Source organism: Ottowia thiooxydans DSM 14619 (assembly GCF_000422885.1).
GTDB classification, from domain to species: domain Bacteria; phylum Pseudomonadota; class Gammaproteobacteria; order Burkholderiales; family Burkholderiaceae_C; genus Ottowia; species Ottowia thiooxydans.
Map to the genome: position 1 here is coordinate 30604 of NZ_KE383944.1, position 57671 is coordinate 88274.

The 57671-nt window shown below is 59.2% G+C and carries 51 protein-coding genes (1 of these 51 running past the window's edge); 12 read left to right on the forward strand and 39 right to left on the reverse strand.

Annotated features, from left to right (window positions below; translation table 11 throughout):
- Window positions 1-344: 344 nt before the first annotated feature.
- The 3 genes from G518_RS0131800 to G518_RS0131810 form a co-directional block, all read right to left on the reverse strand.
- Window positions 345-1532, reverse strand: a complete 1188-nt coding sequence (locus G518_RS0131800; RefSeq protein WP_028605912.1) for a ribonucleotide-diphosphate reductase subunit beta — start codon at window positions 1530-1532, stop codon at window positions 345-347.
- Window positions 1533-1751: 219 nt separating this feature from the next.
- Entirely contained in the window at window positions 1752-4670 is a 2919-nt protein-coding gene (locus G518_RS0131805; RefSeq protein WP_028605913.1) for a ribonucleoside-diphosphate reductase subunit alpha, read from the reverse strand.
- Between the two features lie 434 nt (window positions 4671-5104).
- On the reverse strand, window positions 5105-6103 hold the full coding sequence (locus tag G518_RS0131810; RefSeq protein ID WP_028605914.1) for a LysR family transcriptional regulator: 999 nt from the start codon (window positions 6101-6103) through the stop codon (window positions 5105-5107).
- Window positions 6104-6267: 164 nt separating this feature from the next.
- Here G518_RS0131810 and G518_RS37945 point away from each other — a divergent pair, with 164 nt between their 5' ends.
- The 3 genes from G518_RS37945 to G518_RS0131825 all read left to right on the forward strand — a co-directional run bounded on the left by G518_RS37945 (window position 6268) and on the right by G518_RS0131825 (window position 9893).
- Window positions 6268-7218, forward strand: coding sequence for a Bug family tripartite tricarboxylate transporter substrate binding protein (locus G518_RS37945; protein WP_051237637.1), 951 nt, complete (start codon window positions 6268-6270; stop codon window positions 7216-7218).
- A 208-nt stretch (window positions 7219-7426) separates the two neighbouring features.
- Window positions 7427-8668 (forward strand): CaiB/BaiF CoA transferase family protein, encoded by a 1242-nt coding sequence (locus tag G518_RS37950; protein ID WP_036596836.1) that lies wholly within the window; start codon window positions 7427-7429, stop codon window positions 8666-8668.
- A 64-nt stretch (window positions 8669-8732) separates the two neighbouring features.
- Complete coding sequence (locus G518_RS0131825) at window positions 8733-9893, forward strand: acyl-CoA dehydrogenase family protein (RefSeq protein ID WP_028605915.1); 1161 nt, start codon at window positions 8733-8735, stop codon at window positions 9891-9893.
- A gap of 537 nt (window positions 9894-10430) precedes the next feature.
- Here G518_RS0131825 and ampD read toward each other — a convergent pair.
- From ampD to G518_RS0131850, 5 genes are read right to left on the reverse strand one after another with little or no spacing between them, the layout of a single operon-like run.
- A complete protein-coding gene (gene ampD / locus G518_RS0131830) occupies window positions 10431-11033 on the reverse strand; it encodes a 1,6-anhydro-N-acetylmuramyl-L-alanine amidase AmpD (RefSeq protein ID WP_028605916.1) in 603 nt (200 codons plus the stop codon).
- Window positions 11020-12516, reverse strand: coding sequence for a sigma-54-dependent transcriptional regulator (locus G518_RS0131835; protein WP_156909625.1), 1497 nt, complete (start codon window positions 12514-12516; stop codon window positions 11020-11022). The genes ampD and G518_RS0131835 overlap by 14 nt, the downstream gene beginning before the upstream one ends.
- Window positions 12513-14270 carry a sensor histidine kinase gene (locus tag G518_RS37955; RefSeq protein ID WP_036596838.1) on the reverse strand — a complete coding sequence of 586 codons (1758 nt, stop codon included), beginning with the start codon at window positions 14268-14270 and terminating at the stop codon, window positions 12513-12515. Before G518_RS37955 ends, G518_RS0131835 begins: the two co-directional genes overlap by 4 nt.
- A 22-nt stretch (window positions 14271-14292) precedes the next feature.
- A complete protein-coding gene (locus G518_RS40290) occupies window positions 14293-14514 on the reverse strand; it encodes a PP0621 family protein (protein ID WP_156909626.1) in 222 nt (73 codons plus the stop codon).
- Window positions 14511-15320, reverse strand: a complete 810-nt coding sequence (locus tag G518_RS0131850) for a cytochrome C assembly family protein (protein ID WP_028605919.1) — start codon at window positions 15318-15320, stop codon at window positions 14511-14513. The genes G518_RS40290 and G518_RS0131850 overlap by 4 nt, the downstream gene beginning before the upstream one ends.
- Window positions 15321-15416: 96 nt before the next feature.
- On the opposite strand from G518_RS0131850, the gene ffh reads away from it, so the two are divergent.
- Together ffh and G518_RS0131860 are read left to right on the forward strand one after the other, a co-directional pair.
- On the forward strand, window positions 15417-16826 hold the full coding sequence (ffh, locus tag G518_RS0131855; protein ID WP_028605920.1) for a signal recognition particle protein: 1410 nt from the start codon (window positions 15417-15419) through the stop codon (window positions 16824-16826).
- 20 nt (window positions 16827-16846) lie between these two features.
- Entirely contained in the window at window positions 16847-17377 is a 531-nt protein-coding gene (locus tag G518_RS0131860; RefSeq protein ID WP_425414324.1) for a low molecular weight protein-tyrosine-phosphatase, read from the forward strand.
- 21 nt (window positions 17378-17398) lie between these two features.
- On the opposite strand, the gene G518_RS0131865 is transcribed toward G518_RS0131860, so the two are convergent.
- Window positions 17399-18343 carry a LysR substrate-binding domain-containing protein gene (locus G518_RS0131865; protein WP_028605922.1) on the reverse strand — a complete coding sequence of 315 codons (945 nt, stop codon included), beginning with the start codon at window positions 18341-18343 and terminating at the stop codon, window positions 17399-17401.
- 162 nt (window positions 18344-18505) lie between these two features.
- Here G518_RS0131865 and G518_RS0131870 point away from each other — a divergent pair, with 162 nt between their 5' ends.
- Complete coding sequence (locus tag G518_RS0131870; RefSeq protein WP_028605923.1) at window positions 18506-19369, forward strand: pirin family protein; 864 nt, start codon at window positions 18506-18508, stop codon at window positions 19367-19369.
- Between the two features lie 93 nt (window positions 19370-19462).
- On the opposite strand, the gene G518_RS0131875 is transcribed toward G518_RS0131870, so the two are convergent.
- The gene (locus tag G518_RS0131875; RefSeq protein ID WP_028605924.1) at window positions 19463-20446 is read right to left on the reverse strand and encodes an aldo/keto reductase; all 984 of its coding nucleotides are present in this window, start codon (window positions 20444-20446) and stop codon (window positions 19463-19465) included.
- A gap of 78 nt (window positions 20447-20524) precedes the next feature.
- Window positions 20525-21262 (reverse strand): SDR family NAD(P)-dependent oxidoreductase, encoded by a 738-nt coding sequence (locus G518_RS0131880; RefSeq protein ID WP_028605925.1) that lies wholly within the window; start codon window positions 21260-21262, stop codon window positions 20525-20527.
- A 714-nt stretch (window positions 21263-21976) separates the two neighbouring features.
- Between G518_RS0131880 and G518_RS37960 the strand changes: the two genes are divergently transcribed.
- Window positions 21977-22942 (forward strand): Bug family tripartite tricarboxylate transporter substrate binding protein, encoded by a 966-nt coding sequence (locus tag G518_RS37960; protein ID WP_051237640.1) that lies wholly within the window; start codon window positions 21977-21979, stop codon window positions 22940-22942.
- Window positions 22943-23113: 171 nt separating this feature from the next.
- Here the strand turns inward: G518_RS37960 and G518_RS0131900 are convergent, their stop codons facing one another.
- The 7 genes from G518_RS0131900 to G518_RS37970 form a co-directional block, all read right to left on the reverse strand.
- Window positions 23114-23641 carry an OsmC family protein gene (locus tag G518_RS0131900; RefSeq protein ID WP_028605926.1) on the reverse strand — a complete coding sequence of 176 codons (528 nt, stop codon included), beginning with the start codon at window positions 23639-23641 and terminating at the stop codon, window positions 23114-23116.
- A 13-nt stretch (window positions 23642-23654) separates the two neighbouring features.
- Window positions 23655-24554 carry a VOC family protein gene (locus G518_RS0131905; RefSeq protein ID WP_028605927.1) on the reverse strand — a complete coding sequence of 300 codons (900 nt, stop codon included), beginning with the start codon at window positions 24552-24554 and terminating at the stop codon, window positions 23655-23657.
- A gap of 40 nt (window positions 24555-24594) precedes the next feature.
- Window positions 24595-26181: an ABC transporter substrate-binding protein gene (locus G518_RS37965; RefSeq protein WP_051237641.1), complete on the reverse strand. Its 1587-nt coding sequence runs from the start codon at window positions 26179-26181 to the stop codon at window positions 24595-24597.
- 34 nt (window positions 26182-26215) lie between these two features.
- Window positions 26216-27070, reverse strand: coding sequence for an ABC transporter permease (locus tag G518_RS0131915; protein ID WP_028605928.1), 855 nt, complete (start codon window positions 27068-27070; stop codon window positions 26216-26218).
- Entirely contained in the window at window positions 27067-28041 is a 975-nt protein-coding gene (locus tag G518_RS0131920; RefSeq protein WP_036596841.1) for an ABC transporter permease, read from the reverse strand. Before G518_RS0131920 ends, G518_RS0131915 begins: the two co-directional genes overlap by 4 nt.
- A gap of 10 nt (window positions 28042-28051) precedes the next feature.
- The gene (locus tag G518_RS0131925; RefSeq protein ID WP_051237642.1) at window positions 28052-29710 is read right to left on the reverse strand and encodes a dipeptide ABC transporter ATP-binding protein; all 1659 of its coding nucleotides are present in this window, start codon (window positions 29708-29710) and stop codon (window positions 28052-28054) included.
- A gap of 258 nt (window positions 29711-29968) precedes the next feature.
- The gene (locus G518_RS37970) at window positions 29969-30538 is read right to left on the reverse strand and encodes a hypothetical protein (protein ID WP_051237643.1); all 570 of its coding nucleotides are present in this window, start codon (window positions 30536-30538) and stop codon (window positions 29969-29971) included.
- A 367-nt stretch (window positions 30539-30905) separates the two neighbouring features.
- On the opposite strand from G518_RS37970, the gene G518_RS37975 reads away from it, so the two are divergent.
- On the forward strand, window positions 30906-31511 hold the full coding sequence (locus G518_RS37975; RefSeq protein WP_211231784.1) for a Crp/Fnr family transcriptional regulator: 606 nt from the start codon (window positions 30906-30908) through the stop codon (window positions 31509-31511).
- Between the two features lie 51 nt (window positions 31512-31562).
- Here the strand turns inward: G518_RS37975 and egtB are convergent, their stop codons facing one another.
- The 12 genes from egtB to gspG form a co-directional block, all read right to left on the reverse strand.
- Window positions 31563-32774, reverse strand: coding sequence for an ergothioneine biosynthesis protein EgtB (gene egtB / locus G518_RS0131940; protein WP_028605931.1), 1212 nt, complete (start codon window positions 32772-32774; stop codon window positions 31563-31565).
- Entirely contained in the window at window positions 32771-33679 is a 909-nt protein-coding gene (gene egtD / locus G518_RS0131945; RefSeq protein WP_028605932.1) for an L-histidine N(alpha)-methyltransferase, read from the reverse strand. Before egtD ends, egtB begins: the two co-directional genes overlap by 4 nt.
- Window positions 33680-33856: 177 nt before the next feature.
- Window positions 33857-35257 carry a GspE/PulE family protein gene (locus tag G518_RS0131950; protein ID WP_028605933.1) on the reverse strand — a complete coding sequence of 467 codons (1401 nt, stop codon included), beginning with the start codon at window positions 35255-35257 and terminating at the stop codon, window positions 33857-33859.
- A gap of 18 nt (window positions 35258-35275) precedes the next feature.
- On the reverse strand, window positions 35276-37714 hold the full coding sequence (gene gspD, locus G518_RS37980) for a type II secretion system secretin GspD (RefSeq protein ID WP_245598228.1): 2439 nt from the start codon (window positions 37712-37714) through the stop codon (window positions 35276-35278).
- Window positions 37715-37731: 17 nt separating this feature from the next.
- A complete protein-coding gene (gspN, locus tag G518_RS0131960) occupies window positions 37732-38556 on the reverse strand; it encodes a type II secretion system protein N (RefSeq protein WP_028605934.1) in 825 nt (274 codons plus the stop codon).
- Complete coding sequence (gene gspM / locus G518_RS0131965; RefSeq protein WP_245598229.1) at window positions 38553-39062, reverse strand: type II secretion system protein GspM; 510 nt, start codon at window positions 39060-39062, stop codon at window positions 38553-38555. Before gspM ends, gspN begins: the two co-directional genes overlap by 4 nt.
- 8 nt (window positions 39063-39070) lie before the next feature.
- A complete protein-coding gene (gene gspL, locus G518_RS0131970) occupies window positions 39071-40306 on the reverse strand; it encodes a type II secretion system protein GspL (protein ID WP_028605936.1) in 1236 nt (411 codons plus the stop codon).
- Between the two features lie 126 nt (window positions 40307-40432).
- Entirely contained in the window at window positions 40433-41422 is a 990-nt protein-coding gene (gene gspK, locus G518_RS0131975; RefSeq protein ID WP_028605937.1) for a type II secretion system minor pseudopilin GspK, read from the reverse strand.
- On the reverse strand, window positions 41419-42129 hold the full coding sequence (locus tag G518_RS0131980) for a PulJ/GspJ family protein (protein ID WP_028605938.1): 711 nt from the start codon (window positions 42127-42129) through the stop codon (window positions 41419-41421). The genes gspK and G518_RS0131980 overlap by 4 nt, the downstream gene beginning before the upstream one ends.
- Entirely contained in the window at window positions 42129-42488 is a 360-nt protein-coding gene (gspI, locus tag G518_RS0131985) for a type II secretion system minor pseudopilin GspI (RefSeq protein ID WP_051237644.1), read from the reverse strand. Before gspI ends, G518_RS0131980 begins: the two co-directional genes overlap by 1 nt.
- Window positions 42485-42946 (reverse strand): pilus assembly FimT family protein, encoded by a 462-nt coding sequence (locus G518_RS0131990; protein WP_051237645.1) that lies wholly within the window; start codon window positions 42944-42946, stop codon window positions 42485-42487. Before G518_RS0131990 ends, gspI begins: the two co-directional genes overlap by 4 nt.
- 34 nt (window positions 42947-42980) lie before the next feature.
- Complete coding sequence (gene gspG, locus G518_RS0131995) at window positions 42981-43418, reverse strand: type II secretion system major pseudopilin GspG (protein WP_028605941.1); 438 nt, start codon at window positions 43416-43418, stop codon at window positions 42981-42983.
- A gap of 86 nt (window positions 43419-43504) precedes the next feature.
- Here gspG and G518_RS37985 point away from each other — a divergent pair, with 86 nt between their 5' ends.
- Window positions 43505-44017, forward strand: coding sequence for a type II secretion system protein N (locus G518_RS37985; RefSeq protein ID WP_051237646.1), 513 nt, complete (start codon window positions 43505-43507; stop codon window positions 44015-44017).
- Between the two features lie 624 nt (window positions 44018-44641).
- On the opposite strand, the gene ilvA is transcribed toward G518_RS37985, so the two are convergent.
- Complete coding sequence (ilvA, locus tag G518_RS0132005; RefSeq protein ID WP_051237647.1) at window positions 44642-46219, reverse strand: threonine ammonia-lyase, biosynthetic; 1578 nt, start codon at window positions 46217-46219, stop codon at window positions 44642-44644.
- Window positions 46220-46704: 485 nt separating this feature from the next.
- On the opposite strand from ilvA, the gene G518_RS0132015 reads away from it, so the two are divergent.
- Window positions 46705-47157, forward strand: a complete 453-nt coding sequence (locus G518_RS0132015) for an OsmC family protein (RefSeq protein ID WP_028605943.1) — start codon at window positions 46705-46707, stop codon at window positions 47155-47157.
- A 31-nt stretch (window positions 47158-47188) separates the two neighbouring features.
- On the opposite strand, the gene coq7 is transcribed toward G518_RS0132015, so the two are convergent.
- A complete protein-coding gene (coq7, locus tag G518_RS0132020; protein WP_028605944.1) occupies window positions 47189-47824 on the reverse strand; it encodes a 2-polyprenyl-3-methyl-6-methoxy-1,4-benzoquinone monooxygenase in 636 nt (211 codons plus the stop codon).
- 219 nt (window positions 47825-48043) lie between these two features.
- Here coq7 and G518_RS0132025 point away from each other — a divergent pair, with 219 nt between their 5' ends.
- Both G518_RS0132025 and G518_RS37990 read left to right on the forward strand, forming a co-directional pair.
- Window positions 48044-48982 carry a porin gene (locus G518_RS0132025; protein WP_028605945.1) on the forward strand — a complete coding sequence of 313 codons (939 nt, stop codon included), beginning with the start codon at window positions 48044-48046 and terminating at the stop codon, window positions 48980-48982.
- A 332-nt stretch (window positions 48983-49314) separates the two neighbouring features.
- Window positions 49315-50250, forward strand: a complete 936-nt coding sequence (locus G518_RS37990) for a porin (RefSeq protein ID WP_051237648.1) — start codon at window positions 49315-49317, stop codon at window positions 50248-50250.
- Between the two features lie 476 nt (window positions 50251-50726).
- On the opposite strand, the gene G518_RS0132035 is transcribed toward G518_RS37990, so the two are convergent.
- The 7 genes from G518_RS0132035 to G518_RS38005 all read right to left on the reverse strand — a co-directional run.
- A complete protein-coding gene (locus G518_RS0132035; protein ID WP_028605946.1) occupies window positions 50727-51896 on the reverse strand; it encodes a DUF3108 domain-containing protein in 1170 nt (389 codons plus the stop codon).
- Window positions 51881-53689: a M61 family metallopeptidase gene (locus G518_RS0132040; RefSeq protein WP_028605947.1), complete on the reverse strand. Its 1809-nt coding sequence runs from the start codon at window positions 53687-53689 to the stop codon at window positions 51881-51883. Before G518_RS0132040 ends, G518_RS0132035 begins: the two co-directional genes overlap by 16 nt.
- Before the next feature lie 43 nt (window positions 53690-53732).
- The gene (locus tag G518_RS0132045) at window positions 53733-54440 is read right to left on the reverse strand and encodes a DsbC family protein (protein WP_036596882.1); all 708 of its coding nucleotides are present in this window, start codon (window positions 54438-54440) and stop codon (window positions 53733-53735) included.
- 14 nt (window positions 54441-54454) lie between these two features.
- The gene (locus G518_RS37995; RefSeq protein ID WP_051237653.1) at window positions 54455-55621 is read right to left on the reverse strand and encodes an FAD-dependent monooxygenase; all 1167 of its coding nucleotides are present in this window, start codon (window positions 55619-55621) and stop codon (window positions 54455-54457) included.
- 94 nt (window positions 55622-55715) lie between these two features.
- Entirely contained in the window at window positions 55716-56489 is a 774-nt protein-coding gene (locus tag G518_RS0132055; RefSeq protein WP_028605949.1) for a class II aldolase/adducin family protein, read from the reverse strand.
- Window positions 56486-57316 carry a fumarylacetoacetate hydrolase family protein gene (locus G518_RS38000; RefSeq protein ID WP_051237649.1) on the reverse strand — a complete coding sequence of 277 codons (831 nt, stop codon included), beginning with the start codon at window positions 57314-57316 and terminating at the stop codon, window positions 56486-56488. The genes G518_RS0132055 and G518_RS38000 overlap by 4 nt, the downstream gene beginning before the upstream one ends.
- 12 nt (window positions 57317-57328) lie before the next feature.
- Window positions 57329-57671, reverse strand: partial view of an alpha-hydroxy acid oxidase gene (locus G518_RS38005; RefSeq protein WP_245598230.1) — the final stretch only. It continues 893 nt past the right edge of the window; the window shows 343 of its 1236 coding nt (coding positions 894-1236); its start codon lies off the right edge, out of view; its stop codon occupies window positions 57329-57331.

The following is a 57671-nucleotide window of genomic DNA, read 5'->3' on the forward strand; positions in this document are numbered from 1 at the left end:
GCAGCTTTCTTGGCTGGAGCAGCAGCTTTCTTAGCTGGAGCAGCAGCTTTCTTGGCTGGAGCAGCAGCTTTCTTCGCTGGTGCAGCGGCTTTCTTAGCTGGTGCAGCAGCTTTCTTCACTGGGGCCTTCTTCGCGGCCGCTTTTTTCGCAGTTGCCATTTTCTTCTCCTTGATCAAGTTGAACTTTCAACAGGGAACGCTTCGTGCCTGTTGAGCGCACGAAGCGATTCATGGCGCTGGAGCTTGAGGCTCCAGCGCCATGAATACGGGTGCATCACCCCTCGCGCTACAGCGAGCGACGGTGGAGTGGTGCAAAAAAATAAACGCACGTTAATGTCGTTTCTTTCAGTCCCAGGAAAGAGCGCCGCCGGATTGATACTCGATCACCCGGGTTTCAAAGAAATTACGCTCTTTCTTCAAATCGATCATCTCGCTCATCCACGGAAATGGATTTTCCTCATTGGGGTAGAGCGGGTCCAAGCCGATCTGCGTGGCACGCCGATTGGCGATATAGCGCAGATAGCCTTTGAACATGGAGGCATTGAGCCCAAGCACGCCGCGCGGCATGGTGTCCTCGGCATAACGGTATTCGAGTTCGACGGCTTGTTCGAACAGGCCTTTGATCTCTGCTTTGAAAGCGGAGGTCCACAGGCCGGGGTTTTCCAGCTTGATCTGGTTGATCAGATCGATGCCAAAGTTGCAGTGCATCGATTCATCGCGGAGGATGTATTGATATTGCTCTGCAGCACCGGTCATCTTGTTTTGTCGGCCCATGGCGAGAATCTGCGTGAAGCCTACGTAGAAGAACAAGCCTTCCATGAGGCAGGCGAACACGATCATGCTTTTCAGCAAGGTTTGATCGGCTTCCGGAGTTCCCGTTACGAACAGTGGGTCCGAGATCGCATCGATGTATGGGATCAGGAATTCGTCTTTGGCGCGGATCGAGCCTACCTCGTGATACGCGTTGAAGATTTCTGATTCATCAAGGCCCAGTGACTCGACGATGTATTGATAAGCGTGGGTGTGAATCGCTTCTTCAAACGCCTGGCGCAGCAAAAACTGGCGGCACTCTGGAGCTGTGATATGGCGGTAGGTGCCCAGCACAATGTTGTTCGCGGCCAGCGAATCTGCGGTGACGAAGAAGCCCAGGTTGCGCTTGATGATCCGGCGCTCATCTTCTGTCAATCCGTTGGGATCTTTCCAGAGCGCGATGTCGCGGCTCATGTTGACCTCTTGCGGCATCCAGTGGTTGGCGCATGTGGCGAGATACTTTTCCCAAGCCCACTTGTACTTGAACGGCACCAGTTGATTGACATCAGTCTGGCCGTTGATGATGCGCTTGTCTGCAGCGTTGACGCGGCGAGCAGTGGCAGGTGCTGATGTGGATGCTGGTGCTTGCGCGCCAAAGGTCATGGCGGGTTTCGAAGCGAAGACGGCGTGCTCTCCAGCGCTTGATTCGTCGCTAGGATTTTGCATGAGAGGCTGCGGTGCAGGTTGCAAAGCGGGCCTTGATTCTTCGTCCCAGGTCAACATAGAAATTTCCAATGCTTCAATTATGGGAGCAACAGCGCGAATTGAAAAGTGTTCGCACTGTTCGCTACCAGTTTTTTGTTGTTATGTGGCATCGCCACGAGAACTTTTACCGATCTCATTCATCACTGACCCTTTCATTGAAGGGCCGCCCCAAGATGAAAGACGACCCCCTCGGGGGGCAGCGGACCTCGCGAAGCGGGGAAGCGTGGGGGCCTCATGTCATTGGCAGGCCTCGCAACCTGGGTCATCGATCGCGCAGAACTTGATGTCGGTTGCGGGGACATCGTTGAACGTTTCTTGAGGTGCAAGCGTGGCTGTTGAAGCTGGCTTTGTTGAGACACCAGAAGGCGCGCTTGAACCCGATGAAACTGAGTTGAGTCGGTCCGATTGCACGGTTGATTTCTCTGCGTGCGTCGCGCTGGAAGTGCGGAGGTAATAGGTGGTCTTGAGGCCACGCAACCATGCCAGCTTGTAGGTCTCATCAAGCTTTTTACCGGAGGCACCTGCCATGTAGATGTTCAGGCTCTGCGCCTGGTCAATCCACTTCTGGCGCCGTGACGCGGCTTCTACCAACCAGGAGGGTTCGACTTCGAATGCGGTCGCGTAGAGATCCTTGACCTCTTGCGGCACGCGATCGATGGGGGCGAGTGAGCCGTCGAAGTGTTTGAGATCCATCACCATCACGTCGTCCCACAAACCGAGGCGCTTCAGATCCTTCACGAGGTAGTGATTGATGATGGTGAACTCACCGGAGAGATTGCTCTTGACCGAGAGGTTGCCAAAGCACGGTTCGATGGATGCATCGACACCGACGATGTTCGAGATGGTGGCAGTGGGTGCAATAGCGACGCAATTGGAATTGCGCATGCCGTCTTGTGCGATCTTGCGGCGAAGCGCGTCCCAATCCAGTGTGGTTGAGCGGTCTACTTCCACGTAGTTGCCACCGCGTGACTGCTGCAGGAGGTCAAGCGTGTCCAGCGGCAAAATGCCTTGGTCCCAGAGCGAACCGCGGTAGCTGGAATAGCGTCCGCGTTCGGCAGCCAGCTCGGTCGAAGCCCAGTAGGCTTGATAGCAAACGGCTTCCATGGAACGATCTGCGAACGAGATGGCTTCGGGTGAACCATAGGCAATGCGCAACTCGTAGAGCGCATCCTGGAAACCCATGATGCCCAGGCCGACCGGACGATGGCGCAGATTGGAGTCGCGCGCTTTCTTGACCGCGTAGTAGTTGATGTCGATCACGTTGTCGAGCATGCGCATGGCGGTGGATACCGTGCGCTGCAGTTTGGCGTGGTCGATGCCGCCGTCTTTCAAGTGCTGCAGCAGGTTGATCGAGCCGAGGTTGCAGACGGCCGTTTCCGTGTCGCTGGTGTTGAGGGTGATCTCCGTGCAGAGATTGCTTGAGTGCACGACGCCAGCATGTTGCTGAGGGCTGCGTACATTGCAGGCATCCTTGAACGTGATCCAAGGGTGGCCTGTCTCGAACAACATGGAGAGCATCTTGCGCCAGAGGTCGTTGGCGGGCAAGGTCTTGCTGGGTTGGAGATCGCCACGCTGGGCGCGTTCTTCATAGGCGACATAGGCCTGCTCGAACGCAGTGCCGAACTTATCGTGCAGATCAGGAACGTCCGAAGGGGAGAACAGAGTCCAGTTGCCTTTTTCCATGACGCGGCGCATGAACAGATCCGGAATCCAGTTGGCGGTGTTCATGTCGTGAGTGCGCCGGCGGTCATCGCCGGTGTTCTTGCGCAGCTCCAGAAACTCCTCGATGTCCAGGTGCCATGTTTCCAGGTAGGCGCAGACAGCACCTTTGCGTTTGCCGCCCTGATTCACGGCGACTGCCGTGTCGTTGACCACTTTCAGGAAGGGCACCACGCCTTGGGATTCGCCGTTGGTTCCTTTGATGTGGCTGCCAAGGGCACGCACACGTGTCCAGTCGTTGCCCAAACCACCTGCGAACTTCGAGAGGAGGGCGTTTTCCTTGATGGATTCGTAGATGCCGTCGAGATCATCAGGCACCGTGGTCAGGTAGCAAGATGAAAGCTGCGAGCGCAAAGTGCCGCTATTGAACAGCGTGGGGGTGCTGCTCATGAAGTCGAACGATGAGATCAACTCGTAAAACTCGATGGCACGGGCTTCGCGATCGATCTCGTTCAGAGAAAGGCCCATGGCCACGCGCATAAAGAATGCCTGTGGCAACTCGATGCGGGATTTGCGCAGGTGCAGGAAGTAGCGGTCGTAGAGGGTTTGCAGGCCGAGGTAGTCAAACTGCAAATCCCGCTCGGGTTTGAGTGCTGCGCCCAGGCGGGCCAGGTCAAACTGCTGAAGGCGTTCGTCCAGCAGGCCGCCTTGTACGCCTTTCTTGATGAACTGCGGAAAGTACTCCACATAGCGAGCGGCCAATTCCGGCAGGCTCACGGTTTCTCCCAAGACTTCCTTGGCGATCGTGTGCAGCAGCAGGCGCGCGGTGGCGTAGGTGTAGTCTGGCTCTTTCTCGATCAGGGTGCGTGCGGCCAGGATGGCGGCTTTATAAACTTCTTCGACGGGAACGCCGTCGTAGAGGTTGCGCTGCGTTTCAATCAGGATGGGCTCGCCGCGCACGTCTGCGCCCAGGTCGGCGCATGCGTGGCTGATCAATGTCTTGAGGGCTGGCAGATCAAGTGCGACACGTTGGCCTTTGTCCAGGACGTGCAGGGTGGGCGCCTCTGGGACCGTTTCAAGCTTCTGATGAGCGCGTTCCTGGGCACGGCGCTCGCGGTAGAGCACGTAAGCGCGCGCGACTTCGTGGTGGCCGCTGCGCATCAAGCCGAGCTCCACCTGGTCTTGCACGTCTTCTATATGGAAGGTGCCGCCACCCGGGCGCGAGCGAAGCAAGGCGCGCACCACGGTTTGAGTCAAGCCATCGACCACTTCGCGCACGCTTGCGGACGCTGCGCCCTGGGTACCATGGACGGCCAGGAATGCCTTCATCAGTGCCACCGCGATCTTGGTCGGCTCGAAGGCCACCACGGCGCCATTGCGCCGCATGATTTGGTAGCTGTTCAGTGTGTTGCCGGGGACCAATGTTGTGGGCGCATTGTCAGATGAAGTTTTGACGCGAGCAGCATGGGCGGGCGCGGTGGCAGGGGCTAGTTGCATGAGTTCCTCTCGGTAAGTTGTTGTTGTCTCGGTGAATTGGGGGCGCGCGGCTGGCCAATTTAGGCGGCGGCGCTTTTCTTGCGTAGGACGAGACGATACACTATATGCAGTGCTTTTTCCATGAGATAAACACTACTGGTTGTGTATATTTGAGCTTTTACACATTCGTTGTGAATAGCTGTCAGCTATCGCTGCTCAGCCGCGCGAGCACGAAGCGCGTAGGCCCAGGGCGTGCGCGGCTTCTGATACAGAGAAGGAGGATTGGCGCTCCCGGACTGCGATCAATGGGCTTCAGGGGGCGGGTTCAGCTCTTCGTATGAGCGCATACGGCTTCGAAGCCGCTCTGCTGGCCACGCAACTTGACTCCGCATCGATTGATGCGTGTGCTCGTTCACTTCTTGTCAGGACCTGGAGCTGCGGTTAAGAACGTGTTCCTACGCTTTTACGGTGAGGCGGCGTGGCCCCGTTCTTCCAGAGAAACGTTCTGCATCGAATCGCGAGGCTTTGATATCGCCCTGCAACTCATGGTTCGCAGCGTGGCTTACCAAACCATTCAAAAGAGCTTCCGCTGCGATGGACATCCGAGTGTCTCTGGGCTTGCTTATATATATGGGCCTTACGATTTCTCGAGCGCTGATGCGCCGTGTTGCGATCTCGCGGCGGGCGAAGTGAGCACGCGCGCAGGCGGGGACCATGCATGACCCGAAGCCCGCCGCGACAAGCCCGGCTTGGGTCGACAACTGCTCCACCTCAAGGCCGGAGTCAATAGCGCCCGCTTCCTCCAGCACTTTCCGAGCGGGTGAGTATCCATCGCGAGTGCGTACCAGCATCTTGTGCGTGCCGTGCAAATGGATGAACGACATGCCCCGCAGATCAGAAAGCTGGAGTTCCTTCTTGCCAGGAGTTGCCTTGCTCAATGGGCTGGCGATATACATGGATTCTTCGAAGAGCGGTTGGAAGTCGACCTCCTGAGGTGATCCGGGTTGTGAGCTGATGGAAAAATCCACCAAGCCTTGCCGCGTCATTTCTCCGCATCGCTCTGAGGACACGTCGAACAAGCTGACCCGCACCAGTTCGTGCTTTTGTCTGAAGGGCCGTAGGGCACCAGGTAGCCAGTATTCCGCGAGGGAGGGCACGGTGGCAATGGCCACATGGCCGGCTTCCAGGGTGGAGACGGCACGAAGATCGGTTTGCACCAGATCCAACTCCTTGACGATACGCCTGGCACTGCCCAGTAGCCGTTCACCTTCAGAAGTCAGGCTGACGCCACGCCGCCCGCGAGCGAACAATCTGACCCCTAGCTGTTCCTCCATGCGGGCGATCAACTGACTCAACGCGGATTGGGTCATGTGGCATCTCTCTGCCGCGATGGTGAATTGCAGCACGTCAGCCAGCGTGGTGAACGCTCGAAGATCCTTTTCGGAGAGGTTCATTAAGACCACTAATCTAAAGATAATTAATATTAATTTTACATATACCTGACAAACACGAAGAATCTGCTTGGCGCGACGTAGCGGTACGCGACATAAGTGGGTTGGTCCGGGTTATCTCAGGATGCTTGCAGTGATCGCCCCATCTTGATAAACAAGGGGACAATATGAATTTGCTTGCACGTGTGTTTTTGACGCTGGGCGTCGCTATGACCGGTTTCACAGCGGTCGCCGATGAATCGCCCATTCGAGTGATCCTTCCCTTCGCCGCAGGAAGTGGCACGGACAATATTGCTCGGCCTCTTCTCGATGAGGTGACGAAGGCCACCAAACAAGTGTTTGTCATTGACAACCGCCCAGGTGCCAGTGGAGCCATCGCGGCTCAAGCAGTTGCACAGGCCGCACCTGACGGACGGACGTTCATGGTGACTACCAATACGACGCACACCATTAACCCGGTCTTGTTCAAAAAGCTGCCCTATGACCCGGTCAAGGATTTTTCACCGGTCGCGATGGTGAGCACATCGCCCTATCTCCTGATGGTGCGTAAAGATATGCCAGTGTCTAATGTCAAGGAATTGATGGACTGGATCAAGCTCAACCCTGGCAAGGCGTCTTATGGCTGGGGGGCGGCAGTCAGCCAGATGGCAGGCGCTGGATTTCTGAAGCGTTTTGACTTGAACGCGATTGGTGTCCCGTACAAGAGCAGCCCGCAAGCTGTGACGGACCTGATAGGGGGCCAGATCTCGTTTATGTTCCTGGATCTCCCGGCGGCCGTGCCTCATTTGAAAGGGGACCGACTCAAACCGCTGCTGGTAACTGCGCCCAAGCGCCTCGCGCAATTACCTTCTGTGCCGACGGCATCTGAAGCTGGGATCAAAGACTTCGATGTCTCGGCCTGGATTGGGGTATTTGCTCCCGCCGGCACGCCGGCTCCCGCGATTAAGAAAATGACCGAGGCCCTCACCCAGGCCATGCGCAGCCCTGCGCTTTTGGAAAGGTTTGAGTCCTGCTGCGTTCCTGAGGTGCTGGTCGGAGACGCATTCACCACCTACCTGCAAAAGGATTCGGCCCGGTGGGTTGAGCGGGCCGCCGCAGCCGGTATTCAACCCGAGTAAATCTGCTTTGAACACTCGCTTAGGGCGTGACGCTCTAAGACACCGTTCAGGTCTCAGCCACTGCCAGTTTCACGCCGCCATGTAGCGAGCGTGAAAGATCAGCGCTAAATGGCTGAGCAAACTACAAACGACCTTGGAAGGACTGGCCGCGCTTTCAGCGCTTCAGTCCGGGGCGTTTCCACGTTTTTTTTTGCCTAGAGAGGCACTCATGACCAGTTCACAATCGCCCAGTTCCGCTCCGCTCCACGGCATTCGCGTCATTGACATCACTGAGGTGGTGATGGGGCCTTCTGCGACGCAGATGCTGGCTGAGCTTGGTGCTGAAGTCATCAAGGTGGAGCCACCAGGGGGCGATATGTTGCGTGCCACCGGGCCAGGTGGTCGCAAGCAGGCGGGGCCGCTTTTTCTGAATCTGAATCGCAACAAGCGAAGCGTGGTGCTTGATCTCAAGACCCCGTTGGGCCGGGAGGCTGTCTTGCGTCTCGCCGCGGGCGCAGACGCGCTGGTCTACAACGTTCGTCCGGACGCCATGAAACGCCTTGGCCTGGCGTACGAAACGTTGCGCGAGATCAATCCCAAGTTGGTCTATGTGGGAACCTTTGGATTCAGCCAACGTGGGCGGTACGCAAAGAACCGCGCATTTGACGATCTCATCCAGGCTGGTGTGGCCATCCCTGCAGCGTCTTCCATGGCAGGCAGTGAGGTTCCCAGATATGCGCCTCTGAATCTTGCAGATCGCGCGACAGGTTTGTACGCCTTCGGTGTGATTTGCGCCGCGCTGTTAACGCGTGAGCGTACCGGGGTGGGGCAGGCGGTGGATGTGCCCATGTTCGAAACCATGGCCAGCATGATGTTGGGAGACCACCTCTATGGTCACACGTTCATCCCTGCGCGCGGCACGTTTGGATATCCGCGTTTGCTCAATCCTCAGCGCCGGCCTTTTCAAACGCAGGATGGCCTGGTTTGTTGCCTGGTCTACACAGACGATCAGTGGGCCAATTTTCTTCGTGCAGTGGGCGAGGGCGACCTGTTTCAGCGCGATCCACGTTTCGTGGACGGGGAGTCCAGAACCATGCATTCCGAAGCGCTCTACAAGCTCTTGGCGGACAAGCTCTCCACAGGAACCTCGCGGCAGTGGAAAGAGTTGCTGGAACCGTTAGGCATCACGGTGTTTAGCGCGCACAGCTTTGAGACGCTGCTTGAAGACCCGCATCTGAAGGACATCGGTTTCTTCCAGGAATATGAGCACCCTACCGAGGGAACGCTTCGAACCATGTCGGTTCCGAGTGAATGGTCCGCATCCACTCTTCCTGCCCTGCAGCCGCCCCCACTGGTGGGGCAGCACAGCACGGATGTATTGCAAGAGGCCGGATTCTCACAGGCTGAGATCGAAGAGATGGTTCGCCTGAAGGTCACGGAAGTGCCCGGCCTGAAGCCGCCCTTGATCTAGGAATCAGCTTGCGATCAACGCAGCGGCCCCTCATTTTTTTCACATTCCTTGAATCCTCATCATGATGAACTTCGATTTTTCTGAAGACCAATTGGCCATTCGCGACGCAGTCCAGTCGATTTGCGATGATTTCGGGCCGGACTATTGGTTGGAGCGCGACCGCGACGGACTCTGGCCCACCGAGTTCTGCGATGCGATTGCCAAAGGCGGTTGGTTCGGTGTGACCATGCCCAAGGAACAGGGAGGCAGCGGCCTGGGCATCAGCGCTGCGGCCATGGTGATGCGAACCATTGGCAAGCTCGGCTCCGCGGCTGTTTCGTCTATCCATCTCAACATGTTTGGCCCGCAGCCCGTGGTGGTGTTCGGAACGGAAGAGCAGAAGGCAAGAATGCTGCGTCCCTTGATCGAAGGCAAGGACCGCGCCTGTTTTGGTGTCACTGAGCCCAATGTGGGTTCCGACACCACAAGAGTACGCACGTTCGCACGCCGCGCCGGGGATCACTACGTCGTGACCGGGCAAAAGGTATGGACCTCAACCGCTCAACAAGCGAACAAGATCTTGCTGGTAGCCCGGACGACCCCTATTGAAGAGTGCGCACGCCCCATGGATGGCGTGACCTTGTTCTATACGGACCTTGATAGATCCAAGGTCCGTATCAGAGAGATCGAGAAGATGGCTCGCAAAGCCGTTGATTCCAACGAGCTGTTCATCGACGGGCTGGAAGTGCCGTTGGAAGATCGAATTGGCGAGGAAGGAAAGGGCTTCAAGTATTTGCTTCACGGCTTGAACCCGGAGCGCATATTGGTTGCTGCGTCTATGCTGGGATCTGCCCAAGCCGCGCTGGAGAGCGCTGCGGCATACGCCAAGGAACGCGTTGTTTTTGGCCGGCCTATCGGTAAAAACCAGGCCATTCAGCACCCCCTTGCGGAATGTTGGATGCGATTGCAATCGGCTGAGTTGCTCATGTGGAAAGCCGCTGCTCTTTACGACGCTGGAAAGCCCTGTGGGCTGGAGGCGACTTCGGCGAAGTACCTGGCGGCTGAATGCCACTTCGAAACTTGCTTGCGTGCCGTGCGTACGCATGGAGGGTTTGGATTTGCCAAGGAATACCATGTTGAGCGCGGATTCCGGGAGAGTGTTTTGAGTCTTCTGGCGCCTGTGACGCAGGAGCTGGCGCTCTGCTATGTAGCTGAGCAGGCGTTGGGGATGCCGAAGTCGTATTAGGAATCTAAAAGTCCCGGGCGCGCTCCGTCTCTCTCTAAGAAAAGGCCGAGCGCAGCGATGGCCCGAATCAGGCTCCCCACCCCTTGAGGCCGTGCCGAGGAGCGCAGGGCGAGGGGCGGGCAAGAGCACTGCAAGATGCTCTTGCTTCAAGAACTAGCTTGCGGCAGCTGTTTGAACGTAGTGAGCGAAGCGAAAGAAGAGAGTTCTGCCGCACCGCCCCTTGACTGAGCACCGGAGGGTGCCCGAAGCGCAGCGTAGGGACACGGACTTGGGGTCGCATTTCTTTGGTTAGTTGCTTTCGGCCGGCGCTCCGGGTGCGAGCAAAGAAAGGGACTGCGCTGCCGGGCGCAATCCCGGCCTCCGACCTTGATGCAAGCTCAGAAGACAGCAAGTAGGCGCTACGAATAAATCAACCGCTGCTTGCCCTCACGCCGCAGCCGGCCGCCCCAGCCCTCTCCCAGGGGGAGAGGGAGTTAATACCCCCCGCCGCGCGGAATAGGTTGAAGGTGGTGAAGATCTAGTTCTAAGGGCGATCTTTCAAGACGCCGGGAATTGCGTTGCCGACCACCCCAACATATCCCGCAACAACACCCAATCAAACCCCACCCCAGGATCCTGCTTACGCCCCGGAGCGATGTGCTCATGGCCAGTAATGCCCTCGATGGGATAGTGGCCCGCAATCGCGGCGCAAAGGCTGGCCAGGGTTTCGTACTGCGCCGCCTCAAATACACCCCCCTCAAGTCCTTCGAGCTCGATCCCCACCGAAAAATCGTTGCAGTTCTCCCGGCCTTCATAGCTCGATGCGCCCGCATGCCAGGCACGATCAGCGCAACTCACGAACTGCCACAGGGCGCCATCACGCCGCACGTAGAAATGTGCAGAGACCTCCAGCCCGCGGATACCTTCGAAATAAGGATGCGCCTGCCAGTCCAGTCGATTGGTGAACAGGGCCTGCACGTGATCGCCTTCGAAGCGGCCTGGCGGCAGGCTGATGGAGTGCACGACGATCAAGTTGACGTCGGTACCGGCGGGCCGTGGCCCAAAATTAGGCGAGGCCAGCCAGCGTGCGTGCCGGTACCAGCCCTTGTCCCACAGAACCTCCGGTGCGCCCGGAGCCGGGTGCAGCTCAGACGGATTCATCGCCGCTGTCTTCACCCCCCGGGCCGGTGATGCCCAGGCGCGCCATGCGGTAGCGGATCTGACGCAGATTCAGGCCTAAACGGGCCGCTGCGGCTGTACGGTTGAAGCCGGTTTCCCCCAGTGCGCGGACCAGCATCTCTTTTTCCTGAGCATCCAGCCAGACTTGCAGATCGCTTGGAATCGGGGGCAGGCCTGTCAAGATCGACGGCGCGACCATGGGCTCCTCTGACCTATTTGGAGCGGCGATGACCTGATCGCCAAAGCTGAAGTCGAACCCGTCATCGTCGCCATCACCGTCACCCAAGGCGAGAGAGCGGTGAAGCAGGTTCTCTAGTTCACGGACATTGCCGCGAAGAGGCGCTTCGTTCACTTCGCTCAATAGACGAGGGGAGACTGGCAGCGGCTGTGCACCCGAATCTGCTGCAATACGCGCGAGCAGTGCTTCGCACAGCGCAGGCAGATCTTCCCGGCGTTCGCGCAGGGGCGGCACGACGATTTCGATCACGTTGAGGCGATAAAAAAGATCCTGCCGGAATCTGCCGGCCTGCACTTCCGCTGCGAGATCTTTGTGCGTGGCGCTCACGATGCGCACATCCACGGGCTCTTCCTGCGTTTCACCCAAAGCCCGAACGCGGCGCTCCTGGATGGCTCGCAGCAGCTTGGCCTGCATGGCCAATGGCAGGTCGCCAATTTCATCGAGAAACAGGGTGCCGCCACGAGCGGCTTGGAAAAAGCCCGGGCGGTCCTGAACCGCGCCGGTGTAGGAGCCCTTGCGCGCTCCGAAGAATTCGGCTTCGAGGAGGTTTTCGGGAATGGCGCCGCAATTGACTGGCACGAAAGGACCTGTGCTTCGCTGGCTGCACGCGTGGATGGCGCCAGCCACCAACTCCTTACCCGTACCCGATTCCCCTTGAACCAGCACCGGCGCCATACTGGTGGCGACCTTGACAATGCGTTGTTTGACGCCCCGCATGCTCGCCGAATTCCCCACCAACCGGGCCAGCGCCACGGAGGCCGCATCGCCTGCAGCCCTATCCGCCAGCGAGGCCGTGGCCAGGGGCAAAGCCTGAGTGACCGGCAGCGATGGCATGACCGCCGACGATTGAAGTGCGGAGGCCACCACGCTGCGGAACTGCTTCAGATCCACAGGCTTGGTCAGGTAATCAAAGGCGCCAGCCTTCAAGGCTTCTACTGCGTTTTCGGCAGAACCATAGGCGGTGATCATGATGCAGCGTTCGGGCCGGCGCGCTGCGGCGACTTCGTGCAGTAGTTCAAGGCCAACGCCGTCCGGCAGTCGCATGTCGGTAATGAGGATGTCGAAGTGCTGGCTTTCCAGATGTTCACGCGCCTGTGCGAGGCTGGCCGCCGCATGGACACGGTGTCCTTCGCGCAGCAGGGTGAGCTCGTAGAGCGTACGCAGATCCGGTTCATCGTCGACGACCAGCACATGCGCGGGTCCGGATAAGGAAGTCAGGGGATTCATGGCATATCCTGCACAGGCGTGCGAGCAAGGGACCCGGGGGCGCGCCTTAAGCTGAGGAAGAACTCATTTCCTTCGGCAGTGCTCCCTTCGCGTTCGCGCGGGGCACGTTCGTAACCGATCAAACTCGCGTGTCTCTCGCACAGTTCGCGGCAGATGAACAGGCCAAGGCCCGTGGATCGGCTTTCTGACGAGAAAAATGGTTCAAAGAGATGGCGCCGAACGGTCGGTTCCATGGCGGCACCATCGCTCCATACGGCCAGCAAGACGGGGCCGTCGCGCACAACATGGGTTTTGACTTCGATGGCACCAACAGCGCGGCTGGCATAGCGAAGGGCGTTGTCCAGCAAATTGATCAGTACGCGCCGCAGATGCTCGCGAGAAAATTGCACCTGAACTTCGGGCGTGTGCATCTGTATGACCAGAATTTCGAGGGCGCCATTTTGCTGTGCCCAATCCCGGCAGATGGCCTCGGTGCTGGAATTCAACTCCACAGTAGGGGTGGGGCCGTCTTCGTCCTGGTGTTGTACCCGTGCGATGGCTAGCACGTCATCGACGATATTGCCCAGGCGCTGGGCGTTTTGTCGCACCATCGCCGATAGGCGGCGCTGCGCCGGATGTTCGAGATCTTCTTCCAGTAGCGCGTTGGCCTGGCTGATGGCCGCTAGAGGATTGCGAATTTCGTGCGCCACCGCGGCCGACATGCGGCCCATGGCCGCCAATTTTTCAGTGCGCAACTGCGCTTCCATTTCGCGCATATCCTGCAAAAACATCACGCACAGGCCTTTGCGGCCGTCGTTCATGGAAGGGGTGAGAAGGGTGCGCACCTGGATATGCGAACTCTGCAGATCGGCGTGGCGCAGGACAATCTGAGCCGAATCCACCGCCCGGTCGATAAAGCTCATATGGGCTATTTCGGCGAGCTGAGCCCATGCCGGGTTGTCACCCAGATTGAAGATGGGCGGGGTGACCTCTTGATCTGAGTCCAGGATTAATCTGGCGGCCGGGTTGGCCGCACGCACCATGCCATTGGACTCGACCACGAGAACGCCATCCGAAAGCGTTTCGATCACCATGTTATTGACCAGCAGCTGCTCGCGTGCTTCTGCACGGTTACGGCGAGCCAGGCGTTCTTCACGGGCTAGCCGCCCCGAAAGATGGCTGATCAGCCATCCCAGCACCAGTAAGCCAGCTCCGGCGAGGCCTGTCTGGGCCCATTCAGTGGTGCCATTCCACTCGGGAGAGGCGGTTGATTTGACGGTAAAGCCTAGCAATAACAGGGTTGCCAGCGCTGCCGTACCCAAGGTGAGTGCGCGCGATCCCAAAATGGCGGCCATCAAAACCGGCAGCGCCAGCAGTGGTGAAAAATTGAGGTTGCCGATTTGCTGCCAATACAACAGGCCGAAAAAGCCGAGATCCGCACCGGCTGTGTAAAGCCATTGCGCATCGAAGTGGCGGCCTTGCCGCCTTGGATGAGCCAACAGCCGGACAGCCAAGGTCAGAATCAGGTACCCAGTAGACAGTACGACCAGCCAGGAGGGGGCGGCGTGGTTTGTGAAGTACAGAACAAGGTACACGCCCAGCAACGCCAAAGCGATCATGACCCGCGCGGTCATGAAGGCTCTCCACAGGCGCGCGAAATCAGATTCTTCAGGGTTACCCAGATCGGGCTCGGCGGCGTACCGCGAGGTGGGGCCAGTGGGGAATCGTGCGGAGTTGAACCACGACGATTGGTCCGCCGGCCTAGGGGGTGTCATCAATTCAAACCCTGTGGCGGTGCTAATCCTGATCGCGATGGGCGACAGAGCAGTAACTGCCTTGCCGGCCGGCCACCGCGTCGGATTTTGGGAAATGGACACCACAGACTGGGCAGCTCAACATGGGTTGCACCGCTCCAGGGCGGCCAGACCTCGGGGGATCTTGTGGCTTGGACAGGCGGCGCCCTCGTTTCCACAGCCAGACGCCGGCAAGTACCGCCAGCAATAGGATCAATATCTTCATGCGGTGCGTTCCAGCAATACCTCAAGCACAAATCGGGAGCCTACATAGCCCAGCAACAGCAAACCGGCGCCGACATAGAGCACCCGCACCGCCCGCCTGCCGCGCCAACCCCAGAGCCAGCGCCCAAGCAGCAACACTGCGAACACCACCCATGAGAGCGTGGTGAACGTACGTTTGTGATCCCAACGCCACTGTGTGTGCGAAGCGCCATAAAGCGTTTCACCGAAGAAAGCACCGGCCAGCAGCGTCAAGGTGAGCAGCACGAAACCAGCTCCGACGAAGCGGAACATGAGCCGCTCCAGTGTCAAAAGCGGTACGCCCCCATCGCTTCCTGGCGCCGCGTGCCGCATCTGTGCTTCCGCGCGCGTCATCAGCCAGCCGTGCGCCACTGCCGCAGCGAACATCCCATACGCGGCGATGCCCAAAGCCCAATGCAAGGGTAGCCAAGGGGATGAAGTGGCTGGCAGGGGCGTACCTGGGAACAGCAGAGCCAGCACGATGGCGATGGCACCAAACCCCGCAAGCGCCCACCTGGCGCGAAGCTTTGGATAAAGCTGGCTTTCCACCACATAGGCGGTCAACACAAGCCATACGGTGATCGAAAGCGCCGGCGCGAAGCCAAAGCGAGGAGCCTCGCTCAGCATGCTGGAGCCCAGCAATAACCCATGAAGGCCCCAGGCCAATAACAACACCCGCCGCGCGCTCACGGTGCCAAGAGTTTGCGCTGCCAAGGCCGGAATGGCGTAGGCTAAAGCCGCCGCCGTGCCAAGCAGCAGGCCGATCGGAGAAGCGCTGGCTAGAATCATGGTCACAGTTTAGCGGTTCGGGCTTCGAATCCAGGCTGCCGCGTTCATTCTCCGGCCCTCATTTCATGCGATCCTTGCCGCGCGTGCCCTAAATATATGGCTACAGCCCTTACAGACAAACTCTCCAGCCTGGTCAAGAAGATTTCTGGCCAGGCACGCATTACAGAAAGCAACGTTGCGGACATGCTGCGGGAGGTGCGCATGGCCTTGCTTGAGGCGGATGTGGCGCTGCCTGTGGTGCGCGATTTTATTGCCCGGGTGAAAGACAAAGCCTTGGGTCAGGAAGTGCTGGGTAGCCTGAAGCCCGGTCAGGCGCTGGTGGGTATCGTCAACCGCGAGCTGGCCGCCACCATGGGCGAAGGCGTCGCCGATCTGGATCTGGCAGCCCAGCCGCCTGCGGTGATTCTCATGGCAGGTCTGCAAGGGGCCGGTAAGACGACCACCACCGCCAAGTTGGCGCGCCATTTGATCCAAAAGCGCAAAAAGAAGGTGCTCACGGTCTCTGGAGACGTGTATCGCCCAGCCGCTATTGAACAGCTGAAGACGGTCACTCAACAGGCCGGTGCCGATTGGTTTCCTTCCACGGCGGATCAAAAACCGCTGGATATCGCCCATGCCGCGCTCGATTACGCCCGGCGACACTACTACGACGTGCTGCTGGTGGATACAGCCGGGCGTCTGGCGATCGACGAAGCGTTGATGCAGGAAATCAAGGCATTGCACGGTGCGTTGAACCCGGTGGAAACCCTGTTCGTGGTCGATGCCATGCAGGGCCAGGATGCCGCCAATACCGCCAAAGCCTTCAAGGACGCGTTGCCTCTTACCGGCATTGTGCTCACCAAGATGGATGGCGACTCACGTGGCGGTGCAGCGCTGTCGGTTCGTCAGATCACCGGCGCGCCTATCAAATTCGCTGGTGTTTCGGAAAAGATTGATGGCTTGGAAGTGTTCGATGCCGAACGCCATGCGGGCCGTATTCTCGGCATGGGCGACATCCTGGCGCTGGTGGAGCAAGTGGCTACCGGCGTGGACATGGAGGCAGCCAAGAAGCTGGCTGACAAAGTCAAGAGCGGTAGCGGGTTCGATTTGCAGGATTTCCTGGGTCAGCTTCAGCAGATGAAGCAGATGGGCGGCCTGGGTAGTCTCATGGACAAGCTGCCCACACAGATGATGGCCAAGGCCACCGACGCCGATCTGAACCGCGCCGAGAAAGATATTCGCCGCAAGGAAGGCATCATCAACAGTATGACCTCGCAAGAGCGCCGCAAGCCTGACTTGCTCAAGGCCAGCCGCAAGCGCCGTATTGCAGCTGGTGCTGGTGTGCAAGTTCAGGAGGTCAACCGCCTGCTCAAGGAGTTCGAGCAGATGCAGGGCATGATGAAGCAGATGAAGGGCGGCGGCTTGATGAAGATGATGCGCCGCATGGGAGGCATGAAGGGCATGATGGGTGGGGGCGGACTGCCTCCGGGGATGGGCGGGCCAGGTGGTGGCAAGCTTCCGTTCTAGTCTCGAACACTACGCTCACCATGAGAAAGGCGCCTGATCTTTCCTATCTGAATTCTGCACCCCGGGTGCGCGTGCTCATGGTCTGTATGGGCAATATCTGCCGCAGCCCCACAGCGCACGGCGTGCTTGAAATGCTGGTGCAGAGCGATGGACTGCAAGAGCGTATTTGTGTTGATTCAGCCGGAACCCATGGCTATCACATTGGCGCGCCTCCGGATTCGCGCGCGCAGTTGCATGCCGCTCGCCGTGGTGCAGATCTGAGTTCGCAGCGCGCCAGGCAGCTCACGGCGCGAGACTTCGATGATTTCGATCTTGTGCTGGTCATGGATGCAGCGAACGAGCGTGCGGCACGTGTTCTATGCCCTGCCCAGCACAGGCACAAGCTTCATCGATTGACGGACTTTTCAGCGCAGGAAGGAATTCACGAGGTTCCCGACCCGTATTACGGAGACGCTGGTGGGTTTGAGCACGTCCTGGATCTGGTGGAAGACTCATGTGCCGGGTTGATGAATGTGTTGAAGAGTCTCGAATCCACCAGCGCTGAAGATTAGGGCGCGCTGGACGTTTCAGGCTCATGCGGCCTGCAAGCACCGCCCTTCGCGCGCCAATCGGGCAAATTCCTGAGATAGAAAATCGAGCAACTGCCGCACGGCTGGCCGCATACCTCGGCGAGAAGCGAACGCGGCTTGAATATGGCCCGCTGGCGGTGACCAATGTGGCAAGAGCTCCAGCAGGTGGCGCTTGGCCAGGGCCTCATGAACCAGGAGACGAGGGAGCACCGCGCAGCCAACTCCCGTCAGCGCCGCGCAGAGGAGAGCTCCCATATCGTCGGCTACCAGACGCGGCTGGTGCTGAACGATGGTTTGTTGCCCGGAGGCATCTATCAGAATCCAACGCGCTTCATCGGGGGAGTTGCCCAAGCCGAGCGTGGGGAGGTTGGTGAGTTCGGCAGGGGAGGCCGGGGGTGCGGCGTAGGTGAGCAGTTCGGGCGCGGCCACCAGGACATGTGGGCTCAGAGCCAGGGATCTGACGATCTCGTCCGCGTGGTTATAGGGCACGGATCCATCTGACGCAGGAAAACGCACCCGCAGTGCGAGATCGACCCCATCGTGCCAAAGGTCGACATTGCGATTGGTTGATTCGACGTGCACCGACACCTGCGGCCACGCACGCAGGAACTCCGACAACATGCCGGCCACCGCGTGCTGCAACATCGCCGGAGGGCATGAAAGCCGTACCGTACCGCGCGGAGCGGCGCTCTCTTCCGCCGAGAGGGCCTGCGCGGCTTCAGCCTCCGCCAACATGGCGTGGGCGTGCTGCAAGGTGCGCTGCCCAATCTCGGTGACGGCGAAGCGACGCGTGCTGCGTTGAATCAGCCGCACGCCCAGGTTGGCCTCCAGCTCAGCGACGCGCCGGCTGAGCTTGGATTTTGGAATTCCCGTGGCCCGCTCTGCAGCGGCAAAGCCTCCGTGATCCGCCACTTTGGCGAAGTAGGCGAGGTCGTTAAGGTCTTGCATGGAAATCTCGGGCTTGGATGGAAACACACACACAAGATGTTAGGTGTTCTGTTTTTGGAACGATGTGTGGCATTTTGACGCCTTTTAATCTGATTGCTTGGCTCATATCATTAATACATGCGCTGGCAGACCGGCTTGGCGCTCCACTCGCAGGGGTTTGACATGAAAAAAGTTTTGAACACACGCAGCGCTCCCGGCCGCCATTGGGTCGGCAACGGGTTTCCGGTGCACGGCATGTTCGGCTACAACGGAGACGGTGTGGCTGAGCGCAGCCCTTTCTTGCTGCTCGACTACGCAGCGCCAACGCGCTTTGACGCGACCACTGAGCGGCGCGGTGTGGGGCAACACCCACACCGAGGCTTCGAGACAGTGACCATCGTGTACGACGGCGAAGTCGAGCACCGGGATTCCACCGGAGGTGGAGGCGTGATCGGCAAGGGTGACGTGCAGTGGATGACTGCTGGAGGTGGCATCATCCATGAGGAATATCACTCTTCGGAATTTGCTCGTAAGGGTGGCCCGTTTGAAATGGTGCAGCTGTGGGTGAACTTGCCCGCCAAGGACAAGATGACGCAAGCTGGCTACCAGGCCATTACAAATGCGCAGATTCCGGCCGTGGCCTTGCCTGACGGTGCAGGTCAAGTGCGTGTGATTGCGGGTGGCTACGGCGAGGCCAGGGGGCCCGCACGTACCTTCTCGCCTATCAACGTGCTGGACGTGCGCCTGGCGGCAGGCCGCACCGTGCAACTGCCACAGCCAGAAGGGTGGTCAACGCTGCTGGTGGTGCTTGAAGGGACGGTGGCGGTCAATGGTGATACGGTGCTGCGCGCTGCTGAGATGGCCACGCTGTCCACGCTGGGGTCGGGCTTGGAGATTGAGGCCAATAACGATGCGAAGCTGCTGCTGCTTTCGGGCGAGCCGCTCGATGAGCCTGTGGTGGGGTATGGTCCGTTCGTCATGAATAGTGAGGCCCAGATTCATGAGGCGATCGATGACTTCAATGGGGGGCGCTTCGCTCAACATTGAGGTAGGCGATGGAGATGGCTGCTGAGCAGTTGGCAGCAGCCATCAGCCGAAGGGAAGTATGGGAGCGTAGAAACCCGCGTCCGAGAAGGCGAGCTATTCCTGCAGCACTGAATCGGTGTGGAAGACGTACGGCGCTTCGAGTTTGGCCACTTCATCGACCGTCAGCTTGAGCGACAGGGCAGCGACCGCGTCATCTAGGTGTGCGGTTTTTGAGGCGCCAACTATAGGTGCTGTCACTGGTGATTTGTGCATCACCCACGATAACGCCACCTGAGCTCGCGGAACGCCCCGCGCTGCGGCCACCTCTGCTACAGCTTGCGCCACGTTGTGATCTGATTCGCCCTGCATCCTCTGCTGGCGCTTACCGAGCTTGTCGTTCTGTGATCGAAAGGTTTGCTCGGATATGTCGCGCGTGAGGCGCCCGCGAGCCAGTGGGCTCCAAGGCATCACGCCCACGCCTTCTTCGGCGCATAAGCGCATCATTTCGCGTTCTTCATCGCGGTGGAGCAGGTTGTAGTGGTTCTGCATGGAGATGTAGCGCGTCCAGCCGTGCAGGTCGGCCATGTATAGGCTTTTGGCGAATTGGTACGCATACATGGAAGATGCACCGATGTAGCGAGCCTTGCCAGCTTTGACGACGTCGTGCAGCGCCTCAAGCGTTTCCTCGATCGGCGAGCTGTAGTCCCAGCGATGGACTTGATAGAGATCCACATAGTCTGTACCGAGACGGCGCAGGCTGTGGTCGATCTCTGTCATGATGGCCTTTCGGGACAAGCCTCCCGCGTTTGGATCTTGCCGCATCGGGCCGTTCACCTTGGTGGCGATGACAACTTCGTCGCGACGCGCGAAATCACGGATGGCGCGCCCCAGGATTTCTTCGCTGCTACCGTTCGAATACACGTTGGCGGTGTCGAAGAAATTGATGCCAGCCTCCAGCGCTTGCCGCAGCAGCGGGCGGCTCTGGTCCTCGGGTAAGGTCCAGGCGTGATTCCCCTGGTTGGGCTCGCCGTAAGTCATGCAGCCCATGCAGAGCCGGGAGACCTTCAGGCCACTTTTCCCGAGACGGGTAAATTCCATGTAACGTGGTCTTTCAGTGATTGCGTAGCTGCGCGCGCGGCGGTAGAGCCAGGTGTGCCGGGTCTCTGCTCCTTGCTCCTAATGGAACGAGCGGCCACCGTCCACGGCCAGGGCGGCACCCGTGACGTATGAGGACTCAGTGCTGGTCAGAAACAGCATGGCCTGAGCGATTTCCTCAGGCTGAGCTACGCGCTTGAGCGCATAGTTGCCACCGTAGTTCGATGCGTTTGGGACCATGGGCGTATCTACCAAACCGGGACAAATCGTGTTGGCTCTGATGTCTGGTGCCAGTTCGGCGGCCAGCGCGCGCGTGAAGTTGAGTACCGCGCCCTTGGAGGCGGCATATGAGGTGCGCTGAGGAATGTTGGGCAACAGCGACTGCCCCGAACCCGTGTTCACGATCGTGGAGTGACGGTGCTGCCGTAACCACGGCAGGCAGCACCTTACGACGATGTACATGCCAGTGACATTGATCTCCATGACTCTGCGCCAGGTCGCGACGCTGGTATCTTCTATCGTGCCGTTCATCTGGACACCTACGCAGTTGACGATGCCGTCGATGCCACCCATTGCGGTGGCCGCATCATGGATGACATGCGCCACGGCTTCTTCATCTGTAACGTCGACGCCAAAGACGTGGCCACCTGTGATAGCGCCAACGGTAGCCAGGCCTTGGGCGTCAAGGTCTAGCAGGGCCAGGCTGGCGCCCTGCTGGGCGAAGAGCTCCGCAGTCGCACGCCCTATGCCCGACGCCGCTCCAGTTACAAGGATTTTTCGTCCTGTAAGCCGTTTGCCAAAAGTCCCAATCGAATCCATCGTGTTTTCCTTGCTCAGTTTGATAGTGCTTTCGTGCTTTGCGCTTGCTCTGCTGAGACGGCTTTCCTGGTTGGCCAGACTAGTCTGACCCTTTCCCTGAATGCCTTGATCAAGAGGGCATCTTCGTCATCGCTATCCCGTCGCCGTCATGCGTGGCCGTGGGCATCATGAGAACGGCTTCCTCGATTCCAAGGCCTGCGCCGCCGTATGTCTCAGGCATGACAACCCGAGTCAGCCGTCATTGGCCATGGCTTGAACCGACTTCGGGAGACGGCGTTTCCTTTTTTTTACTCCGCCCGGTAGCCGTCATCGAAACGTTGGCAGACAGCAGTCACGCCATCGATGCTGTCGGTCTGCTTCCCGATAATTTTGAAAACTATTTTCATTATTTGATTTGGTAATGTGCACTGTAGGTGGATAACCAATATCAAGTCAATAGTTTGTTAGTGCGGATTTTCGAATGACGGCATTCGCTTCCCATGGTGTAAAGAGCGACGTTCTATTTTTCCAATGACCGTCAATTGAAAATCCGCAGAGTAAATGGTTGACATTTAAAAACTCGGCTCCTAAGCTCCGGCATCAAGAGTCGCGAGGATTGGATTGAACGAGGAATTTCTGCTGTTGGTTAATTTTTGAAATTTCGCAGTACGTGGTTGGTTTTAGTATTTTTCCAATTAATCGCTGATGTTCTAATAAACTTAAAAGGAGACAATGATGGTTGTAAGGCGAGAGTTTATAAAGACCTTGGGTCTTGGTGCTGCGTTTCCAGTGGTATCGTTTAGCCAGGAAAAAATTTCTCATCGGCCGATTCGGGTCGTTGTGCCTCTACCAGCGGGTTCATCAACAGATGCGATCACTCGTGCCATCATGGATGTGGTTGGCTCAATGCTTGGTCAACCGATCGTGGTGGACAACAAGCCTGGAGGTAACGGAATCGTTGCGGCGATGGATGTCGTTAGAGCTGCGCCGGACGGGTTGACGCTCTTCTCTGGGTCGCTCTCCGCGCTGGCGACCAATGTGGCGTTTGTAAAAAACCTGCCTTACGACCCGCGACGCAGCTTCAGCCCAATTGCAAATGCAACAGCTGCCAATCACGTTTTGATGGTGAAGGCTGACTCGCCATTACGGAACTTTCAAGACTTTATTGCACATGCAAAGAAAAACTCCGGCAAGGTCAACATCGGTTCGTCGACTACTTTCGTGAACTTGGTGATAGCGACACTCAATAAGGTCGCAGGAATCCAGACGGCATCTATTCCATATAAAGGAGTTCCTGCCACGGTTGCTGACGTCATTGGTGGCGTGTTGGATTCCACCATGGCGGATCCTGTCAATGCGATTGCCCAAGTTCAAGCAGGTCGTCTTCGTGCGCTGGCTGTCACTTCCGCCAAACGGATGCCAACCATGCCTGATTGTCCGGCCATCGCTGAGACGTACCCTGGCTATGACTTTACGACTTGGAATGGTTTTGTCGGCCCCGCCGGCATGCCCTTGGATCAGGTCAATCGGATCGCGACAGCCATTGCTCAAGCATTGAAGCAACCGGAGTTGATTAAACGGCTCGATACAATTGGTATGCCTGTGGCTTATATGGATCCGATTGTTTTTAAAACTTACATTGAATCGGAGGTGGGTAAATATATACGCTTGGCCAAGGAGGTTAATATTCAGCCGGAGTAATATTGCGCTACGGCCACGCTGTCGACTCTGGGGCGGGCTGCTGAGCCGTTGGCAACAGCAGTCATCGCTGTCTGACGTGAGCTTCAAGTCATGACCGGGTGCCTAACTCGGGTTGTCTTTGGTCAACCAGGCCTGCTCTCTCGCGCAGGTCTGATTGAACGAGCCGACGGCTTAGCGTTTCGTATGGTTCAGCTCCACGCTGACCTTTTGAGGGTTCTGCAGAAGGCTGAGGATAGGACACACGCTTTCTACTTTCTCCAAGAGAGCTTGCAGGATTTCACGGCTCGCGGGCGAGTCGACGTGGATCGTGTAGGCAAGATCGTAGGGCGCGATGGGGGCACTCGCGTGGCCTCCGCGCGATCCGCGAGGATCGATCTTGGCGCTGACACCCACCCGCACGGCGTCAAGCGGGATTTCCGCCGCCGCAGCCTGGATCAGGAACACGTGGGTCACGCAGGCCCCCAGAGCGCCCAACAGAATCTCCTGCGCGCTCGCTCCCAGGTCGTAACCTGCGAAGTCCGCACCGTTATCGATCAGGACCTGATGATCGCGAATTCGAACGCGGCGAACTCCGCTCCTGCCCTCCGCACTGACCGTGGCGCTGATCGTGCTGATAGAGAGATCGCCTTGATCGATTCTCGCGTTGCGCGCTTCCAGTGCAACCCGCTTGTGGGCGAGATATTCATTGAGATTGCTCATGAATTACCCCTCATCATTTCTTGGGTTCCTGTACGAAATGCACCGCGGCGCCGCCCGCATCTTCTGCAGAAATCCAGAGGCCGGGCGGCACATCGTTGGCTGACACGGCGCTGGACGTTTCGTGAACGACGAAACCTTGAGACTCCAGGTATTTGCGTGTTTCGCCGAGCGACTTCACACCGATCTGGTACCCCACAGGGGCAGGCAACGGCGGCACATAACTTCCTGGTGCCTTGGTATTCCACGCATCCGGGGTGAAGATCCACGCGCTGCCGCGATCGAGCTTCAGTTGCACCGCATCTTCAGATCGCACCGCCTTGTCGTAGAACAGAGGTTTGAGCTTCGCTGCGAGAGCTGAAGGGTCCTTGGCTGCGAAGTAGACAGCCTGTAGCGACAGCGCGCCGTTGGCATGGATGAGATGGTGGGGCTGCCAGAGCACCTCGGGTGTGACATGTTCGATCAGCAGGAAGTGCGCTTCGGGAAACACTTCTTCGTCGATGTAGATATTTTTGAATGCAACAGGCCGCACCTCTTCGTTGTTCGGCCCGAAGGGAGCTTCGCGCTGCAACGAGCAGACCTCCGTGCTGAAGTCGCCAAATGTGCGGATATCTGCGAACTGCGTTTCAGCCTTCTCACCGCCCAGAGCCACGATGTGCGCGCCTGCATGCTTGGCAACCATGTGCTTGACCCGGGAAGGGCCCGTGGGATCGGTAATGCCGATGGCTTCTACGAAGCCTTCGTGAAATACCGCGAGATGGTTCCCGGAGCCCCACAACTGAACTGGCTCATCGGGCGAGAACTGGCCATAGTGCAGGCTCCGTGGCGTCAAGGTGAATCCCAGGCGCTTGAAAACCGTCTGTCCGTGGTCGAGGTCGGCGAATGCAACGCCAATGTGATCGAGCAATCTTGTCATTTCATTTCCTTGGTTTGCTTGAGTTGCGTGTGTTGAATATTCACTTCTTGAGCCAGAGGTCTTCCCAGTTGGTGAAGTACCAGCGGTCGTTGTTTGAGACGTTCTGCAAGTCTTCCCGGTACACGTTCACCTGCTGCATTTCCACCAGATGAATGATCGGAACGTCACGCAGAGCAATGCGTTGGAAGTCGTGAATGGCTTTCAGACGTTTGGCGGGATCGCGCTCGGCAAAACCGGCTTCGATGGCCGTTTCCATCTCGGGCGAGTTGTAGCCCGATGAATTGCGGAACGGAATACCTGGCAAGATGCCCTTGCTCCAATACGGGGTGAACGAGGCAATGCCTGGATCGACCGAGCGCACTGAGTTGCTGAGTGCAATGTCGAAGTCATAGTCCCTATAGATACGGCGAAGCGTTCCCGGGTAGTCGAGAGTGATCAGATTGGCGCGGATGCCCACAGTTTCGAGGTTCTGCTTGATCACCTCACCGGCCGCCAGATTCACAGGAAACCACTGAGCAACGACGAAGTTAAGCGTGAAGCGCACACCACCCGCTCCACGTTTGTATCCGGCTTCGTCTAGCAGTTGTTCCGCACGTTTCGTGTCAAAGGCATGCGGTTTGGCAGAAGGATCGGCATAACGCGTTCCCGCATGGATGGGGCCTGCTGCGGGCTTGGCCCGTCCCAGGAAGACGACTTCAGAGAGCTGCCTGGCGTTGATGCTTTGAGCAATCGCTTGGCGAACCTTGACGTTGCTCGTGATGGGGTTCCTGACATTGACTTCGAGGTTCTGAAACCACGCTGCGTTTTCCGACCCCTTTTCAGTGACCGCGACGTCGGCCAATTTGTCCAGCCGAGCCAGATCGCGCAAAGGTACGGAGTTGCGCGTGACGAGTGCGGCTTCACCGGCTTCGATGGCCGCTGATGCGGTAGCTGCGTTGCGCTCGAATTTGAAGGTAATGCTGTCCAGGTAGGGCAGCGGTTTACGGAAGTAGTCTGGATTGCGCTCCAGCGTCAGGTACTGCCCAGGCACCCATTGCTTGAACTTGAACGGCCCCGTTCCAACAGGGGCCTTGTTGTTCGGGTTTTGCTGGAAATTTGTACCAGCGTACTTGTGCTTGGGAACCACTTGCCCAATGTGCGTGCCGAAGCTCGCCAGTAGAAAGTCGGTGGACACGGGATCATCCAGACGCAAGATCACAGTGTGGGCATCAGGTGTTTCGGCTTTCACGATTCGTTCGAAGCCCAGCGTTCCGCTGTATTTCTTCCAGACTTCTTCTGCCGTGAACGCGACGTCCGCTGAAGTGAAAGGCGTTCCGTCGTGCCATTTCACGTCGCGGCGCAAATTGAAGCGGTAGCTCTTGCCGTCAGGAGACACTTCCCAACTGGTGGCCAACCGGGGCTCGAACTTGCCTCGGTTCTCGTGAATCAACGTGTCGTGAATCTTGGCTGAGATCTCCTGGCCGGAGCCCCCAGTACCGATGGCCGTGACGACATGGGTTGGCTCGATGTTGTTCAAGGTGATGATGGAGCCACCGCTACGAGGTTGCTGCGCAAACACCAGGGGATGAGCGAGGGCAAGCCCGAGGACGAGGGTGGCGCTGAGCAAAGCGCGGTATCTTGACTTCATTTGAAAACTCCTTGGATGAGAGAGAAGAACACCGTCAGCGCGTACGCAAACGAGGGTTGAACGCGTCGTTAAGGCCATCGCCGGCGAGATTCAGCGACAGCACCGTGATGACGATGAGGACGCCGGGAATCGCGCAGAGGTACCAGGCCGTGCGAATGAATGAACGCCCGTCGCCGATTAGCCTTCCCCAGCTGGGTATGTTGGGATCCGTAAGGCCAAGGAACGCGAGCGCTGCCTCGAACAGCACGGCGGTCGCGACGACGAGCGATGCCAATACGATGATGGGAGGTAGTGCGTTGGGCAGGATCTCGCGCAGGATCAGCCGTGCATCGCTCATACCCACCGCCCGGGCGGCCAGTACAAACTCGCGGTTCTTCAGTGACAGGAATTCAGCGCGAGTCAGCCGCGCGATCCCCGTCCAGCTGACCAGCCCGATGCCGATCGCCATGTAGCTGGCCCGCGGGCCGAAGACCGCCACCAGGGTGATGAGAAATACGAGGTTCGGAACGGTCTGGAAGATCTCTGTGATGCGCATCAATATCGCATCAACGTAGCCACCATGGAATCCGGCAAGGGCTCCAATCGCTGCGCCGATCAAGGTCGCGATGGCACTCGCAGCGAGACCAATCAGCAGAGTGGTTCGTGCCCCATGAAAGACGAGCGGCAGCAAGTCACGTCCGAGCGTATCGGTTCCCAGAGGAAAGCGTCGATCTTCAAGGGGCCATAGCTCGGGCGGCCCCACCATGCCCAGCGGGTTGCCAGGAAACAACCAGCTTGCTGCCAACGCAGCTACTACGATGGCTGCCAGCAACACCAGCCCAACGACTGCCATGCGATTTTTCCGGAAGCGTTGCCAGAAACCGGCTATCGGCGTAATGGCTTTGCTCATGCCGCAATCCTTGGGTCAAACCAGACGTAGGCGATATCGACCACGAGGTTCGCGACAACGACTGCAAACGAAACCAGTAGCAGCACGCCAGCTACCACGGGCATATTGCGCGCCTGTACTGCATCAAACAGCAAGGTGCCAAGCCCTGGCCAGCTGAAAACCGATTCGATGACGATGCTGCCAGCTAAAAGCGCACCCAGTTGCAACCCGAACAGTGTCAAAACCGGTAGCAGTGCATTGCGTAGCACGTGCCGCAAAGCGATGCGTGCTTCACCTGCGCCCTTGGCACGAGCCGTGGTGATGAAATCCATGCCATGCACCTCCAGCATGGATGCCCGCATGACACGTGCATAGATGGCCATGTAGAACGCCCCCAGTGCGGCGGCTGGTAGTACAAGGTGCTTGAACACATCGATCGCATAGGCCAGCGTTCCCGGGGTTAGATGGATGGCGACCAACCCACTCACGGGCAACCACCCCAGCTTCACCGAGAACAAAACGATGAGCATCAGGGCAAGCCAAAACCCTGGTGCGGCGAAAAACACCACCATGGCAATGGAGAGCACGTTGTCTACCCACGTTCCCACGCGTAGCGCGGCGATAGCTCCCAGCAAGATTCCACCAAAAATGGCGACGAACAGACCTGCGAGCATCAGGAGCAAGGTCGCCGGAAGCCGCTGCGAGATGAGTGTGCTGACATCCGCCTGATCGCGGGGCGAGTAACCGAGATCTGCTCGCGCAACGTTGGAGGCATAGTTGCCAAACTGTACGAGCAGCGATTTGTCGAGGCCGTAGTCCGCCCTCATCTTTTCCAGCAACTGGATGTCGCTGACTTGGCTCTCCGCCGCCATGACGTCGACGAGATCGCCTGGGGCGAGTTTGAGCAGCACGAACACCAGCAAGGTAATGCCCAGGACGACGGGCACTGACTGCAGGATGCGAACGCCGGCGAGGCGCAGGATTCTTTTCACGCTCCCTCCTTCAAGCTGCCAACAACTCAGGCGCAGCCCCGGACCATATGCGACCGGGTATGGATTGAAAGAGCTGCTGGGTGTAGGGGTGATCCGGTTGCGTGAAGACCTTCTGCGCGCTTGCGTATTCCACCACCTCACCCAGGCGCATGACGGCTACCGTATCGCACACCTGTGATGCCACGCGCAGGTCGTGGGTGATGAAAATCATGGTCAGACCCAGTCGCTGCTTGAGATCTTCCAGGAGCCGCAAAACCTGTGCTTGCACCGATACATCCAAAGCAGACAACGGCTCGTCCGCCACGAGAACTTCGGGTTCGAGCGCGATGGCGCGGGCAACGGCAATGCGCTGCCGCTGCCCGCCCGAGAACTGATGTGGATATCGGTCTGCGGCCTGTGATTCCAGGCCCACAAGTTCCAGCAACTCGCGCGCTCTAGAGAGGGCCTGCGAGCGCGGAACGCCATGGACGATAGGGCCAGCCGCAATGATGTCGACCACCCGCAGCCTGGGGTTGAGTGAGCCGAACGGGTCCTGAAATACGATCTGGACCTTCTTGCGGAACGCCTTGCTTGGCACGGCGTGCTGGAAATCTACCGCTTTACCGTCGAGATGAACGGCTCCTGCATCCGCCTCTAGCAAGTTCACAATCAGTCTGGCCAACGTAGACTTTCCCGATCCGGATTCGCCGACGATTCCCAGAGTTTCTCCGCGCCTGACCTGAATATCGGTGGCCTTGACGCCAGAGGAGTTTTTCCGATCTTTGCGGCGCCACCATCCCCCGGATTGGTGATAAATCTTTGTGAGCTGGGTTGTGCTGATTTTGATGGGCCGCTCGCCTTGGAGAGCGGATCTTCCAGTAGTCAGCTTTGGAACGGCCGCGAGCAATGCGCGCGTGTAATCGTGCTTGGGATTTTGAAGCACATCCTCGGCAAGTCCGGACTCGACAACCCGCCCATCGCGCATGACGACGACGCGGTCCGCAATCTCCGCGACCACGCCAAAGTCATGCGTGATGAAGAGGATCGCCATAGCGTGCTTTCTCTGCAGCTCAGAAATGAGCCTCAGCACCTGCGCCTGCGTGGTGACATCCAGTGCTGTGGTGGGCTCATCGGCCAGAAGCACTCCCGGATGCAGGATCAGGGCCATGGCAATCATCACGCGCTGCCTCTGGCCACCAGAGAGTTCATGCGGATAGGAGCTAAGCACCCGCTCGATATCGTTCAGATGCACCTCTAGCAGAATCTCCTCGAGCTTTTCGCGCCTTGCGCGAGTATCAAGCTGCGTATGGATAAGGAGCACTTCCTCAATCTGTTTGCCCACTCGCATCAGTGGGTTCAGTGCGGTCATCGGCTCCTGAAATACCATGCCGATTTCGGCGCCACGCAAATCGCGGAGCCGCCGCTCCCCGGCTTCGAGAAGGCTCTCTCCATCCAATAGGATGCGGCCTGAGGCGCGCAAAGAATCAGGCAAGAGGCCTGTGATCGCACGTGCTGTCAGCGACTTTCCGGAGCCGGACTCCCCGACCACACACACCACTTCATTACGGCGGAGTTTCAGGTTGAGCCCTTGAATACCGAATGCGCGATCACCCCCTTTAGGCAATGCAACGGAAACGTCTTCTAGCGAGACGATGACCTGCGGGTCTATGGTTTCAATGAGGTTTGGCATCGCAACTTCTATGGATGACAACTCTCAATGGATGCCATGGTTTGACGAAGCCAAAGCTTAGGGGCGTGATATTCAGATGCAAACGACCGGTTTCGCATTTGAATATTTACATCTTGTCTATTCCGTGGGCCGGGAAAGCCGTCTGACTTTCCTACAGCGCGGACAGACGACTCCGACAACTGCCAATGTTGGAGCGATGCGAGATCTTGGGGAAAGCCTTAACCTCCCGGGTAAAGAATGCTCAGTAGCGAGGCTCGCTCAGATTGACTGATCGAGATCCCTTTTGTGCGTGGATACGGTGGGCATGAGTGTCTGGCCCAGAATGTGCCGCCATGAATCGCACAGCCATTTCGCGGTCTCTTGGACCTGACGCGCCTGCGCGTTCGCCGCCTCTTTCACCCGGGCGTTGATGGCTTCTTGAAGGGGGCCTGGAACGGTACACTCCGCTTCTTCGAGGGCGGCCCAGTTCTGCTGTTGTCTGGTCTCTGCAAGAAGCACGCACTCGCAGGCCACACGTTGCACGGTTTCGCTATCCCCTATGGCGAGGGCCATTTTCATGGCGGTGGTCAGGCCTTCTCCAAGATGTTTCGCTACTGTGCGTCCGGCTGAAAGTTCGCTGGGGTCGACACCTGAGGCGTGGCAAAGATCGGAGATGATCTCCTGATGCCTACCCGCTTGTTTCAGCCAAGCTTGCCATTGTGCTTTTCGGTCCGGCTGGTCAGTGCAGCGCATGGCCGTTGTGTAGATCGACATCCCTCCAATGCCAGTCTCCATCATTTGCAGAAGCAGCTCTTTCAGAGCCGCGGGGTTATTCGTTTTCGATACCATGGACACTCATTTCCGAGGGGCACGCATTCAGGAGTCGGTACGACAGCCTTTTTTGATGTGGCCCCGAGGGGTTGTATCGCTTGCGTAATGAATGCGCTTTAACTTTTGTTAGTCCGCGGGATTGTGGCGGGGAAACTTTTTCAAATGGGCGCGGCGTGACTTTCACCCGTAAGATGGTGAGGAGGGATGAAGGGAGTTTCAGGTGCATGTTCAACGTGTTTTGCAAGCCAGGCGTGTTCACCTCACGGAGGTCGAGCGCGCAATCCTTGAGCGTTCTATCGACTCCGTGATCACACGAGGCCCCCGAGAAACTCTTATTGACCAAGGGGAGACTGTCAATTTCAGCGTTCTTTTGCTGGAAGGACTGATGAGTCGCCACGTCGACGACTTTGATGGGTGCCGACAAATGGTGGCGCTTCAAGTTCCGGGTGATTTCGTCGATTTGCATGCCTACCCCTTGAAGACGCTCGATCACGACGTTGCCACCCTGACGGCGGTGCGTTTAGCCATCGTTCCTCATGCCGCGCTTTCCGATATTCAGCACAACCAGCCTGAGTTGGCGAGGAAGCTTTGGTTTTTGACGCTGCTCGACGCGGCCATGCACCGCAAATGGATTTATAGGCTGGGGCGCCTGAAGGCCGCGGCGCGTATTGCGCATTTCCTTTGCGAGACGGTGGTTCGCCTGGCTGCGGTTGGCTTGTCGGATGGAAGGCAATTTCACTTGCCGCTGACTCAATTCGATCTGGGTGAGATATGTGGAATGACCAGCGTGCACGTCAACCGTGTGCTGCGTGAACTGCGTGAGGCTGGCTTGTGCACCTTTCGCAACCAGCAAGTGGAGATTCATGATTGGCACGGACTGGCCAAGGCCGGCGCATTTGAGCCTGGCTATCTCTATCTGGACGACGCTACTACACACCGCTTTTCAGGCGCTCATATTGAGGAGGGGTGCGTGTGCAAAAGCAGCGCCTGACCCCACTGCGCCCTGCCGCGCAGTGACGGCGACGTTTTCTTTTGGGAGTCTTCAGCCCGAGTCTCGCGCCAGCCGCACTCCGCTGAATTGCCAGCGCGCTGTGGCGGGGAAAAAGTTGCGATAGCTCAAACGCGCGTGACTAGGAGGTGTGACGACTGAGCTTCCGCGCAGTACATATTGGTTGACCATGAATTTGCCGTTGTACTCACCCACCGCTCCGGCGGCGACACGAAAGCCGGGATAGGGCGCGTACGATGATTGAGTCCATTGCCAAGCGGACCCGAACCACTGGCCCTCGTGTGAACCTTCAGTGTGCGTGGCCGCAGCGTATTCCCATTCAGCTTCTGTTGGAAGCCGGGCGCCAGCCCATCGAGCGTAAGCGTCGGCCTCATAGTAGGACAAATGAACCGCTGGACTTGCCGGGTCCAGCGTTCGCCGGCCCCCCAGGGTGAACTCATCCCAACCACCATCACAGCGCTGCCAATAGAGCGGATGGTTCACGTTGTTCTGAGTTCGCCAATCCCAGCCCTCTGAAAGCCAGTATGACGAATCATCGTATCCACCCTCCAGAGTGAATTTTGCGAATTCGCCATTGTTCACCAGGCTTGAAGCCAGTTCGTAGGGCTGCAGGTACACCCGGTGACGAGGGAGCTCGTTGTCAAATGAAAACCCGGTGCCGTAGTGGCCAATCTCAATCAGGCCACCGTCGAAAGTATTCCAACCCTTTGGCGAGGGAATACCGGCAGGACGTGCAGCTTCGTCTTGGTAGGCTGGCCACAGGGGGTTGCAGGAAAGCAGGTGCTTGATGTCCGTCAGCAGCAACTCCTGATGCTGTTGCTCGTGCTGCAGGCCAAGGACTACCAGCGGATTCCAGGACCCGCTTGCTACGCCGCTGTTCAGTAGCGCGCGCATGCGGTGATCCACATTGGAGCGGTACTCCAGCACCTCGCCTAGACCGGGGCGGGTCAGTAGTCCTCGCTGCGGGCGTGGATGTCGCTCTCCAATGCCATGGTAGTAAGAGTTGAAGAGGACGCGGAACTCCGGGCGAAAGGGCGTGAAGTTGGGTTCGAACTCCGCTAAAACGAATGTCTCAAAGAACCAGGTGGTGTGTGCCAAATGCCATTTGGCCGGGCTCGCATCGGGCATCGACTGGGCGGCACAATCCTCCGCCGAGAGGGGTTTTATCAGTGCCACTGAGTGCTGGCGTACGGCGTCATAGTGCTCGGCCAGAGCGCCGCCGCCGTGAAAAGGAGAGGTGGTCATGGCTGAGCGTATAGAAGTGCGTACCAGCCGCGCTCGTCGGTCCACGTGTTTACTTGCGCGAAGCCCGCTTCGCGCAACATGGTCATGAACACGGGTAAGGCGTATTTGTAGCTGTTTTCCGTGTGAATGCGTTCACCATGCGCGAATTCCCTGCCGCCACCCGGCCAGCGTACGCGCTGTCCTTCCTCGGCCTGTAAATGCATTTCGATGCGCGAAGCAACCGGATTGAAAAAAGCCCTGTGCGACCATTGGGACGGGTCGAAATCGCTGCCGATCACGGTGTTGACGTGCGCGAGAATGTTGCGGTTAAAGCGCGCTGTGGTGCCGGCTGCGTCGTCGTAGGCAGCTTCCAACACGGCGACCTCCTTGGGAAGATCCACTCCGATCAACAATCCACCGGTGGCATCTACCCAGGAGCGCGCCCTGTGCAGCCATTCCAGAGCTTGTGGTGGATCGTAATTACCAATCGAAGAGCCCGGATAAAACACCAGTCGCCGTGCCATGGGGATGTCTTCTGGCAGGTCCAGGCGATTCGTCAGGTCTGCGATGACCGCGCGAGCATCTAAAGTGGGCTGGGCGTGCCGAAGGCGATCAATGCCGTCTTTCAGCACCTCGGCGGAGATGTCTACTCCGACAAAATATTTGGGCTGAAGTATTTGGCAAAGCATGCGTGCCTTCTCGACATTTCCCGCTCCAGGCTCAATCACCGTATTGACCTCGCCCACCAACCGTTTGATGTCAGCGGCCTGCTGTTCCAGCAAAGCCTTTTCTGTTCGGGTGGGGTAATACTCCGGCAGGCGTGTGATGGCCTCAAACAGCTTGGAGCCCAACTGATCGTAGAAATACTTCGGGGAAATCCGGGGCACTGGCTGCATGAGTCCGGAAATTATTTCTTCTTGTTCCATAAGCAGATGCTGCCGCGCTGCGCTCAAGGCGATCTGCTTATTTTGCGCGTCCGGGCCGAACTCGTGTGTAGGCCAATGCCTAAGAACACGTTCTTAGTTCGCTTGACGATGCATCAGGAGGTGGTGGCGGCTGCGCCGAATCCACCGAGTCGAAGCCAGCAATGTGCTGGCCTGGAACTAATCCCGCGTCACGCGCAGAACTTCTTCCTGGCTGGTGATGCCTTGCGCCACTAACCGTTCACCATCATCACGCATCAGCTGCATGCCGCGTGAAAGGGCAGTGGCACGGATCTCCGACTCTGCCGAGCGGTTGTGGATCTGAGCGCGGATCTCGTCGTCGACCCCCAGCAGCTCGAACACGCCAGTGCGGCCAGCGTACCCGGTCTTTCCACAGGCGTCGCAACCGGCGCCGTGGCATGCGGTGCAGTACTTGCGCACCAGTCGTTGCGCCAGGACGCCGAGCAAAGAAGAACTCAGCAGGAAGGGCTCCACGCCCATGTCGGTCAGGCGAGTGACGGCGCTGGCGGCATCATTGGTATGGAGTGTGGCCAGCACCAGGTGGCCTGTGAGTGAAGCCTGGATGGCAATCTGGGCGGTTTCGATGTCACGGATTTCGCCAATCATGACGATGTCCGGGTCTTGGCGCAGGATGGCTCGCAGCGCGCGGGAGAAATCGAGGTCAATCTTCGAATTCACCTGCGTCTGCCCTACGCCAGGCAAATCGTATTCGATGGGGTCTTCCACCGTCATGATGTTGTTGCGCGTGGCGTCCAGCCGCGCAAGCGAGGCATATAGCGTGGTTGTCTTGCCGCTGCCCGTGGGGCCAGTCACCAAGATGATGCCGTGCGGCTGTGCAATCAGGCGCACGAACTTCTGCAGCACATCGCCCAGCATGCCTACAGATTCCAGGCTCAGTTTGCTCTCGGATTTGTCGAGCAAACGCAGTACGGCACGCTCGCCGTGGGCATTGGGTATGGTGGACACCCGCACGTCGATCGCGCGAGTGCCCAGTCGCAGGCTGATGCGTCCGTCTTGGGGCATGCGCTTTTCGGCGATGTCCAGATCGGCCATGATTTTCAGGCGCGAAATGAGTGCCGCGTGCAGCGCGCGGTTGGGTCTGACCACCTCGCGCAGCGCGCCGTCGACTCGAAAGCGCACCGCGCTATGGCGCTCGTAGGCTTCGATATGGATGTCGCTGGCGCCATCTCGCGCGGCTTGTGTGAGCAACGCATTAAGCATGCGGATGATGGGCGCGTCGTCTGCGGATTCGAGCAGATCTTCGACAGCCGGAAGCTCCTGCATGATGCGGGAGAGATCGGCATCAGATTCGACTTCGCTCACCACGGCTGCCGCGCTGGATTCGTTCGCGGAGTAAGCGTTGCTGATGCGCTGCGCAAACGTCTGCGGATCGGACTGTTGCAGCGCCAGAGGCACATCGGCCGTGCCGAAGCGGCGCATGACTTCACTCAGAGCGGCGGGGTCTGGGCGGCCGTTGTGCCACAACGTCAGGCTTTGTCCGTCATCTTCCAGCAGCAGGCTGGCCGAACGGGCGAAAGCATAGGGCAGCAGGTAGCGCATGCGCCTTTGGCCTTTTGATTAGTTGAAGGGGCGCGAACTCGCGCCGCCCAAATAGTTACCCTCTCCGCTGGCCGGTTGCTCGGTCATAGGAGCAGGAGGGCGACTCAAGTAGTGGTTCTCTCCGCTGGCCGGCGGGTCAATCAGGGGCGCCGGAGGCGCTGGGCGTCTCCAGGCTTCAGGGTTGTTCGGCACCACGAGCGGCATGACCGGTGCCTGGTTGGCGTGCTCCACCACGCTTGAAGGAGGCTGGTTGCCCTGTTGCGCCCGGCGCATATAGTCGTACCGGTCAAGCGAATAACTCTCGGCGGCGGCGGCGTCTCGTACGATCACAGGGCGCAGGAACACCATCAGGTTAGTTTTAACTGCGTAGCGACTTTGTGACTTGAATAGGTTGCCCAGCAGGGGTATATCGCCCAGCACGGGTACCTTGTCTTCGTTGCGGGCGAACTTGTCTTCCAGCAGCCCGCCGAGTACGACCACGGCGCCATCGTTGACCAGCACGCTGGATTCGATGGCGCGTTTGTTGGTGGTAGGGCCATTGGGACTGCCGCCTGTGCCAGCCACCACATCGGATACTTCCTGATAGATCACCATCTTGATGGTGCCATCTTCGCTGATCTGGGGCCGTACGCGCAAGGTCAGGCCCACGTCTTTGCGCTCGTAGGTCTGAAACGGGTTGACCGAGGTGTTGCTGCTGGCGCTACCCGTGTTCGTGAAACTGCCCGTGACGAAAGGCACGTTCTGGCCAACGATGATCTTGGCCTCCTCGTTGTCCAGCGTCAGCAGTGTGGGCGTTGAGAGGACGTTGCCGGTGCCTGAGGATTGAAGGAAATTGGCCAGCACCGCCAGCGTGCTGGAGCCGGCCAGCAGATTGAAACCTTTGCCAGGCGCGACACTCGGCTTCCAAGCGTTAGTGCCAGTGGTGCTGTTGTTCATGCCAATGAATTGCGCACCAAAAGTGATGAGGTTGGTCGCCGCGGCACCACCGCTGGCGCTGGCGGTGGAGAAGTTGGTGCCCGCAATGCCGGCACCGCCAAGCAATGCTTGCCACTGCACGCCAAGTTCGGCGGCCTTGTCGGCACGCACTTCAGCGATCAGGCTTTCCACGAAGACTTGCGCTCGTCGTTGATCGAGTTTGTCGATGACGGCTCGCAGCTCCCGGTACACCGGTTCTGGTGCGCTGATGATCAGCGAATTGGTCGAGGGGTCAGCCTGAATCTGACCGCCTGTCGATGGTTGGTTGTTCGCGGCGGCGTTGATGCTCGGGCCGCTGTTCATGCCGCTCATGCCGCCACCGGATGAAGAACCGCCCTGGTTGGTGCTGTTGTTCTGCGACTGGGAGGTGTTGGTCAGCCCGCCGGAAGGAATGCCCCCGCCGCCTGTGGCACCACCTGGCGTATTGGACTGGCCCGGAAGCGCTGCCATGGCGGCGCGGAGAGTGACAGCCAGTTTGGTGGCATCGCTGTTTTTCAAGTACACCACGTGGATGTTCCCTGCGGAGCCATCCGCGCGGGCTGCAGGAGCCTGGTCAAGCTGCTCTATGAGCGCCTTGGCCTGGGCCAGCCGCGCTGGGTTGCCCGCGCGAACGATGATGGCGTTGCTGCGGGGTTCAGGAATGAGCGTGGTACGGTAGCCGCCATCGGCGTTCGCGGCGCTTGTGGCGTTGACGGGCTGTCCTGGAATGCCGGGCGCGGCGGAGGGCACTGCCGCGCCGCCTGTGCTGCCACCTGATTCCAGCAGTTTGGACACCAGAGGAGCCAAATCGGAGGCCACCGCGTGTTTAAGGCGCACGACTTCCACACCGGTGGCCTGGGAAACATCGAGACTGGCGATGATGCGGGCCAATCGCTGCAGGTTATCGCCGTAGTCTGTGATGATCAGCGAATTGCTGCCGGGGTTGACGTTAATCGTATTGTTCGGGCTGATCAGAGGCCGCAGAACCGGCACGAGGCTGTTCGCATTTTCATGCGTGAGGCGAAATATCTGTGTCTGGATCTGACCGCCGCCTGCGGGTTTATCGCCGGCGGAAACGGTTCCGCCCTGGAGCTTGGCTTCTGATTCTGGAACTACCAGATAGATGCCATTGCTTTCCACCAAGGCGAACCCTTGCGTTCTCAGCTGGGTCTGGAAGAGGCGGAGCGCTTGTGCTGCATTCACAGGCACGGTGGACGTGAGCGTCATGGTGCCCTTGACGCGGGGATCGACCACCACGTTGCGTCCGCTGATGGTGGCCATGGTGCGCGCCACGGCATCGATCTCTGCGCCAGCAAAATCCAAGGTGACGTTGCCGCCACGCGTCGCTTTAGCGTCTGCCTGCGCGAGCGACAGACCGCCGGGGGTCAATGAGCCCGCACTGATGGCCAGGATCGCCATGGCGATCCGGTGCCTGGGCCAGCTCGATAGGGCAACATGGCCGGGCATTGCCGGATGACACATCCTGGAAAAAATAGCACTCATGAGGTTGTGATCTCGGCTTAGCCTAGCGAAATGATGGCACGCTCGCCTTGGCGGCGGCCGATGATGTTGAGCAAATTGGCCAACTGGGTCTCCATGCCCGGCGCCGCGCTGGCTTCACCGGAAAACCGCAGCCGTGAACCTACCCATTGACCCTTGCCGGCCAAGCGCAAAGCGCCTTCCAGCGTGGACAGATCAAGTGAAGGAGAGTCGCCGCCGGTGAGCGTCATGCGGTAGGAGCCAAGGGGTTGCAAGGTGGACAACCGCGAAGACATATGGCGAGCGGTAAATTCTGCACTACCCCCCATGATGACCCGGCCATCCAGCCATTCTACTGAAAGGCCTCGTGTGGATAGCTCGAGCTCGCCTTGGGGTTGAATGGTGTTCCAAGGTGTACCCAGCCCCGTGAGCACGGCAGCAGGCCAGGCGGTTTTTCCGTCTGTCAATGCCAGTCGTGCGCCATTCCAGCTTGGAGTGATGCGCAGATCCAGCGGCTCGCCCGGTGTGCAGCACTCGGCTGTCAGTTGCGCGCGAACGCCCAGCCCTGCCGGCCTCAGCTTCCAGTGAATTCTCCCCGGCAAAGCCGTACTTCCCTGGCTCCCGGCGCCTCCGGTGAGCACCAGCCGTGCCGAGCCGGACCACACGCTGCCTTGGGCGTCCTGCAGTTGCACCACGCCACCGGTACCACGCGCCAGCGTGGTGGCCAACCAGCGTGCGGGCGCAGCCAGAATCAGTACGGCGATCAGCGAGAGCAGGGCGCCGGCCAGCGCCCATTTCCAGGGTGCGCGCTCTTTCTGGGCGGTCGGGGCGGCGCGTTTCGACGCCTTGAAGGGCGCAGCGTTCATGGCTGGGGAAGACTCAAGGAAAGTGTGCCGTTCCAACGCGCCGGCGTGCCGGGCGCAGCGCCTGGCACGCGAGACAGGCGCGCTTCCACGGGTGCAGCACGTGCATTGGCACGTGCATCCGCGAGATACTCTGCCAGTGCGGCTGCGGGTACGTCTTTCAAGGTCACATTAGCCCGGTCACCGACCACGTTGAGCTGCCCGCTCGCACCGAGCCGCTGCTTACCCGCAGTCTCCAGCGCTCGCAAAGCTTCGCTCTGCCCCATTTTGGGCAAGGCCTTGAGTGTTTCCGCTTCGGCCTGCAGGCGTTGCATCTGCTCCGCCTGTATTTCAAGCGCTTGCCTTTGGGGGCCAGCTGCCCGCAGTGTTTTTATGGCGGGCGCCAGTGCCACCCACCAAAGAAGTGCCAATACCACCACCGCCAAGGCCCAGCCGACCAAGCGGCGCTCCCGCGCTTCCAGGTTGGCCCAGGTGGCCATGAGACTGCGATTTTGGGGTGAAGAGGGCATAGCCTTGCTCATGGCACACCTTCCGGGCGCAAGACTATGGCATCGGTTTCGGTCTGCATCTGATAGCCCATGGGGCGCAATCTCTGGTTGGCTTCGGCGAGCGCGCTGGCCGCCATTTGAACGCCGCGGGCACGCAGCTCGCCGGAAGAAAATTCAATGGCCGAGGGCGCGGCGCCCGCTGGCGCGACAAGCGCAAAAGCACTTAAAACGGGTTCAAGATCGCGCGCTGAAAATGCACCAGAGGCCTGCCTCAGCGTGGCGACTTCGCGTGCCATCTGTACTGGCGCATCGACCACCACTTTGACTTGCGGAAAAGTTTGCGTGAGCGCGGAGTCGATCAGCGTGCGCCTTGCCGCCAGATCGGTGCGTGTCTGCCAAGCCAACCAGTTCAGGCCAACCAGTTGGGCCAACAATAGAAGCGCGACTCCCCAGCGTGCAGGGCGCCACGCTGGTGCATACATCAGATCTCGCCATAGGGCGCCGGCGCGTTTTGCTGCGCGCGCACGGCCGCCAAGAGAGAAGTCGAACTGAGCAAGGTCCCAGGAGGACCGGGTAGCCGCCAGCAGGCGCTCCGGCGCTTGCTGGATGGTGGGTTGATACCCAAGCGTTTGTTCGGCGAGTGCAGCAACGGCAGGCTCGGCCAAGAGTTCGGGCGCCTGAGCTTCCCCATTACCGGCGGCATCGCTGATCGGCTGAGGCAGCAGGGAGAGTGCGCCCGGTCCCAGGGGCAAAGCTTGCACACCGCCCGGGACGGCATCACCACTGATCAGTAGCTGGGCTCGTTCTGGCACGCCTGCCACGATAAGGCGCAGCGGCCCGGTGCGCGGGCTCAGTTCGGGCACGATCCGGTTTACGGTGCGGCCCGCGGCATCGAGCGCGTGCAAATGTTCGCTAAGCCATGGGCGGTTGCACACGGCTACCCATGCCGTGCTCCCACCGCTCGCGCCGGGTTCGAGGGAAAAGTGCAATTGGTCCGCATCATCGAGCAAATGCTCTTCGAGCAGGCCGGCCAGTGTGGCTCGTAAGCGTGGCGAGCCAGGGCCGATACCTTTGGGTAATTGGACACGCTGCCAGGACAGCAAGGTTGGTGGCACCATGGCCACAACTTCTACACCCCGACCAGCGGGCGGCAGAAGACCGGGCGCTGCGCTTCCATGCGCGGCCACGGTTTGACCGTCGCGCGAGGTGGCGAAATCGTAGGTTCCGGGCGAGCCCGAGGGCAGTGAAATAAGGAGCAGACTCATGAGCGCGAGTAATTCTATGGGCTTAGTGTGAAGGAGAAAGCCTGGGCGTTCGGCGTTTGACCGAAAAAAACCGCATGCTTCGCTCCAGGCGAGCGCGGTGCCATGCCCTCAAAGCTCAACTTCCTCTCATGGCCCAGCCCCAGGTGTTACTGTGTGAATGGCCGCGCGCTGACGCCACAATGTAAGCGCCACCTTCCGGCTGGGCGTGTAGATACGCCGCACCAGAGAGATTTCCTCCAGCGCCACATCGTCCAGCCGCAGCCGGCCGCGTACCTCGAAAAAGTTGGTGGTCACGCTGGTCCAATCTGTGGGCAGGGCATCGACTCCGCTTTTCTGCACCGTTTGCAGGGCGCCGGACGTGCTGCGGAAGAAAGCGCTGGTTCGCGCGCTCACGAGCCCCTCGGCACTGGCCAGATCCAGCCCAGGTACGGCGGCATAGATGACTTGAGCGCTGGCGGTGTTGAGATTGACCGGGGTTGGGGCGTTGTCCAGAAGCGGTAGCAAGGTGGCATAAGGCCGCAGGGCTTTCAGCGTTGCCGGAGACAAACCGAGCCAGGTGAGTTGATCGAACAGCTGTGGCATCAAAGGTGCGTCGCTGCCGTTTTCCACTTTGGTTTCGCGCAGGGCGGCTTGCGCGCTCACCAGGTTGACTTGGAGTGATTCCAATTCGTCCAATGGCAGATTCAGTAGCTCGAACAGGCGCCTAAATCGGTCGATCGACTGCTTGCCATCGGCCTTATCGCTGGTCAGCCGCAAGTTCATGATGTTCAGGCGAGACTGAAGGTCGACGATTTGGCCCGAGAGGAAGGCCTCGCGCTCGGTTTCGGTGCTGGCTTCACCGCCCGCCAGGAACGTAGACAGGCGGGCTTCTTCCAGCGGGACTGCCCAGGGCTCGCCCAGGTGGTCGAAGCTTGATTCGCGGGCATCGCCCATGAGCACCAGGCGGCCCCAATCCAGCGCGCCGTTAAGAATCCAGCCCGATTGGACGCGAGCCCGCTCGGAGGCTTCAACCTCCACGCCGCGCCATTGGCGCCACATGGCCCCGGCTGCCAGCGTGGCCACCAACGCTACCGTGATCATGGCGGCCAGCAGGGCGGCTCCCCGCGTGCGCTTCATGACGCGCCTCCGAAGGTGGGCCTGACCCAATCCACCACCATAGGGCCAGCCAAAGCCTGGCCCGGAGAAAGCGTGATCATCAGACGGATTCCATCAGGGACGGCCGTGCCAGCGTCCGCACCGTCGGCGGAGCTGGAAAGAGGGTTGGTCCAGGCGTTGTTTCGAAAGTAGTGCAATTGCCAATCGAGTGCGGAGGCAATGACTGTTTCAGCGGCTCCTCCGGACGGCGTGCCTTGCAACGAAGCTGTTTCACCCCAGCGGGCAGCGGCCTCCCACGCGGCCTGCCAGGTTTGAATGGTCTGCACTGGGGGCGATTGCCAGCGCAGCCACTGGCCACTGCCGGCGCGGCGTGTCCAGGCCACCACACGAATGCCGGCACCTGCATCGCCAGCTGTCGTGCGGGTAACGCGCAAGGTGCTTCCATTCCAGGCCAGGCTGCGGTTGATGGTTGAAGTGGGGGGGGCGCCGGAGGGGTTTTCCTGAGATTGCCAAACCATCATGGCGTCCAGGTCAGCGCGCCATTGGCCGAGCCCCGCCTGGAGTGCGAGCACGTCATCCGTGTAGCTGCGGGTACTCTCCTGAGCGCGCGCCATGCCGTCAATGCCACGCCAGGTGAGTAGCGCCATGACGGCCATGATGGACAGCGCAACCAGCACCTCTATCAGTGTGAAGCCGCGTGGCCTGAGGGCGAATTTTGAGTGGGCCATCAATTGCGCCCAATGATGGTGGATACCCGCAGCACTTGCACCCCCGCTTCACTCACCGCCGCATCGACGCGGCGGAAGTTGGGGTTGGGCGTGGGGCGCACACTCAGCGTGACCTGCAGACCCAGGTTGGCCTGTACGCAATCGCTCGTGCTGTCGCCCACACCAGGCAGTTGGCGCGCTAGCCGCAGGCCGATCAGCTGATTCTCGGCGCAGATCTGTGCCAGCAGCGCATGGCCCTGCCGTTCTGCATTGCTGGTGAGCGCGGCCGTGGCCTTTAAGCCAGCCACCAGCGCGATGGCCGTGATAGCCAGAGCCACCAGCACCTCGACCAGTGTGAAACCGCGCGATGGAGTGTTCATGGCGATACGCTGGCCGCCGTAAAGGGCCGCAGCCCGTCTGTGGAAATGCTCACCAGCGGCTGGCTGGTGCCGGCGCGGTGAATCAGTACTGATTGAGAGCCAATCAAGGGGTCTGGTCCGAGTAGCAGCGGCGCGTTGCCGATCGCGCGGGTCTGACTATCCAGCCATCGGGTGGGCAGGGGGTCAGAGCCCGGCGGCAGGCCTTGGAAAACAAAGCCATCAGCCGTCGGTTGCCAGCGCACCGGAACGCCCGCTGCGCGAGAGCGCGAACGAGCTGATTCCAGCAGCGCGGCAAGTCGTTCTCCATCGCGTGCAAGCGCGTCCGCCGTGCTGTCGCGCATGGCGAGGCTGGCCACGGCGGTGCCTATGGCGATCACCGCCATCACCAGCATCAATTCGATGAGCGTGAAGCCGCGTGGGGTGTGACCATCGCATGACAAACGGCTATCGCCTGCCATGGCGTGCCGCCCCCTCATCGAAGTTCATTCACCATCACTGCCAACTACCGATGTCCGCGTTCTTTCCCTCGCCACCGCTTTGGCCGTCAGCGCCGAAACTCATCACATCCACCTCGCCTTTCACGCCTGGGTTGAGGTATTGATAAGGACGACCCCAAGGATCATTGGGGAGTTTTTCAAGATATGGCCTCCAGTTTCCAGGCGCCGGAGGTGATGCCGGGCGTGCGATAAGCGCCTGCAAACCTTGCTCGGCGGTCGGAAAGCGTTGGTTATCCAATTTGTAAAGCTTGAGCGCCTGCATGATGTTGTGGACATCTGTGCGGGCGGCGGTGCCGCGGGCGTCATCGGTGCGGTCGAGCACGTTGGGCACGATCAACGCGGCCAGCACGCCAATGATGACCAGCACGACCATCAGTTCGATCAAAGTGAAGCCAGCGGCACGGCGCCAGCGGGATAGACGGGGTGATGTCATAAAAAACGGTCCGGAAAGGCAAGTCGTATCAATGATAATCGCGAGATGATGACAGCTTTTGTTTCTTGGAAGCCATGAAGTCGCGCATGGCATCGCCCCGGATCGTGGTGGGCTTGGTCACGTTCGCCGTTTGGGCCGTGGCAGCAGGCAGTGCGCTCTATTGGGCCATGTATGCCGCTGGTGCCCAGAGCAGGGGCGTCCCGCCTGCTGCTGGCACGGCGCGATCCGTAGTGGTTGATAGGCAGGTGGTGGCGCGTGCACTGGGCGCCACAGCGCCCGTGGGCGGGGCAACAGCCGCTGCACCCGACGTGGTCAGCCGCTTGGCACTACGTGGCGTAGTCACGCATGATGGGCGCGGCGCAGCGCTGATTGCGGTCAGCGGCAAGCCGGCCAAACCATTTGTCCTGGGGGCCGAGGTTGATAGTGGCTGGACGCTCACCTCAGTGTCTCCGCGTACAGCGGTGCTTTCAAACAGTGGACGTGAAGCGAGTTTGCACATGCCACTGCCCGCTGCGTCATCTCCTCCAGCCAATGCGGCTACTCCGGCGTCCCCTGCAGCGCTGCCTTTGATTCCTACGTCTCCTGCGACTTCTGGTTGACTGGCTGAGAGTAGGGCTTGCAAGGGCTAGGTCCATAGAGCCATACCGTTCAAGGCTCTGTACTCATCTTTCCCCGAAAGGGAAAGACTAATATCTCGAAGGCCGAGCGCAGCAATGGCCCGAGTGAGTCCCCAACCCCTTGAGGCCGTGCCGAGGAGCGCAGGTCAAGGGGCCGGCCATCCGGGGGCGGGCAAGAGCACTGCAAGATGCTCTTGCTTCAAGAACTAGCTTGCGGCAGCTGTTTGAGGGTAGAGAGCGAAGCGAACGAAGCGAGTTCTGCCGCACCGCGCCGGATGGCCGGCCCCCTTGACCGAGCACCGCAGGTTGCCCGGAGCGCAGCGCAGGGACACGGACTTGGGGTCGCATTTCTTTGGTTCCTTACTTTGTGCGAGCAAAGAAAGGGACTGCGCTGCCGGGCGCAATCCCGGCCTCCGACCTAAAGAAAAAGAGGAGAAGGTAACTATCAAGAGCTATCAACAAATCAACCGCCGCTTGCCCTCACCCCAACCCTCTCCCAGGGGGAGAGGGAGTTAAACCCTTGCCTTCACCGGTTGGCCGGCCCCGCCCCACCCCACCCAAAGGGAGAGGGTGAATACACCCTCACGCGCCAAGACCCGGGCTTTCTTACTTCAAAAACAACTTATAAACCGGATTTTCCGTCTCCTCCACCCACGGATATCCCAACTCATCCAGAAACACCCGAAACGCTTGATCGTCCGTATGCGGCACCTGCATACCCACCAAAATGTGCCCATAGTCGGCACCCTGGTTTCGATAATGAAACAGCGAGATATTCCAATTGGGCCGCATCAGGCTCAGGAATTTCATCAGCGCGCCGGGCCGCTCCGGGAAAACAAAACGCAGCAGACGCTCATCGCGTGCCAAGGGAGAGTGGCCGCCAATCATGTAGCGCACGTGCTCCTTGGCCAGTTCATCCTGGGTGAGATCCAGCGTAGGAAAGCCTTGCTGTTCCAAGGCAGCGGCAATGCGCGGAGATTCACCCCTGCCTTGCGTGGTCAGCCCCACGAACACGTGTGCCCGGCCAGCAGCGGCGGCCTCGCTGATACGGTAATTAAATTCGGTCACGCTGCGCGTACCGCCTGGCAACTGGCCAATACTTTCGCAAAAGCGGCGAAAGCTGCCCCGCTCTTCAGGAACCGTCACCGCGAACAAAGCTTCGCGCTCCTCGCCAACTTCGGCGCGCTCGGCCACAAAGCGCAGCCGATCAAAATTCATGTTCGCGCCGGAGAGGATCGCCGCATAGGTTTCGCCGCTGGTATTGTGGGTTGCCACATATTGCTTGATGGCCGCCACAGCCATTGCCCCTGAGGGCTCTACGATGCTTCGGGTGTCTATGAACACATCTTTGATGGCGGCGCACACGGCGTCGGTGTCGACCCGAATGAATTCATCCACTAGTGCACGCGTGACCCGGAAGGTCTCTTCGCCAGCCAGCTTGACTGCGGTGCCATCGGCAAACAGGCCCACATCCGACAGCGTGACCCGCTCTCCCGCCGCCACCGATTGCGCCATGGCGTCGGAGTCGATCATCTGGACTCCGATCACCTTGATATCCGGGCGCACAGCTTTGATGTAGCTCGCCACACCACTGATGAGGCCACCACCGCCGATCGCGACGAACACCGCATTGAGTGGCCCCTGGTGCTGACGCAGGATTTCCATGGCGATCGTGCCTTGCCCGGCGATCACGAGCGGGTCGTCGAACGGATGGATGAAAGTCAGTCCTTGCTCGCGCTGCAACTTGACTGAATGGTCGTAGGCGTCGGAGTAGCTTTCACCCTGCAACACAACCTCTCCGCCGAGTGCTTTGACTGCATCCACCTTGAGTTGCGGGGTGGTCACCGGCATCACGATGACAGCGCGTGTGCCTAGCTTTTTGGCAGACAGAGACACCCCCTGTGCGTGGTTGCCGGCGGAAGCACAGATGACCCCATTGCTGAGCTGCTCAGGCGTCAGGTGCACCATTTTGTTATAGGCACCGCGAAGCTTGAAGGAAAACACCGGCTGCTGGTCTTCTCGCTTCAAAAGCACTTTATTGTTCAGACGGCGACTCAGCGCCTGCGCAGGGGCAAGGTCTGACTCAATGGCCACGTCGTACACGCGCGCCGTGAGTACCTGTTTCAAATAGTCGGTATTGGTGAGGCCATGCGTATCGCTGGCCTGCTTGGGAAAAGAAGTCATGGCAGTCCTTGGAAGGACGCCATCATAGGCGTGCTGGAGGATGGCCCCCACGCTTCCCCGCTTCGCGCGGTCCGCTGCCCCCCGAGGGGGTCGCATTTTCATCTTGGGGCGGCCCGGCGATGCAAACGTTGCCCCCACGCTGCCCCGCTTCGCGAGGTCCGCTGCCCTCCGAGGTACCGAAGCCGGCCGCGGCGATTTTCATCTTGGGGACGGCCCGGCGATGAAACGCTTCAGACAAAAAAAACCCCGAGGCCTTGCGGCATCGAGGTTTGAATCCACCTTTTGAAGGGGTGGAGGAGACAACCGTTAGCAGGGAAACCCTGCTTGCATGACGCTAGTGTAGCGAAAAGCACGGTGATCTGCAGGTGATTTGTTGCAACGCAACAAATCACCTTTCAAAAAGTGCGCATTTTTGGCGCCCAGCAGGGGGGAATGTGCCAAATCCGCTACGCTTATCCCTAACTTTCAATAAAAAAGAGTCGTATATGGAATGCACCGTGAGTTGGACAGGCGCCGCTGGTACGCGCTCAGGCATGGGTTTCGTGGCCGAAACCGGTTCGGGTCACGTGATTGCGATGGATGGGGCGCCTGATGCAGCCAAGCCAGAAAATGGGGGCCAGAATCTTGCCCCACGTCCTATGGAAACGCTGCTGGCCGGCACGGGCGGCTGCACGGCTTATGACGTGGTCCTCATCTTGAAGCGTGGGCGGCACGATGTGCGTGGGTGTTCAGTCAAACTCACGAGCGAGCGCGCCGAAACCGATCCCAAGGTGTTCACCAGCATTCACATGCATTTCACGGTCATCGCCAAGGGCTTGTCGCCTCAGGTGGTGGAACGGGCGATTGCGCTCAGTCACGACAAATACTGCTCAGCCACCATCATGTTGGGCAAGACGGCAGAAATTACTACTTCGTTCGAGCTGGTCGAGCCGGCGTAAGAAAGCCTCTACGCTCGCCAGATCAGCCCATTCACACGTAATGGGCTGTACCGGTCATGACACGGGCCGCCAGGCGCATCAACTGGCGCACCGGTAAGGGCAGCTCTACGCCACCGGCAAGCAGCGCGGCATCGGCGTGATGCGCTTCATCTTCTTGCATTTGCGCCACGATGGCTCGTGAGGCGGTGTCGTGTGCGGGGAGTCGATCCAGGTGGCTTCCCAGGTGTTCTGCGACTTGGCGCTCAGTCTCCACCACGAAGCCCAGGCTCAACGCGTCTCCACCTACTCGTCCGGCCACCAAGCCGATGCCGAAAGCGCCTGCATACCAAAGCGGATTGAGCAGCGAAGGCCGGTCTCCCAACTCCTCCAATCGTTCGCTGGTCCAGGCGAGGTGATCCGTCTCTTCGCGTGCGGCAGCTTCCAGTTGTTGGCGCAATGTGTCGTTTTTTGTCGTCATCGCTTGCGATGTATAGAGCGCTTGAGCGCACACCTCGCCTACATGATTGACGCGCATCAGAGCGCCTGAAAGGCGGCGCTCGGCAGGTGAAAGCGTACCGCTTTCAGCGCCATTTTCAGGGGCAGGCGTAGGGCGCGCGGCTCGCGGAACAGCGAACAAGGTGCGCATGCCGCTATCCACGGCGCAGAGCAGTCGGTCGGTGAAGTTCATGGGGTAATGGTAAGGGTTAGAGCGGATTGACGGTTTTGTTGCTGCGTTGCAACAAAAATGTTCCTCGGTTGATAAAAGACGGTTCTGTCTTTTTCGCGTCACCGCATCTTGGTGCAATGGCTCACAGCTTCCCGTTTGCGTGGAGGTTGGCCCGGCGGCGGTGGCGACACAAGCAATGCCTCGGCGCCTGTTCGCATATTTCAACTCTGGAGAACCCCAATGAAAAAAACTCTGCTCGCCTTGGCAGTCTTGGCCGTGTCTGGCGCCGCGATGGCCCAATCTTCCGTAACCCTTTATGGCGTGGCCGATGCTGGCCTTGGCAGAATCAAAACCGGTTCGACCGGCACTTCTCCTGCAAACGATGCTTCCAACCAGACAGAGTTCATCAGCGGCAGCCGGATGAACAACGGCGACAGCCGCATCGGCGTGCGTGGCGTTGAAGATGTCGGCGGTGGCTTGAAAGTCGGTTTCAATTTTGAATCCGGTCTCGACCTCGACAACGGTAACGCGACCACTACCGCCTTCTGGGCTCGCCAAGCCAACGTGTGGTTGGGTGGCAACTGGGGTACTTTCAAGATGGGTCGCGCTTTCTCGCCCAGCTACGGCGGCGTGGCTGTCTGGGAGCTGACCGGCGCTTCCAACTATTCCGTGGTCGCCAACACGTTCAACTACGGTGGTTCTGGTTCGCGCAACAATAGCCAGTTCAGCTATAAGACACCCGGTGGTCTGGGTGGTTTCAGCGCCGAATTGGGCTACATCACGAAGGCTGACAATGCCGCCAAGGCCAAGTGGGACTTCAACGTCATCTATGCCAACGGTCCGATCAGCGCGGCATTCACGGCCAACAAGCAGCAGCAAGACAAAACCGGCTATACCTTGGGCGGTAAGTACGACTTCGGCTCTTTTGCAGTGGCTGCTTCCTACAACGATGCACGTAAGGTGCGCCGTGGCTTCACGATCGGTGGAACGGCCAAGTTCGGTGCTTTCAGTGTGACGGCAGATGTCGCACGCGACACCAAGAGCCAGTCTGGTAAAAAATTCACCAACGTTCTGTTGGAGGGAAAATACGCTTTGTCTAAGCGCACCTTCGTGTATTTGGCCGGTTTGCGTCTGGATGGATCCACCAACTACGGTGTTGGCGTTCGCCACAACTTCTGATTGGCGTGTCCGATAAGCTGGCGTAGCTGAAGTCAGCTTGCCAGTTGAGCCAGTTGATAGAGGCGGAACGACGAGAGTTGATTCCGCCGCAAGATCTCCTCTTGGTTGTTACATTCGTTGTAGATTGCCCACGGGTTACCCGCTCGTGTTGTCCTGGTGCAACGAAACGGCCCGGACAAGCGCGATTCATTACCGAAGCCTTTGCAAGTTGTTGGCAGGTCTGGTGCAATAGCAACAACTTCCCAACAGGGGAGGTTGGCCCGGGGAACCGGCGGGAATCGCAGACGGACCCTTCGCACCGGCGCCCTATGTTTAACCTTGGAGAACTTGCAATGAAAAAATCTCTGATTGCCTTGGCAGTGCTGGCTGCCTCCGGTGCCGCGATGGCTCAATCTTCCGTGACTTTGTATGGTGTGGCTGATGCTGCCATCACCAAACAATCAGGCTCTGGCACCCAAATGAGCAGCGGCACTAGCGGCTTGCCTGGTCAAGTGAGCATGACCAACGGCACTTCCCGTCTGGGCGTGCGTGGCGTTGAAGATCTGGGCGGCGGCTTGAAAGCTGGCTTTAACTTTGAAACCGGTCTGTCGCTGGAAGACGGCGCTAACAGTGCTGCTGGTGGTGGCTTCTGGGGCCGTTCCGCTCACCTGTGGTTGGGTGGCAACTGGGGTACCTTCAAAATGGGTCGCTCTTTGAACCCATCGTTCTACGGCGTGTCACAAGGCTGGGAACTGACTGGCGCTGCGAACTACAACGTTCTGAGCAACACTTTCCGTTGGGCTGGTGCTGGTCCTCGTAACAGCAGCCAATTCAGCTACAAATCACCTTCTTTCGGTGGTTTCACTGGCGAACTGGCCTACATTGCCAAGCCTGACAACGGCGGCGCCGCTAAATGGGATGCCAACGTAATTTACGCAAACGGCCCTATCTCTGCCGCTATTGCTGCTAACAAAGTTACGAACGGCAAAACCAACTACGCTTTCGGCGGTAAATACAACTTCGGTTCGTTTATCCTGGCTGCTTCGTACAACGCTCGTAAAGACGGCGTGCGTCGTGAAGGCTTCGAAATCGGCGGTACAGCTCTGTTCGGCGCGTTCAGCGTGACAGCTGACATCACACGTGATCGTCGCAACGACGCTGGCAAAAAGCACACCAACGTGTTGCTGGAAGGCAAATACGCTCTGTCCAAACGCACTTTCGTGTACTTGGCTGGTCTGCGTCTTGACGGCACCAACAACTACGGTTTGGGCGTTCGCCACAACTTCTGATTTTGATGCTGTAGCACCGGCCGCCCCACAAGGCGGTCTGCGTGAAACAGCTCAGGATCTTTTAAAAACCGCCTTCGGGCGGTTTTTTTGTGGGCGTGAGTTTTATGGCTGCCATTTGAAAGGGCGCCGTTGGGGAAAGATCTCATTTCCTGAGGCCAATGTGCGTGAAGGCCTCCGCAATCACTCCGAACCGGCTATGCGTTTGGCCCCGGAAGTCATGCAACTGCTACGAAATCACAGCACAGCCTTCCAGGACGCGAGCGGGAAATTCGCTCGCAAAAGGAAACTTCCCAAAATCCGTCTGGCGCAAGGGAAAGCCTCGCGGCATTCAATCGGTGTCGCGATTGGTAGAGTGCATGCACTCGCTTGCGATGTTCAGCGCTCTCTCACATGGGGAGCGTGAGCGGGCGAGCTGATGAACAGGCGCCGAATGACTCATCAGCAGCCGGAAGAACGCGAGTACAAACTGCGCGGTTCTATTTTTGCTCAACAGTCTCCACAACCAGATCAACATAAGTATCCGGGCCCGAGGTTAGCCGAATGCGCACGGGCAGATATTGCAAGCTAGGGGCAAACCAGATTTCAGCCATGATAGGTCCGCGGGGCTTCGCTAGAGGCCTGGGCTTAAGGTGCACGGCTTGCACAGGGCCGAGTCGGGGGAGATGCACGGTGTCTTCACCAATCACGTCGTACGTCCATTCATCCACTCCCCCAGGGCGTGCGAGCCAGAAGTTGAGCTGGCTGCCTGGTTGTAGTTTCAACTGGCCCGTGGCAAAGCGATGCCCTAGCTCCAGGAACTGGCTGGCCGCATCCTGTACATCTTGCGGGCGTGGGACGCGGTCACCGTTATCCAGGCGCACATCTTCACCTATGCGAACGCCTCTTCGCTTAGAGCGTACTTGCTCCTCATACACCTCCGGGCGCAAGCCGCTTTCGGTGATCTCGCCTTGGCTGGTGAAGCGCGAGGACAGCAAAAACCCCACATCCAGTTGTATGACAGCCTGATACCGCGTGCCATCCCGTTGCCAAAGAACCTGCGCGTTCCCATGGAGCTCGCCACGGAAATTCCCACCCAGGTCATAACGCAACCGGGTGTTTGCAGGCCAGCCCGCCAGGAAAGCAGGAGGCGTGTCGCTGGCACTGGCACTCGCGGCGGCCATAGGAGCAGGCAGGGGTGTAGAAGCGTCGCTTACCTGGGCTCCTGGTTCGGCTTCTGATGCGGGCTTGTCCGGTGCCTGCGCGACGGTGCTTGCGGGTTCCGCCGCACTGGCTTGCGCGAGGGGCGGCTCGGTGATTGTTTCTTCTGGTGGTTCTTGCGCGATCGGGACGCTGGCTGGTCCCTGCGGGGGCTTCGGAGTACGCGCCTGAGCAGGCTTGGCCGTTGCAATGCGCACGGAAGGCTTTTGAGGCGGCGGGGCGCGGGGCGCTGCTACGGGTTGCGGCTCGGGCGCCTGCGGGGCAATGGACCGTGTGTAGAACGGTTCGGCCACCTCCTTGAGCACGCTGGGAGCTTGCATCAGGCTTGCGAGCCATGCCAGCGCCAGGACATGCAGCACAAACGTAATCAGCGTGGCAACGGTTAAGCCACGCGCAGCCGTACGGCGTGGGCCTTGTTTGAACTCGGTGGTGCTTAGCGTCCGGGCCACGGGCGTGCGCTTGCCGGCAGCGGATCTCCCGCTACCCCGTCGGGTGGCAGTAGGCGCCAGGTGGTGACGCCGGTTGGAAGGGCAAGCGACAGGCGAAGCAGCCTTTTATCGCGAGCCACCAGTGCCGTGACCTGTCGCGCCGCACCCGCATAAAGAGGCAAATCCTCCAGCTTGTTCATGCGCCAGCTTGTCGCGGGTACACCTCGTGTGGCTGAAAGCTCCACGCCAATCCATTCGTCTCCAGCGGCCAAGCCAGCGCTCGCCGCAGCGCCACCGGCAAGCACTACTTTCACGACGATATTCCCGTCTGTCTCGCTCACTCGCAATCCCAGCACCTGAGCCAGTTGCGAAGGCTCATCCAGCAACCTGACACCTTGGGCCTGCAGCAACTGTTTCAGGGGCAGCTCGCTGGTGCCGTGTACCCAGTGACCCACTTCGCGCTCAAAACTGCGCCCCCCTAGTTCGGACAGTACGGCAACGAAGTCGCTTTCAGCCATGGGGCCACCCTGGCAGCGCTGCCACAAAGCGCGCATCACGTCGTCGAGGGTGGTTCTGCCCTCGCTGCGCAAAGTGAGGTCGAAGCACAGGGCTACCAGTGCACCTTTGGTGTAGTAGCTGATGGTGCTGTTGGGCGTGTTTTCATCCGGGCGATAATATTTAGTCCAGGCGTCAAAGCTGGCTTCGGCCACAGATTGCACGTGGCGACCAGGCGCTTGCTGAACTTGATTGATCGTCTTCGTCAGCAATTTGAAATAGCCGGCATCGTCTATGAGGCCGGCTCGGCGCAAGATCAGATCGTCGTAGTAGCTTGTGAACCCCTCGAAGAACCAAAGAAGCTGGGTGTAGTTTTCCTGGGTGTAGTCGTAGCGCGCGAACTCGGAAGGCCGCAGGCGCTTGACATTCCACGTATGGAAATATTCATGGCTGATGAGCCCCAGCAGTGTGGTGTAGCCCTCGCTTGCACGTGCTTGTTCCTGGCGGGGTAGATCGCGCCGTGTGCAAATCAGCGCGGTGCTGAAGCGGTGTTCAAGCCCACCATAACCATCGTCCACGGCGCTCAACATGAACAAATAGTGTTGATGTGGTGGCGTCTTGGCGCCGTGCCAGAAGCGTATGGCCGCCTCGCAGATTTTTTGCGTGTCCTGGAGCAGGCGCGCGCCATCGAACGATGCAGGCGCACCGGCGACTACAAACCGGTGCTCAACCCCGCCCGCGATGAAGCTGCCGCTCCAGAAAACGCCCATCTCCACCGGGCTGTCGGCCAGTTCGTCATAGTTGGCCGCGGTATACGAGCCGAAACCATCAGAGGTGGTGCGACTTGGCGTGAGCGCAGTAGCGAGCTTCCAGTCGGGCGCGCCGCTTGGTTTGGCTATTTTGAGGGTATGAGGCGCCTCTTCATGCCCATGCACGCGCAGGCACAAGCTGGTGGGGTTGAAAAAGCCTCGTTGGCTATCCAGCCAAGCGGTGCGCACCGAGTTATCAAAAGCATAGACCTTATAGCGCAGCACCAGTGGCCGCTCTGGATCGCAGGCGATGTCCCAGGTGCATTTGTCGATCTGCTGAACGCGACAGGCGCTGCGCCCCTGTCGAGCCTGCAGACCGTGCAGATGGCGGGCAAACTCGCGCACCAGATAGCTGCCGGGAATCCAGACCGGTAGCGACACACGTTGCCGCTTGGCTGGCTGTGCTACGGTGAGTTCCACCACGAACTCATGGTCCGCCGGATTGGCAGGCTCGATGAGATAGTGCGCCGCGGCGGCGATTTTGCGCTGAGATGGTTTGCGTGAAGACATATGGCAGGCACTTAACAGCTCAATGGCGCGCGGGCGCGGCGCATCAGCGCGTGAGGAGTTTTTCTACCTGTTGAGCATTGATGGCGCCAGGCACGCGAGTGCCGTCTGCGAACACCAGGGTGGGTGTGCCGGTAATGCGGTACTTTTTGGCGAACTCCACGTTCGCTGTGAGGGCGTCGGTGTTGCAGCTGGCGGCCTTGGGCTGCGTATTGCTCAGCATCCAGTCAGACCAGGCTTTGGCCTTATCCTTGGCGCACCAGATGTTTCGCGATTTTTCTTCTGAGTCAGCACCAAGAATGGGTGTCAGAAATAGATGGACCGTCACGTTGTTGACGTTCTGCATGTCCTTCTCGAACCGCTTGCAATAGCCGCAGTTGGGGTCTTCGAATACCGCCACTTTGCGCTTGCCATTGCCACGAACGATGGTGAAGGCGTTTTTCAGCGGCAAATCCTTGAAGTCGATCGCGGTCAGTTTTTCAACGCGTTCGTCGGTCAGGTTCTTGCGGTTGCGGGTATCCAGCAGGCTTCCCTGGATCAGGTAGTTCCCCTCGGCATCGGTGTAGAGGATATCGGTGCCCACGCGCACCTCAAACAACCCAGGCATGGCCGTCTTGGTGATCTCATCGATTTGCGCCAGCGCAGGGATGCGTTCGGCCAAGTTCTTGCGGATGGCCGCTTCCTGCGTCTGGGCCATCACGGGGAGTGCGAAGGCCATTGCAAGCAGAAGGGCGATTTTTTGTTTTGAGGTCATCATGAAGATACCGACTAATCGGATGTAAAGGGTGTACGAGGCATTTGGGCGTCCGCAGTTCCCATGGCCAGACGGGCAATTCCCGACTTTAACGGCCCGCTATGGTCGAATATGGTCATGCCCCAGTTGCGCAGCGAGGCCAGCATGCCCTCGGGGCGGCTAAAGAGTTGTTGCATGGCATCGGTCGTCAGGCTCATGCGCAGCCAATCTGCCTGGCGTGCCCGTTCATAACGGCGCAGGAGCCGCATATCTCCCGGGCTGCGCCACGATGGCCGTGAGGCCAGTACCCCAGCCAGCTCGCTGACATCGCCCAAACCCACGTTCAGCCCTTGCCCGGCCAGTGGGTGCATGGCGTGCGCCGCGTCTCCAGCCAGCGCAAAGCTCTCGCCGGGCCGGCCAGGCATGGTGCCTACCCATCTTTTGGCGTGCGCCAGCATTAAAGGCCAGGATGCCCGTTCAGCGGCCATAGCGACTGCGCCCAATGCGCCGCCACTGGTCTCAGCCAATTGCGCGGCAAACGCGCCTGGCTCGCAATTCATCAATTCACTCACCCGCTCTGTGCGCACCGACCAAACCACAGCGACCTGTTTGCCCTGCGGACCGTCCAGAGGTAGAAAAGCCAGAATTTCGCCCCCTGGGGTGAACCACTGCCTAGCCACCTGTCCGTGGGCATGCTCGCAGTCAATTCTGGTGGCGATGGCATGCTGTGGGTAGAGCGTGGTGCTGAACTCCACCCCAAGCGCAGCCCTGGTTTGGCTCGCTCTGCCCTCGCATACCACTGTGAGCGGCGCATGTACGGGTGAAGGAACTTCCTCAATAGCCCCCTGGTAGCGCACGGCATCGGCCAGTTTCGCTTCCAGGGCGGGAACATCAACGATCCAGTTCAGCGCTGCAACGTTCTGGGTGTCTGCGGAAAACTGCAGGTGTCCCTGCTGGTCCCCGTGCACCTGCATCTCCAGCACCGGCGTGGCAAAGCGTTCATCGGGCCAGCAGCGCAGGGATTCGAGCAAGGCTTTGGCTTTGGGGCTAAGCGCATAGGCGCGCACGTCCCCATGGCCGCTGGCCGGATCGCGCGGAGGGGAAACCAATGAAACGCGCAGCCTTTCGCGCGCCAGAAGCAATGCCAGCACGCGGCCTACGATGCCGGCGCCGCGGATGCAGATGTCAGGAGTGAGCGCCATGAGGGCCATTGTAGGCGGCGCTCAGGGAGCGTGTTCATGTGCGCCCACAATCCATTCCGCCAGTATGAACCCGCTATCCACACCGCTGGCGTTTTCAGTCCTTGTAAGTGGGATCAATTCGCTCGAGATGCCGGAGCAGGGCAGGCCATTCCAGCATGCCGTAGCGCCGGGTGACCTGAGGTTTCCATTGTGACTGGGCCAGCGCAATGACTTCAGGTGCGAGCAAATTCAGATCTGTATTGCAGGACATCGCGTCGATTTGAGCCCGGCAAGACAACTCCAACCTATACATGGCATTGAAAGCTTCTGGTACGGTCTCGCCCAGGGTTAAAAGCCCATGGTTTCGCAAAATGAGGACCTCTGCGTCACCAAGGTTTTCGATCAGCGACGTGCGCTCGTTCTCGTCGAAGCCACTCCCTCCAAAGCGGTGATAGCCGATCTTGTCAAAGCGCGTCGCGGTCTGAGTGAGTTGCAACAGGCCGCACTTCAGTGCGGAAACCGCCATGCCGGCCCTGGTGTGGGTGTGCATGATGCAGGCCATCTCAGGGCGGGCCGCGTGTATGGTGCTGTGAATACGAAAGCCAGCGCGGCTGATACCCAGATCCAGTTCTGAATTGGAGATGATGTCTCCATTTCCGTTGATCTTGACCAGATTGGATGCGGTAATTTCTGTGTACAGCAATCCATAGGGGTTGATCAGAAAATGATCTGGCTCGCCTGGAACCGCCACCGAGATATGGTTGGCGATCATGTCCGTCATTCCATACTCGGCGGTCAACCGGTATGCCGCCGCCAGGTTGACCCTGGCGTCCCATTCTTCAGGGCTGACTTCAGATCGCTTGGACCTGACTACTACGCTTGTTCTCATCGTGGCTCCTGCTTGTCGGGGGATTCCAATGCCTTGCGGTCGTGGCCTACTCGTATGATCCGGTTCCGTAGCGAACCCAGCCCTGAAATCGAAATGTCTACAACATCGCCGTGCTGCAGATCGGGTGAGGTTCCGTCCGTCCCCATCCAGATGACATCACCTGGCCACAAAGTCAGGTAGCGTGACATGCGGCTGATGAAGTGCGAGACCCCGAAGATCATGGCTTCCGTGTCGAACTCGTGCTGCAAGGCGCCATTGAGTCGTATGCTGGTCTTGGCGCCGCTTGGGTCGAACTGGGTTTCGATCCACGGCCCCATCGGCTTGAAGGTGTCGGTGTTCTTGCAGCGCCAGAAGGTGCGGTCGGATTTTTGCCAATCTCGTTCGCTTACATCATTGCCAATGGTGTAGCCCAGGATCACGCCCGGTACTTCGCTCTCCTCAATACCTTTCGCTTTCTTGCCGATCACCACGACCAGCTCGGCTTCGTACTGAACACGTGGGCCCGCATCTGCAGGCACGAGTATGTCGCGTCCGTGTGCCAGCAGCGCATTGTTTCCCCGATAGCCGATGTCAGCTGCAGTCGGCAGCTTGGCCTCTACCCCCGTGCGGCGAGACATGGCCAGTACATGGTCTGCGTAGTTCATGCCCGCGGCGTAGAACGTGGTGGGAATCACCGGGACCTCCAGCACGACGTCCGCAAATGCCAGGCGCTGCCCGGTTTTCTCGTATCCGTTGAAAGGGTCTCCGCGTACTGGCGAAACGTGATCGTCATCATTCAGCAAGCCAAACTGAACCGTATCGTTCGTCGAAAATCGTATCCACCGCATATGCAATCTCTCCTACGTAAAGTTCACGGCACTATCCAGGCTTCTGGCACGATGCCCTCCGGCGCCGAAGTGCTCTGACACGGTTGCGAGCAGGTCACCGTTCACGGTGCTCAGATCTCGCATGCCGCAAAGGCGCATTGAACGGTCCAGCTCATCTTTCAGTATGGAAAGCGAGCGCATCGCTCCGGGTTCACCTGCCGCGAGTGCGCCATACAGGGTTGCTCGCCCCACCAGTACGCCTGAAGCTCCCGCAGCGCAGGCCTTGAGCACATCAACCCCGCGGCGAACGCCGCCATCCACGAAGACCGGTATACGGCCAGCCACGCCGCCAAGGACATCGGGCAGCGCATCCATT

Coding starts and splice junctions, on each gene's coding strand:
- gspL (WP_028605936.1), bottom strand. CDS start 40,306: ATGAGTCTGCTCCTTATTTCACTGCCCTCGGGCTCGCCCGGAACCTAC.
- G518_RS0131900 (WP_028605926.1), bottom strand. CDS start 23,641: ATGAGCAATCTCAATGAATATCTCGCCCACAAGCGGGTTGCACTGGAA.
- G518_RS0131865 (WP_028605922.1), bottom strand. CDS start 18,343: ATGCAAGACCTTAACGACCTCGCCTACTTCGCCAAAGTGGCGGATCAC.
- G518_RS0131870 (WP_028605923.1), top strand. CDS start 18,506: ATGAAAAAAGTTTTGAACACACGCAGCGCTCCCGGCCGCCATTGGGTC.
- G518_RS0131980 (WP_028605938.1), bottom strand. CDS start 42,129: ATGGCCCACTCAAAATTCGCCCTCAGGCCACGCGGCTTCACACTGATA.
- G518_RS0131825 (WP_028605915.1), top strand. CDS start 8,733: ATGAACTTCGATTTTTCTGAAGACCAATTGGCCATTCGCGACGCAGTC.
- G518_RS0131810 (WP_028605914.1), bottom strand. CDS start 6,103: ATGAACCTCTCCGAAAAGGATCTTCGAGCGTTCACCACGCTGGCTGAC.
- G518_RS0132025 (WP_028605945.1), top strand. CDS start 48,044: ATGAAAAAAACTCTGCTCGCCTTGGCAGTCTTGGCCGTGTCTGGCGCC.
- G518_RS37960 (WP_051237640.1), top strand. CDS start 21,977: ATGGTTGTAAGGCGAGAGTTTATAAAGACCTTGGGTCTTGGTGCTGCG.
- ffh (WP_028605920.1), top strand. CDS start 15,417: ATGGCTACAGCCCTTACAGACAAACTCTCCAGCCTGGTCAAGAAGATT.
- G518_RS37990 (WP_051237648.1), top strand. CDS start 49,315: ATGAAAAAATCTCTGATTGCCTTGGCAGTGCTGGCTGCCTCCGGTGCC.
- G518_RS0131800 (WP_028605912.1), bottom strand. CDS start 1,532: ATGTTGACCTGGGACGAAGAATCAAGGCCCGCTTTGCAACCTGCACCG.
- G518_RS40290 (WP_156909626.1), bottom strand. CDS start 14,514: ATGAAGATATTGATCCTATTGCTGGCGGTACTTGCCGGCGTCTGGCTG.
- G518_RS0131880 (WP_028605925.1), bottom strand. CDS start 21,262: ATGGATTCGATTGGGACTTTTGGCAAACGGCTTACAGGACGAAAAATC.
- gspM (WP_245598229.1), bottom strand. CDS start 39,062: ATGCCCTCTTCACCCCAAAATCGCAGTCTCATGGCCACCTGGGCCAAC.
- ampD (WP_028605916.1), bottom strand. CDS start 11,033: ATGAATCCGTCTGAGCTGCACCCGGCTCCGGGCGCACCGGAGGTTCTG.
- G518_RS37955 (WP_036596838.1), bottom strand. CDS start 14,270: ATGACACCCCCTAGGCCGGCGGACCAATCGTCGTGGTTCAACTCCGCA.
- gspK (WP_028605937.1), bottom strand. CDS start 41,422: ATGAAGCGCACGCGGGGAGCCGCCCTGCTGGCCGCCATGATCACGGTA.
- G518_RS38000 (WP_051237649.1), bottom strand. CDS start 57,316: ATGCGGTGGATACGATTTTCGACGAACGATACGGTTCAGTTTGGCTTG.
- gspD (WP_245598228.1), bottom strand. CDS start 37,714: ATGAGTGCTATTTTTTCCAGGATGTGTCATCCGGCAATGCCCGGCCAT.
- G518_RS0131950 (WP_028605933.1), bottom strand. CDS start 35,257: ATGCGCTACCTGCTGCCCTATGCTTTCGCCCGTTCGGCCAGCCTGCTG.
- G518_RS0132055 (WP_028605949.1), bottom strand. CDS start 56,489: ATGAGAACAAGCGTAGTAGTCAGGTCCAAGCGATCTGAAGTCAGCCCT.
- G518_RS37945 (WP_051237637.1), top strand. CDS start 6,268: ATGAATTTGCTTGCACGTGTGTTTTTGACGCTGGGCGTCGCTATGACC.
- coq7 (WP_028605944.1), bottom strand. CDS start 47,824: ATGAACTTCACCGACCGACTGCTCTGCGCCGTGGATAGCGGCATGCGC.
- G518_RS0131875 (WP_028605924.1), bottom strand. CDS start 20,446: ATGGAATTTACCCGTCTCGGGAAAAGTGGCCTGAAGGTCTCCCGGCTC.
- G518_RS0132040 (WP_028605947.1), bottom strand. CDS start 53,689: ATGTCTTCACGCAAACCATCTCAGCGCAAAATCGCCGCCGCGGCGCAC.
- egtD (WP_028605932.1), bottom strand. CDS start 33,679: ATGGAACAAGAAGAAATAATTTCCGGACTCATGCAGCCAGTGCCCCGG.
- G518_RS0131915 (WP_028605928.1), bottom strand. CDS start 27,070: ATGAGCAAAGCCATTACGCCGATAGCCGGTTTCTGGCAACGCTTCCGG.
- G518_RS0131925 (WP_051237642.1), bottom strand. CDS start 29,710: ATGCCAAACCTCATTGAAACCATAGACCCGCAGGTCATCGTCTCGCTA.
- G518_RS0131805 (WP_028605913.1), bottom strand. CDS start 4,670: ATGCAACTAGCCCCTGCCACCGCGCCCGCCCATGCTGCTCGCGTCAAA.
- G518_RS0131905 (WP_028605927.1), bottom strand. CDS start 24,554: ATGACAAGATTGCTCGATCACATTGGCGTTGCATTCGCCGACCTCGAC.
- G518_RS37970 (WP_051237643.1), bottom strand. CDS start 30,538: ATGGTATCGAAAACGAATAACCCCGCGGCTCTGAAAGAGCTGCTTCTG.
- G518_RS0132045 (WP_036596882.1), bottom strand. CDS start 54,440: ATGACCTCAAAACAAAAAATCGCCCTTCTGCTTGCAATGGCCTTCGCA.
- G518_RS37995 (WP_051237653.1), bottom strand. CDS start 55,621: ATGGCGCTCACTCCTGACATCTGCATCCGCGGCGCCGGCATCGTAGGC.
- G518_RS37950 (WP_036596836.1), top strand. CDS start 7,427: ATGACCAGTTCACAATCGCCCAGTTCCGCTCCGCTCCACGGCATTCGC.
- gspI (WP_051237644.1), bottom strand. CDS start 42,488: ATGAACACTCCATCGCGCGGTTTCACACTGGTCGAGGTGCTGGTGGCT.
- G518_RS37975 (WP_211231784.1), top strand. CDS start 30,906: ATGAGTCGCCACGTCGACGACTTTGATGGGTGCCGACAAATGGTGGCG.
- G518_RS37965 (WP_051237641.1), bottom strand. CDS start 26,181: ATGAAGTCAAGATACCGCGCTTTGCTCAGCGCCACCCTCGTCCTCGGG.
- G518_RS37985 (WP_051237646.1), top strand. CDS start 43,505: ATGGCATCGCCCCGGATCGTGGTGGGCTTGGTCACGTTCGCCGTTTGG.
- G518_RS0131860 (WP_425414324.1), top strand. CDS start 16,847: ATGAGAAAGGCGCCTGATCTTTCCTATCTGAATTCTGCACCCCGGGTG.
- G518_RS0131990 (WP_051237645.1), bottom strand. CDS start 42,946: ATGGCAGGCGATAGCCGTTTGTCATGCGATGGTCACACCCCACGCGGC.
- ilvA (WP_051237647.1), bottom strand. CDS start 46,219: ATGACTTCTTTTCCCAAGCAGGCCAGCGATACGCATGGCCTCACCAAT.
- G518_RS0131835 (WP_156909625.1), bottom strand. CDS start 12,516: ATGAATCCCCTGACTTCCTTATCCGGACCCGCGCATGTGCTGGTCGTC.
- egtB (WP_028605931.1), bottom strand. CDS start 32,774: ATGACCACCTCTCCTTTTCACGGCGGCGGCGCTCTGGCCGAGCACTAT.
- gspN (WP_028605934.1), bottom strand. CDS start 38,556: ATGAACGCTGCGCCCTTCAAGGCGTCGAAACGCGCCGCCCCGACCGCC.
- G518_RS0132015 (WP_028605943.1), top strand. CDS start 46,705: ATGGAATGCACCGTGAGTTGGACAGGCGCCGCTGGTACGCGCTCAGGC.
- gspG (WP_028605941.1), bottom strand. CDS start 43,418: ATGACATCACCCCGTCTATCCCGCTGGCGCCGTGCCGCTGGCTTCACT.
- G518_RS0131850 (WP_028605919.1), bottom strand. CDS start 15,320: ATGATTCTAGCCAGCGCTTCTCCGATCGGCCTGCTGCTTGGCACGGCG.